Source organism: Allobaileyella intestinalis (assembly GCF_009695865.1).
Classification (GTDB): Bacteria; Bacillota; Clostridia; order Peptostreptococcales; family Anaerovoracaceae; genus Allobaileyella; species Allobaileyella intestinalis.
This window is the reverse complement of the sequence record NZ_VUNB01000003.1, coordinates 288,358-334,353: the sequence shown is the minus strand read 5'-3', so window position 1 is coordinate 334,353 and position 45,996 is coordinate 288,358. Positions and strand designations below refer to the sequence as shown.

At 49.8% G+C, this 45,996-nt stretch carries 48 protein-coding genes (1 of these 48 only partly in view); 7 read left to right on the top strand and 41 right to left on the bottom strand.

The features are described from left to right. Positions 1–339: 339 nt before the first annotated feature. The 32 genes from rfbC to FYJ66_RS04830 form a co-directional block, all read right to left on the bottom strand. Positions 340–948, bottom strand: coding sequence for a dTDP-4-dehydrorhamnose 3,5-epimerase (rfbC, locus tag FYJ66_RS04985; protein ID WP_154572409.1), 609 nt, complete (start codon positions 946–948; stop codon positions 340–342). Positions 949–1,001: 53 nt separating this feature from the next. Further along, positions 1,002–1,889, bottom strand: a complete 888-nt coding sequence (gene rfbA, locus FYJ66_RS04980) for a glucose-1-phosphate thymidylyltransferase RfbA (RefSeq protein WP_154572408.1) — start codon at positions 1,887–1,889, stop codon at positions 1,002–1,004. Then, positions 1,889–2,887 carry a dTDP-4-dehydrorhamnose reductase gene (gene rfbD / locus FYJ66_RS04975; protein ID WP_154572407.1) on the bottom strand — a complete coding sequence of 333 codons (999 nt, stop codon included), beginning with the start codon at positions 2,885–2,887 and terminating at the stop codon, positions 1,889–1,891. The genes rfbA and rfbD overlap by 1 nt, the downstream gene beginning before the upstream one ends. 39 nt (positions 2,888–2,926) lie before the next feature. Next, positions 2,927–3,967, bottom strand: coding sequence for a dTDP-glucose 4,6-dehydratase (gene rfbB / locus FYJ66_RS04970; RefSeq protein ID WP_154572406.1), 1,041 nt, complete (start codon positions 3,965–3,967; stop codon positions 2,927–2,929). Positions 3,968–4,296: 329 nt separating this feature from the next. Beyond that, on the bottom strand, positions 4,297–5,502 hold the full coding sequence (locus FYJ66_RS04965; protein ID WP_154572405.1) for a MerR family transcriptional regulator: 1,206 nt from the start codon (positions 5,500–5,502) through the stop codon (positions 4,297–4,299). Between the two features lie 47 nt (positions 5,503–5,549). Continuing rightward, positions 5,550–6,758, bottom strand: a complete 1,209-nt coding sequence (locus FYJ66_RS04960; protein WP_154572404.1) for a cytidylate kinase-like family protein — start codon at positions 6,756–6,758, stop codon at positions 5,550–5,552. Between the two features lie 12 nt (positions 6,759–6,770). Then, positions 6,771–8,117 (bottom strand): sodium:proton antiporter, encoded by a 1,347-nt coding sequence (locus tag FYJ66_RS04955; RefSeq protein WP_154572403.1) that lies wholly within the window; start codon positions 8,115–8,117, stop codon positions 6,771–6,773. 218 nt (positions 8,118–8,335) lie between these two features. Next, positions 8,336–8,782, bottom strand: coding sequence for a VanZ family protein (locus FYJ66_RS04950; protein WP_154572402.1), 447 nt, complete (start codon positions 8,780–8,782; stop codon positions 8,336–8,338). 297 nt (positions 8,783–9,079) lie between these two features. Further along, positions 9,080–10,504 carry an oligosaccharide flippase family protein gene (locus FYJ66_RS04945; RefSeq protein WP_268878603.1) on the bottom strand — a complete coding sequence of 475 codons (1,425 nt, stop codon included), beginning with the start codon at positions 10,502–10,504 and terminating at the stop codon, positions 9,080–9,082. A gap of 263 nt (positions 10,505–10,767) precedes the next feature. After that, on the bottom strand, positions 10,768–11,838 hold the full coding sequence (locus tag FYJ66_RS04940) for a glycosyltransferase family 4 protein (protein WP_154572400.1): 1,071 nt from the start codon (positions 11,836–11,838) through the stop codon (positions 10,768–10,770). A gap of 29 nt (positions 11,839–11,867) precedes the next feature. Beyond that, a complete protein-coding gene (locus FYJ66_RS04935) occupies positions 11,868–12,959 on the bottom strand; it encodes an acyltransferase family protein (protein ID WP_154572399.1) in 1,092 nt (363 codons plus the stop codon). Between the two features lie 14 nt (positions 12,960–12,973). Then, positions 12,974–13,858 (bottom strand): glycosyltransferase family 2 protein, encoded by an 885-nt coding sequence (locus FYJ66_RS04930; protein ID WP_154572398.1) that lies wholly within the window; start codon positions 13,856–13,858, stop codon positions 12,974–12,976. Next, positions 13,859–15,106: an O-antigen ligase family protein gene (locus FYJ66_RS04925; RefSeq protein ID WP_154572397.1), complete on the bottom strand. Its 1,248-nt coding sequence runs from the start codon at positions 15,104–15,106 to the stop codon at positions 13,859–13,861. It abuts the gene before it with no gap. Continuing rightward, complete coding sequence (locus FYJ66_RS04920; RefSeq protein ID WP_154572396.1) at positions 15,099–15,524, bottom strand: DapH/DapD/GlmU-related protein; 426 nt, start codon at positions 15,522–15,524, stop codon at positions 15,099–15,101. The genes FYJ66_RS04925 and FYJ66_RS04920 overlap by 8 nt, the downstream gene beginning before the upstream one ends. Before the next feature lie 149 nt (positions 15,525–15,673). Continuing rightward, the gene (locus FYJ66_RS04915; protein ID WP_154572395.1) at positions 15,674–16,858 is read right to left on the bottom strand and encodes a glycosyltransferase family 4 protein; all 1,185 of its coding nucleotides are present in this window, start codon (positions 16,856–16,858) and stop codon (positions 15,674–15,676) included. Then, positions 16,858–18,132, bottom strand: a complete 1,275-nt coding sequence (locus FYJ66_RS04910; protein ID WP_154572394.1) for a glycosyltransferase — start codon at positions 18,130–18,132, stop codon at positions 16,858–16,860. Before FYJ66_RS04910 ends, FYJ66_RS04915 begins: the two co-directional genes overlap by 1 nt. A 28-nt stretch (positions 18,133–18,160) precedes the next feature. Then, positions 18,161–18,793: a D-sedoheptulose-7-phosphate isomerase gene (locus tag FYJ66_RS04905; protein WP_235897360.1), complete on the bottom strand. Its 633-nt coding sequence runs from the start codon at positions 18,791–18,793 to the stop codon at positions 18,161–18,163. Continuing rightward, complete coding sequence (gmhB, locus tag FYJ66_RS04900) at positions 18,790–20,088, bottom strand: D-glycero-beta-D-manno-heptose 1,7-bisphosphate 7-phosphatase (RefSeq protein WP_154572392.1); 1,299 nt, start codon at positions 20,086–20,088, stop codon at positions 18,790–18,792. The genes FYJ66_RS04905 and gmhB overlap by 4 nt, the downstream gene beginning before the upstream one ends. Next, the gene (locus tag FYJ66_RS04895) at positions 20,089–21,108 is read right to left on the bottom strand and encodes a GHMP family kinase ATP-binding protein (protein WP_154572391.1); all 1,020 of its coding nucleotides are present in this window, start codon (positions 21,106–21,108) and stop codon (positions 20,089–20,091) included. A 207-nt stretch (positions 21,109–21,315) separates the two neighbouring features. Then, complete coding sequence (locus tag FYJ66_RS04890) at positions 21,316–22,743, bottom strand: sugar transferase (RefSeq protein WP_206156994.1); 1,428 nt, start codon at positions 22,741–22,743, stop codon at positions 21,316–21,318. A gap of 58 nt (positions 22,744–22,801) precedes the next feature. Beyond that, positions 22,802–23,815: an LCP family protein gene (locus FYJ66_RS04885; protein WP_154572389.1), complete on the bottom strand. Its 1,014-nt coding sequence runs from the start codon at positions 23,813–23,815 to the stop codon at positions 22,802–22,804. Between the two features lie 4 nt (positions 23,816–23,819). Then, the gene (locus tag FYJ66_RS04880; protein ID WP_154572388.1) at positions 23,820–24,503 is read right to left on the bottom strand and encodes a CpsD/CapB family tyrosine-protein kinase; all 684 of its coding nucleotides are present in this window, start codon (positions 24,501–24,503) and stop codon (positions 23,820–23,822) included. A 2-nt stretch (positions 24,504–24,505) separates the two neighbouring features. After that, positions 24,506–25,249, bottom strand: a complete 744-nt coding sequence (locus FYJ66_RS04875; protein ID WP_154572387.1) for a YveK family protein — start codon at positions 25,247–25,249, stop codon at positions 24,506–24,508. A 46-nt stretch (positions 25,250–25,295) separates the two neighbouring features. Then, on the bottom strand, positions 25,296–26,030 hold the full coding sequence (locus FYJ66_RS04870; protein WP_154572386.1) for a CpsB/CapC family capsule biosynthesis tyrosine phosphatase: 735 nt from the start codon (positions 26,028–26,030) through the stop codon (positions 25,296–25,298). 21 nt (positions 26,031–26,051) lie between these two features. Next, a complete protein-coding gene (locus FYJ66_RS04865; RefSeq protein ID WP_154572385.1) occupies positions 26,052–27,833 on the bottom strand; it encodes a hypothetical protein in 1,782 nt (593 codons plus the stop codon). Positions 27,834–28,343: 510 nt separating this feature from the next. Further along, complete coding sequence (locus FYJ66_RS04860) at positions 28,344–29,573, bottom strand: tyrosine-type recombinase/integrase (protein ID WP_154572384.1); 1,230 nt, start codon at positions 29,571–29,573, stop codon at positions 28,344–28,346. A 101-nt stretch (positions 29,574–29,674) separates the two neighbouring features. Next, positions 29,675–29,872, bottom strand: a complete 198-nt coding sequence (locus tag FYJ66_RS04855) for an excisionase (RefSeq protein WP_154572383.1) — start codon at positions 29,870–29,872, stop codon at positions 29,675–29,677. Between the two features lie 15 nt (positions 29,873–29,887). Next, entirely contained in the window at positions 29,888–30,097 is a 210-nt protein-coding gene (locus tag FYJ66_RS04850) for a helix-turn-helix domain-containing protein (protein ID WP_154572382.1), read from the bottom strand. Next, on the bottom strand, positions 30,084–30,527 hold the full coding sequence (locus FYJ66_RS04845; protein ID WP_154572381.1) for an RNA polymerase sigma factor: 444 nt from the start codon (positions 30,525–30,527) through the stop codon (positions 30,084–30,086). Before FYJ66_RS04845 ends, FYJ66_RS04850 begins: the two co-directional genes overlap by 14 nt. Positions 30,528–30,684: 157 nt before the next feature. Further along, a complete protein-coding gene (locus tag FYJ66_RS04840) occupies positions 30,685–31,518 on the bottom strand; it encodes an ATP-binding protein (protein ID WP_154572380.1) in 834 nt (277 codons plus the stop codon). Positions 31,519–31,660: 142 nt separating this feature from the next. Then, on the bottom strand, positions 31,661–32,647 hold the full coding sequence (locus FYJ66_RS04835) for a phage replisome organizer N-terminal domain-containing protein (RefSeq protein WP_154572379.1): 987 nt from the start codon (positions 32,645–32,647) through the stop codon (positions 31,661–31,663). Positions 32,648–32,957: 310 nt separating this feature from the next. Then, positions 32,958–33,335 (bottom strand): hypothetical protein, encoded by a 378-nt coding sequence (locus FYJ66_RS04830; protein ID WP_154572378.1) that lies wholly within the window; start codon positions 33,333–33,335, stop codon positions 32,958–32,960. A gap of 256 nt (positions 33,336–33,591) precedes the next feature. Here FYJ66_RS04830 and FYJ66_RS04825 point away from each other — a divergent pair, with 256 nt between their 5' ends. The 7 genes from FYJ66_RS04825 (at position 33,592) to FYJ66_RS04800 (ending at position 37,745) form a co-directional block, all read left to right on the top strand. After that, on the top strand, positions 33,592–33,840 hold the full coding sequence (locus tag FYJ66_RS04825) for a hypothetical protein (RefSeq protein WP_154572377.1): 249 nt from the start codon (positions 33,592–33,594) through the stop codon (positions 33,838–33,840). Positions 33,841–34,000: 160 nt separating this feature from the next. Continuing rightward, positions 34,001–34,573, top strand: a complete 573-nt coding sequence (locus FYJ66_RS04820; protein WP_154572376.1) for a ParA family protein — start codon at positions 34,001–34,003, stop codon at positions 34,571–34,573. After that, positions 34,566–34,787: a hypothetical protein gene (locus tag FYJ66_RS04815; protein WP_154572375.1), complete on the top strand. Its 222-nt coding sequence runs from the start codon at positions 34,566–34,568 to the stop codon at positions 34,785–34,787. Before FYJ66_RS04820 ends, FYJ66_RS04815 begins: the two co-directional genes overlap by 8 nt. A 409-nt stretch (positions 34,788–35,196) precedes the next feature. Beyond that, complete coding sequence (locus FYJ66_RS09195) at positions 35,197–35,604, top strand: plasmid mobilization protein (RefSeq protein ID WP_205960764.1); 408 nt, start codon at positions 35,197–35,199, stop codon at positions 35,602–35,604. A 35-nt stretch (positions 35,605–35,639) separates the two neighbouring features. Continuing rightward, positions 35,640–36,893 carry a relaxase/mobilization nuclease domain-containing protein gene (locus FYJ66_RS04810; RefSeq protein ID WP_205960765.1) on the top strand — a complete coding sequence of 418 codons (1,254 nt, stop codon included), beginning with the start codon at positions 35,640–35,642 and terminating at the stop codon, positions 36,891–36,893. A gap of 8 nt (positions 36,894–36,901) precedes the next feature. Beyond that, positions 36,902–37,216, top strand: a complete 315-nt coding sequence (locus FYJ66_RS04805) for a hypothetical protein (protein ID WP_154572373.1) — start codon at positions 36,902–36,904, stop codon at positions 37,214–37,216. Between the two features lie 10 nt (positions 37,217–37,226). Next, the gene (locus FYJ66_RS04800) at positions 37,227–37,745 is read left to right on the top strand and encodes a hypothetical protein (protein ID WP_154572372.1); all 519 of its coding nucleotides are present in this window, start codon (positions 37,227–37,229) and stop codon (positions 37,743–37,745) included. 45 nt (positions 37,746–37,790) lie between these two features. Here the strand turns inward: FYJ66_RS04800 and FYJ66_RS04795 are convergent, their stop codons facing one another. From FYJ66_RS04795 to FYJ66_RS04755, 9 genes are all read right to left on the bottom strand, one after another. Continuing rightward, a complete protein-coding gene (locus FYJ66_RS04795; RefSeq protein WP_154572371.1) occupies positions 37,791–38,246 on the bottom strand; it encodes a hypothetical protein in 456 nt (151 codons plus the stop codon). A gap of 9 nt (positions 38,247–38,255) precedes the next feature. Next, positions 38,256–38,588 (bottom strand): hypothetical protein, encoded by a 333-nt coding sequence (locus FYJ66_RS04790; protein ID WP_154572370.1) that lies wholly within the window; start codon positions 38,586–38,588, stop codon positions 38,256–38,258. 82 nt (positions 38,589–38,670) lie between these two features. Next, positions 38,671–39,726 carry an ArdC family protein gene (locus tag FYJ66_RS04785; protein ID WP_154572369.1) on the bottom strand — a complete coding sequence of 352 codons (1,056 nt, stop codon included), beginning with the start codon at positions 39,724–39,726 and terminating at the stop codon, positions 38,671–38,673. Positions 39,727–39,906: 180 nt separating this feature from the next. After that, positions 39,907–40,134, bottom strand: coding sequence for a hypothetical protein (locus FYJ66_RS04780; RefSeq protein WP_154572368.1), 228 nt, complete (start codon positions 40,132–40,134; stop codon positions 39,907–39,909). Between the two features lie 24 nt (positions 40,135–40,158). After that, the gene (locus FYJ66_RS04775; RefSeq protein WP_154572367.1) at positions 40,159–40,752 is read right to left on the bottom strand and encodes a hypothetical protein; all 594 of its coding nucleotides are present in this window, start codon (positions 40,750–40,752) and stop codon (positions 40,159–40,161) included. Positions 40,753–40,774: 22 nt separating this feature from the next. Further along, positions 40,775–42,922 (bottom strand): type IA DNA topoisomerase, encoded by a 2,148-nt coding sequence (locus tag FYJ66_RS04770; protein WP_154572366.1) that lies wholly within the window; start codon positions 42,920–42,922, stop codon positions 40,775–40,777. A 16-nt stretch (positions 42,923–42,938) separates the two neighbouring features. Then, a complete protein-coding gene (locus FYJ66_RS04765; protein WP_154572365.1) occupies positions 42,939–44,309 on the bottom strand; it encodes a hypothetical protein in 1,371 nt (456 codons plus the stop codon). A 21-nt stretch (positions 44,310–44,330) separates the two neighbouring features. Beyond that, entirely contained in the window at positions 44,331–44,903 is a 573-nt protein-coding gene (locus tag FYJ66_RS04760; RefSeq protein ID WP_154572364.1) for a DUF3846 domain-containing protein, read from the bottom strand. Positions 44,904–45,098: 195 nt separating this feature from the next. After that, positions 45,099–45,996 carry the 3' portion of a VirB6/TrbL-like conjugal transfer protein, CD1112 family gene (locus FYJ66_RS04755; protein ID WP_154572363.1) on the bottom strand. Its footprint extends 146 nt past the window's final position, so 898 of the gene's 1,044 nt are visible here — the last part of the coding sequence; its start codon lies beyond the right edge, outside the window; its stop codon occupies positions 45,099–45,101.

Below are 45,996 nucleotides of genomic sequence, written 5' to 3'. Positions count from 1 at the left end.
AGTCTGTATTGCTACAGTTCTTTCGACTGGTTTCTTTGTACTATTTAGTTTTCAATGTGCTGTCATCGCTTCAAGCGACAACTCGTTTAGTATACCTCGGAATCAACTCTCTGTCAAGAACTTTTTTCATTTTCTTTTCAGAAATTTGTTCGTCAGTTCCGATGTTTACTTGCCGTTCGCAACGGCTTAAGTATGTTACTACTATTTCAACCGTTGGTCAATAGCTAATTTAGATTTTTTTAAATTTTTATTTGAGGCCTGTGCCTTATTCTCTATTTTCCGAAGGATGGATGTGCCAAAGGCCTTCAACATACGGATATACGGCTTTATCCCCTCATTTTAGAATTTAAAGGTATCTTTCAATCCTGCCCACTTCTGGTCTTTCTCTGAAAGGTTCAGTGGTGTGCCGTCGGAAAGAGCGTATCCTTCTGCTGAAGGTGTGCCCTTCCAGGTCCCGGTGACCTCAGGCCACTGGATGCCGATTTCAGGATCGTTCCAGGCAAGTCCGCCTTCGTCGTTTGCGTGCCAGAAGTCATTTACCTTATAGCAGAATTCTGCCTCGTCGGAAAGGACAAGGAAGCCATGGGCGAAGCCTTCTGGAATGAGGAACTGCTTCTTGTTCTCTGCACTCAAGGTAACGCCGAACCACTTTCCGCAGGTTTTTGAATCTGACCTGAGATCTACTGCCACGTCAAAGACCTCTCCTCTTACAGCTCTTACCAGCTTGCACTGAGGATAGTTTTTCTGGAAGTGAAGGCCTCTCAGCACTCCCTTGGTGCTCATGGACTGATTGTCCTGGACGAACTGAATATCAAGTCCGGCTTCCTTCATATCTCTTTCATTATAAGTTTCCATAAAGTATCCCCTCTCGTCACCGTGGACTGCAGGGGTAATGACGCAAAGGCCTTCAATGCCTCCTACGTTTTTTTCTACTTTTATCTGTCCCATATTTTCTCCGTGATTATTACAATATCTTCCTTATTAATACTGATTAATACTTATTAGTACTTCACTCTTCCCTCAGCCACGTGCTTCAGGTGCTTTCCGTATCTGCTCTTGCCGTAAGCCTCCGCTGCTTCAAGAAGTTTTTCCGAATCGATCCACTTGTTGATATATGCAATCTCTTCCGGCGCTGAAATTGTAATGCCCTGAAGGGTCTCGATGGTTTTTACGAACTCAGCTGCTTCCAGAAGGCTCTCCATAGTTCCTGTGTCCAGCCATGCGAAGCCCCGTCCCAGGAGCTGAACGTTCAGCTGCTCCTGATCAAGATACATTTCGTTAAGGGTTGTAATCTCCAGCTCTCCCCTTGCAGAAGGTTTTACCTGGTGGGCCTTTTTGCTAACGCCGGCAGGATAGAAATAAAGGCCGGTTACTGCGTAGTTGCTCTTAGGGTGAGCAGGTTTTTCCTCAAGAGATACGGCCTTGCCGTTTTCATCGAACTCCACGATTCCGAAGCGCTCCGGATCCTCCACGTAATATCCGAAGACAGTGGCCTTGTTGTTTTCCTCTGCATCTGCAGCTGCCTGGCGGAGAATGCGGCCGAAACCGTTTCCATAGAAAATATTATCTCCCAGCACCATGGCGCAGGCTTCATCACCGATAAAGTCCTCTCCAATAGTGAAGGCCTGGGCGAGTCCGTCTGGTGAAGGCTGGACTTTGTAAGACAGGTTTATGCCGAACTGGCTGCCATCTCCCAGGAGAGCCTCAAACCTCGGTGTGTCCTCAGGTGTTGAGATTATCAGAATGTCTTTTATCCCTGCCAGCATCAGGGTTGACAGAGGATAATAGATCATAGGCTTGTCGTAGATTGGCAGCAGCTGTTTGCTGGTTACCATGGTAATTGGATACAGTCTTGTGCCGGATCCGCCGGCCAGTACGATTCCTTTCATTAGAACACCTCCTGCTCTTTCAGGATCTTCAGATATCTTGCAACGGCGTCAGGCCAGGTTGGAAGAGGGCTGAAACCGTTTTTTTCCAGCTTGCTCTTGTCCAGTCTGCTGTTGGCCGGCCTTGCAGCCTTGGACAGGCCGTACTCCTCAGTAGTTACCGGAGTGATTTTTGTGGTGAGGCCCGCCTGGCGGTATATTTCTCTTGTAAAATCATACCAGGAAATATATCCGGTCTTTGTGCTGCAGTCTGCGGTTTCCGTGGCAGTTTCCGGTTTTTCCGAAGAGCCATCTGCCTCAGGCAGCTCGGAGTTTGTAGCATGATAGTAGCCGTACTTCTCTGTTTCGATCATGTCCACAACAAGCTTTGCCAGGTCCAGTGTGTATGTTGGAGTTCCGATCTGATCGCACACTACCCTGACCTCATCGTGAGACTGGCCTACCTTCAGCATGGTCTTTATGAAATTGTTCCCGTTTACCCCGAAAACCCAGGCAATACGAACTATAAAATATTTTTCCAGAACCTCTGAAACTGCCAGCTCGCCCCCCAGCTTAGACTTGCCGTAGAAGTTGATTGGAGCGTATTCCTTGCTGTCCGGATCCCACGGAGCTTCGCCCTGACCATCGAAAACGTAGTCAGTGCTGAAATACATCATCTTTGCATCTACGGACTTTGCGGCCTCGGCAATGTTCCTGGTTCCCTCAACGTTTACGGACCATACTGTTTCCTGCTTGTCCTGGTCCTCAGCTGCGTCAACGGCAGTCCAGGCTGCACAGTGAACGATGGCGTCGGGCTTCACTTCCTGGATGATTTTCCTGACAGCTTCCTTGTCAGTTATGTCCATTGATACGTAAGGCATGGCCGTCACAGCAGAACCGTCCTGAACTCCTTTGTACTCAGGGGCTCTGTCACTGCCTACACCCTGGTGGCCTCTTGCTGCCAGTTCGTTCATCACGTCGTGGCCCAGCTGGCCGCCCACACCTGTTACAAATACTTTCATATCCATTCTCCTTTTCTTACCGGTATCACCGGAGGGGCACTAGTTCCTGCCGGCCTCTGCCAGTCTGTCTCCGTACATTTTCTCAAAGTAATTCTGATACTCGCCGGAAATAATGTTCTCCCACCATTCCTTGTTGTCCAGGTACCACTGGATGGTCTTGCGGATTCCGTCCTTGAACATGGTTTCAGGGAGCCAGCCCAGCTCGTTGTGGATCTTTGTAGGGTCGATGGCATAACGCTGATCGTGGCCCTTACGGTCGGTTACGTGCTCAATGAGGCTGTATGGCTTTTCCAGATAATCACAGATGAGCTTTACGATGTCGATGTTTCTCATTTCGTTGTGACCGCCGATGTTATAAACCTCTCCTACAGTTCCCTTCCTCATAATAAGGTCGATGGCCTTGCAGTGGTCCTCAACATAAAGCCAGTCACGGACGTTCAGTCCCTCTCCGTATACAGGCAGGGGCTTGTCGGCCAGAGCGTTGGCGATCATCAGCGGAATCAGCTTCTCCGGGAACTGGTAAGGGCCGTAGTTGTTGGAGCAGCGGCTGATGGTTACAGGCAGGCCGTAAGTTCTGTGGTAGGCGTTAACCAGCAGATCTGCCGATGCCTTTGATGTGCTGTACGGGCTGGATGTGTGGATCGGCGTGTCCTCATGGAAGAACAGATCCGGTCTGTCCAGAGGCAGATCCCCGTAAACCTCGTCAGTGGATACCTGATGGTACCGCTTGATTCCGTATTTCCGGCATGCGTCCATAAGGACCTCTGTTCCGATAATGTTTGTCTGAAGGAAAACCTCCGGGTTCTCAATAGAACGGTCTACGTGAGACTCTGCGGCGAAGTTTACCACAATGTCAGGATGCTCTTCCTCAAAAAGCTTATACACCCCTTCTCTGTCGCAGATGTCCAGCTTCACAAAGCGGAAGTTCGGCTTGTCCATTACAGAAGCCAGAGTTGAAAGGTTTCCTGCATAAGTCAGGGAGTCCAGGCAGATTATCCTGTCCTCCGGGTGGTTCTCCAGCTCAAAGAAAACGAAGTTGCTGCCGATGAAGCCGGCGCCTCCAGTTACAATAATGTTCATTGGAATTCCTCCTGGTTTTATAGGTTCTTGGAAAAAATTGATTTCTTCTTTAGTTACGTAAGGAATAAGTTACTCAGGGATATTGCCGAAGATTTACGGTACATGCTGCTGATGCACAGCAGCTTGCCGGTGCACTTCATACTTCTTCCCTGATTACGGCTACAATAATAAAAGGTGACGTAACGTCACCTTCAACCCCTTTATATGTATTTTTGATGAATTTTCTCCACAACATATAATTCCAGGCCCTCTCATTGCCCTGCAATGGGCGGCAACAAACCTGCAATGGGCCGGCAATCAGCCGGCAATTGACTTGAAATGGGCGGCACCTACTTGCTGCAGAGGAACACCCCTGCGTCCTTGGTTATGTGAAATCCTCCCTGAACCTGTTTCTCCACATAAGAGCGGAACTCCTTGAACCTGTCCAGCAGGCGCCTGTTCTGGTTGCCGTGACAGGACAGGATGTATGCAATCAGGGGCTCGCTCTGGTCTATCTCGATGGAATCTTCATATTGAATCCATTGAACACTGGTGAAGCTTTCCCGGAGCAGAGCCTCGCCGTTCTCTTTACCGAAGTGGGCATCCAGCTTCTCTGCCGCCAGAACGATTTCAGGATCAAAGTCCTGGACCAGCTCTGTGATCTCCTTCATGTGGCGGGAGCTGTAGGTGCTGCAGATCAGCTTCCCTCCTGGCTTCAGAACCCGCGCACATTCCCTGATGGCCTGGTCCACATCATCACAATAGAAGAAAACGTGATTTGCTATTACCAGGTCAAAGGAATTTTCCAGGAAGGGAATATTCTGGCAGTCAATTACCTGGAAGGAAATATTCTCAGCTGGACATGCAGATGCAAAAGCATTGTTAATCTGGCGCTGAGCGTCATGGACCATGCCCCCGGACAAGTCCGAAAGAACCAGCTCCGTTTTTTCCGGAAGACTTCCGGCATTCTCGAACCACAGGGCGCCGTTGCCGCAGCCTACCTCAAGAATCTTCATTCCATCTGAAAGGCCGCACTGCCTGAAAATCCAGTGAAACCACCCTTCTTTGTTCCGGGAAAAATCGTGGTGAAGGCGGATGCGGGCAGAAATGTTGGCGGCGCTTTTGTACTGCTGGGTGAGGCTCCTCTCCATTGCTGTTTTGTGGATGAGCTCCACCATCTGGTCCCATTCCACCGGCCGGTCTCCCTCGATTGCCCGGTACAGATTGTCTATGGACCTGGCCACATCTTCCATCTCCCAGATCCGCTCTTCCACCAGTTTCTTCTGTATGCCAAGAGACCCCAGGAGGGCCCCCTTCTCGTTGGCGGCCAGGGTCATTTCCCGGATTTCATCAAGGGAGAAGCCCAGGTACTTCCACAGGAGGATCTGCTGAAGCCTGGTAAAATCCTGGTCCGAATAGTACCTGGCTCCTGACTCCGTTCTGTAGGAGGGCTTCAGGATGTTCTTTTTGTCGTAGTACCGGATAGTCCTGAGAGAGACTCCCGCCTTCTCGGCGAACTGACCGGATGAATACAAATTCTTTTTCTTACTGTCCATATTTCTATCTTCAGGCAGTGAGCCAGCTGAAGGCATCTGCCATCTATTTACCGGTCGCTGGCCCGCAGGAGAAGAGCGCTGCTTCCCGTATCTCCAGATATGCCTTCTCCGTTTCTTCCGGCAGCTGCCGGCTCGTACACCGTTTCAGGATTCCGGGGCTGTTTCAGGCCGCCGGACTTTATATTGTTCATATTTGATGCGCCGTGAATTCCGTGGCGGTCCTCAAGGCCGATCATTCTAAGGATGAAGTCGATGGTTCCCTGAACTCCGAATATCGACGTGTTTATGCACAGGTCGTAGTTGTTGGCATCGCCCCATTCTTTTCCGGAAAAATACTTATAGTAAGATGCGTGGGCTTTGTCCACCTGGCGCACCTGTTTCTTTGCAGTTTTGTGATCCACCTGATTAAGGTTCATGATTCGCTGGATCCGCAGCTCCTCTGGAGCGGTGAGAAAAATGCTGATGTGAGGCACATTGTTGTTGGTCAGGATCTGGTCGGCGCAGCGGCCCATGATAATGAAGTTCTTCCGTTTAGCCAGATCAAGAATAAGGTCGGTCTGGTGGAAAAAAATTGCGTCTCTCGGGGGAAGGCCGTGGCAGATGTTGATCTTGTGGATGTGCTCCTTAACAGATTCGGGTTTCTCGATGTAGGCCAGGCCTGGATTTACATTCTTCCCCGTATCCTGCCAGTTGTAGGTCATTTTGCTATCATCGCTGCCGGACTCCGACGAGGCGGAATTGTCCGGCCTTTCTTCTCTGCTTTTCAAAATAGCCGAGAGGATTTCCGCATCATAGTAATCGGCATGGAGTGTATCTGCCAGGCCGAAACCTATGTACTCTCCGCCGCAGCCGTAGGAACGGCCGATGCAGATAATCAGATTATCTGTTTTTCCAAATCTTTCTTTCAGGTTCAGCTCGTCCAGCTCCGCCTTGTGCTGATTCCTGATGCCTTCATCTCTATATCCCTGAAGGATAAGGTTCATGGTCTTCATCAGCTGGCTGTACTGACCCATAATCTCGCGGCGCACCTTCGGGTCAGGAATCGTCCGGGCCATATTTCCAATGAGGGCCACCTCACTGCGGACGATATGTTCTCTTCCACCTGTTATAGCATCCTCCACTGCCTTCACATTCCGCTTCCTGTCGGCTGTGAAAACCCGGCCCAGGGAAGAGCCCAGCGCCTCATATACTCTTAGATCCAAATCGTATACATCGCCTGCAAACCGGGCGACGCTGATTTTCTTATCTTCACTCATAACAGCCGCCTCCTACAGGAAAAATATCAAGGTGTCCATGAGGAACACCGGAACGAGGATCAGCACCGACCACTTCATGTAGCCGAAGAAGGACGGCATGCGCACACCATTCTCATCGGAAAGAGACTTTATCATGAAGTTAGGCGCATTTCCAATATAAGTCATAGCACCCATGAACACGGCGCCGGCAGATATGGCCATTAGCATGGACTCCGGAAGTATGCCCAGGGCGGTCTGTATTCCCGTGGAAAAATCCAGTGATCCTGCGGTGGTTGCGAATACCAGATAGGTTGGCGTATTGTCCAGGAAGCTGGACAGAATGCCTGTAGCCCAGAACATCTGAGACGGAGTCTCCAGCCCCAGCTCAGGTCCCATGGACTTCAGGAGCTGGAGTGCCGGCTGCATGGTAAGGAAAATTCCTATGAAAAGCACCGCAACTTCCTTGATAGCTCCCCAGGTCATGTGGTTGCTGGTTCTAACCGAAGGATCTGTAGTCTTAAATGACAGCCATGCGGCCAGAAGGATAATTGCGATTTCGATTATATCCGGAACTGAAAGAGTCGCTCCCCCTGGAAAATGGATTCCCACCAGCCCTCCGGTGCTGTCGTGAAAAATCTTCTTGCCCGGCAGAATTCCGCTGAGAACAACTCCGGCAATAATCATTCCGAAGAAAAGGAGATTGTGGGCGCCATTGAACTTAAGCTTTGTGCCTTTGACGTTGATTTCAGGCCTGAACCCGGCAGCTACATCACGGAGATAGTACTTCCGGTCTATGAAATAGAAAATCGTCAGGATAACCACCATGTTGATGAGAAGAACAGGCAGAAGGCGGAAGCTCCATGTAAAAGGAACTCCGTTCATGAAGCCCATGAGAAGAGGCGGGTCACCTACAGGTGTAAGGCAGCCCCCCATATTTGATACGAGGAAAATAAAAAAGATCATTATGTGGGCCCGGTTGCTGCGCCAGGAATTCATCCTAATCACAGGCCGCACCATAAGCATGCTGGCACCAGTGGTGCCGATAAAACTGGCCAGAACAGTTCCTATGGCCAGAAGAACTACATTTACCCGGGGAGATCCGGCCAGATCCCCTTCAAAAGAAATATTGCCCGAGGCACAGTACAAACCAAAAAGAAGAACAATAAAGCTGATGTAATCGTCAACGATGCATCCCACGGTCATCTTGAGAGAGGCCCCGGGTCCGAAAACCAATGCATAGAGAACGATGACCAGAACCGACCAGAAAGCAACTACTACCGGCTGCTTCCTCTCCCACCATTCCGGTTTAATGACCGGCAGCAGAGCAATACACCCCAGCATCCCGGCAAAAGGTACACACAGCCATCCAGGAACAACCATTTATTTAACCCCAATCCATTCCCACAATAACTCACGCATATAAGTTTGTCACTTTTTGGGATTGAATACAATAGCGGGATGGGTTTTTTGATAGGTGGAGATAAGATGGGGTTCGAAGGGATTGAGTGGATGGGATCAGAAGCGCCAATCTCCACATCGCCCCAATCACAGGATGCGGAGGATGTACGGGTATTGAGAAGCTGAGAAGCTGAGTCCTATCACCGCTGTTTAAACTTATGCCACTCATTTCTCGCTGCATACACGAATAATATCCCGATCAGATATCCCATCACATCAAACGGAATGTCCGTAATGTCGAATTCGCGTCCTGGGACAACGATCTTACTGAGCTGATCACATATCGACACAACTGCACAGAATACTACAGCCAAAAGATATGGATGTTTCTTTTCCCACGCAAGAAAGAAGAAACTTGACGCAACTCCCATCACCAGATACTCAACTGAATGGGCAAACTTTCGGACGAGAATGTAGAAGGGATACCAATCTGCCGTGGTGTGATTCAATTTATTATTCATCTTCGCAATAACATTGACAAAATGCATAGCAAGCGCTGCTGACGCTGAGCCCGGTTGTAGCGTAAAGGCAATGATGAGAAGGATGGCTAAAATTAAAAGTAGGATGGAAATGTACTTTTTAAACACAAAAACTACTTCACCTCAATACATTCATAATTATGGTATAAGGCCGGTGCGGTCCGGAAGTAACTGGAGGATTGGTGAACACCTACGGTATCAGTATTCCGGACAGGATGTTGGCTATCCGATAGCGGAGTAGTGGTAGTACGAGCTCGGATTGATGGCCTGTTGAGCGCGGGATATTAATTGTCAGAAGGCGTTCGTGATTTATGCAGCATGGCATCTTCCCCTGGCTGTTAAATACTCCTGAGCTACCGGTAAGGATGGCAGGCGCTCATACCTTTTCAAATAAAAGCACCACTATTATCTTTTTAAAATCTTCTTGACGGCAGGGACTCCATAATCAATTATTAAATCATCTTTTGTAATCATAAGTGTAAAACCATATACTCCAAAATACACAACTGCTGTGATAATCATCACAATTAAAACATTCATACGTGGAAGTATTTTAACAAGAGCACATAGTGCTGCCACGGATACAACATTACTAACGATCAAGGCAAAATGTGGGATCTTTTTAAATGCTGGTTTTAAATCAGCCCACGCATACCTTATCTGAACACACGCAACTGCCCATTCAGTGACTACTGTTGCCGCTGCTGCGCCTGCCGCTCCAAATCTACGTATTAAAAGCCAATTTAAAGCAAAGTCTATTACAGCTCCAATAATTGTAGCATACATTGAATAGATTTCATTGCGCTTTGGAGTTAAAATCTGAGAAACTGCTATATTTCCAACTCCAAGCGGGATTATCGTAAAGTTAATAATCTGCATACACAAAGTGGCTGGAAGATACTCTCTCCCTCCAAGAATCTGTATTACATTTTGAGCCATTATCGTAAAATATACTGTAAACGGCAATGCCATAAGAAGGACAAAATGTAAAGACTTCTCAATATATCTTCTAAATTTGTTTTCTTCTCCTTTTTCCAGAACATAGGTGATTCTAGGGAGAAGCACTGGTCCAAGAGTCGAAACGGTTGTTGCTAGGACCATCTTTATTTTCGTCCCTAGAGAATAAAATGCTACTTCTTTGTCCGTGGACATGAATCCAAGCATTACTGTATCAAGGCTAGTATAGATAGAAACAGCAACAGACATTGAAAAAAAGATAAATATCGGTTTTAAATGTTTTCTAAGCTCATACTCCCCATGGAATGTCTTATGCTCAAGAAATTTTCGGCAATTAATAAAGTTCAGGACATATGATCCAGATGCACTAAGAACCGTTATAGCATTATATAACATATAGTCCTGCGGATTATGAACCAGTATAATCATTAGTACGACAGAAAGTGTTTTAAATATAAGATTTCTTACTGTTATATACTGATATTGTTCGATCGCCTGATAAAGCCAATCCATACCAATCATATTTAATATGATAGTGAACGATTGAACAATCAGAAGTACAGGTTCTTCATGGAGTTTCGGTACCATTATCATAGCAGTAATTAATGCTATGTACGAGCAGGCAGTTGAAATGCTGTTAATAATTAATAGTTCTTGTACCGTTTTAGTTAGCTTTTCCTTATTATCCCTACATTTTGCGCATTCTCGGATTCCATAAGAAGGGATCCCAAGCTGTGAAAACATTAAAAAATAGCTAATTACAGATGATGCAAACGAAATCTTTCCATTTGCAGTTGCACCGAGTGCTCTAGTAACATATGGTATAGTAATGAGCGGAAAAATATATGACGAGATTTTCATTATCATGCTCATTACAAAATTAAACTTTACACTGTGTATCTTGAAGTTGTTATTCATTGTGTTGCTTAGATGTTTATTCTCCTATCAGTTCTTTATATGTCCAGATAACCAATTGATATCAGAACAGCAGGGCATTGATAGTCATATGAGAATATCAGAAGACTCCTCAGGAAGGATGTGTTGTCATCATCACAATTGAGATTACCTTTATAAAAATGCTTGCATTCCGTTTAAGTAATATATCTTGTGAAAGCATCATTTTAATGCTCTTCTCATTATTTAGTATTATCTATAATAGCCTTTTCAAACTTCTTATACGCTTCATCCCATGAAAAATTTTTCATAGACTCTTGCCCATTTTTGACAAGTCTTTGACTTAATTCATTGTCTTCAAAAACTCTCTTAACATTTTCAACAAGTGCATCCACATCTTTGACCGGACTTAGGAGTGCATTATAACCATCCTTAGCATATTCTCTGACGCCTTGATAATTTGTGGATATAAGTACGTTGCCACAGGCCATTGCTTCAAGACCTGTGAGGCCATATCCTTCCTCAATTGTTGCGCACAGAAATACACGAGTTTTATTATAGATATCAACAGTCTGCTGCTGGGATGCTCTCTGTTTGTAATGAATCCAAGGGATGTCTTTTTTGTAATCAAACACGCCAAACATGTAAACTTCAAGGTCCGGATAAAAATCATGTAAGAGATTTAAGGCTTCCAGAGCATATTTAACACCTTTGTAATCATTCTCATGATATAGAACAGAAACTGTGTGTTCCTTTCTATCCGTAACCGGGACGATGATTTTATATACATTTAGATCGATAGGGTTCTTAATTAAGATTGAAGGCTTCTTTGAATACTTATCAACGACCTCCTGCAACCATTCCGAAACTACAATGTTGATATAACCTAATGCATATGTACTTCGAACTACTTCATCGCCAACATTCCAGTTCTCATAGTCCTGAATAAAATATGCCTTCTTAATTTCTTGACTTCTGAATATTTTTTCTAGAATAGGCACACTTTCAACATTAGTTGCAATCACAACATCTGTATGTGCAACACTCTTTATCCACTTTTTATCATTGCTCGATATTTTTTTAATAGAAGAATCCAGATGAAACCATCGTGGTTCTACCTTTGTTTCAAGATTGGATAACGATACCCTGATAAATTCTGGAAGATGGTACTGTTTCAAAGCATCATCATTCATAAAAAGCAACTGTACTTTATTGCCATCACAAGCCAAACGATTTGCATACTCAAATACCATCTTGTAGCCGCCAACTGGTGCACGTGAAATATGTGGCAGTATAAAACATATATTTTCCATTGTTGTCTCCGATATAAATCATCTAATCTTCATCGCTTTCTAGCTTTTCCTTGCATCTTAGCTATATAGAATGCGCTTATACAAATCGACATTACAAATATACTTATCGCACATATGACACCAACAGTAATAGAAATTGCTTCATTATCAATTGCCATTCCAATATACTGTCGGATTGGATAATGAATCAAAAACATTAAGCCAGTTAAACCGCCTAAGTATACTATTGTGTTTCCGGCGAAAACCTTATTAACATATCCTTTTGCGTTGAGCAACGCGCAAATCATCAACACGCATAATACAATATCAACCGTTCTAATCAGTTCTGGTAATATATATTCTGCAACAGTGTTACGTAGAGGGAACCAGGCCAAGGCTAAAAAAACAAATAAATCCGAAGCAGATTTCCCATAATGTATTTTCTTTTCCTTGAATAATTTAGCAATCATCATACCGTCGCCTACAAAAAAAACGCGGAAATACGGAGATCCGTAGGACAAATCATCAAAAGGGGTCCTCATATCTATAAATCTAAATACCGCAAATGCCAATACCGTAGCAATAATATTTATAATCAAAATCCGCATAGTATATCTATCGTCAAATTTCTCAAAAGATTTTGCAAGAAATGGTGCAACTAGGTAAAGAATAAACAGCGTCGATAAAAACCAGCCAACACCATTAAATGCAATTGAAAACGTCGTCAACCCAGTTAGTGACTGTAATAAAAACAGAGACGGGACAAATTTCACAATAGAATTCACCACGACCGTCTGTAAACTCTGATCATGCAACCGGCTACCACAATAAGGTACAATCGAAATTAACATAGTGCATATATACAATGGATACAGCTTTCTAATGCGTCGTATCCCCCCTCTAAAATCAAACATAGGTACTTTTTTAAATTGCGCTGCATTTTTCGTAAATGCTAAATATAATCCAAAGCCAGATACAATGAAGAAGAAATCTACGCCCATTGTTGCGTTGTGAAGATATCGACTATAAAAGTAGCCAATACTTGTATTTTCAAGGAATTCACAGTGAGACAGTATGATAACTGTCATCATTATGAATCGCATCCCTTCTATTGATTTTACTCTATGACCATTTCCGTCCATCAAAATCTCCCCTATTAAAGCGCAGTTTTACCTGAGACTCCTACTAATCCATCATGGATTCCTTTCTGGAAGGCTCTCCACTCAGTCTTTCCTTTAACAATCATCTGAATCATTCGGATAATTCGAGTAACTACAGTATAAGCAAGCGCTGTTGGCCCAAATTCTTTTTCATGATCTTTAATATACAATATCCGATTCCTTGTCATATAATAGATTGAGAATGCTGACTCATCACCGCCTGTAGACTGGCTGACCTTATGCCAAAGTTTAGCTGTCGGCACATAATTAATACCAATGCCATTTTCCTTGAGTCGCAAACAAAACTCAGAATCCTCACAATACATAAAAAACCGCTCATCTAGTAACCCTACCTTACGGAAAACTGAAGCTGGAATCATAATGCAGCATCCTGTCGCAAAGTCGCATTTCCGAACTGTCTTATCTCCGGGATCTACCTGATTCATATAATAATGTTCAGCATTTCCTGTCTTTCGATTAATCTTGCCACCACCGTACCAGATGGTTTCCGGATTTGAATAATACAGCATTTTTGGTGCTGATACAGATGTGTCAGATGCATACTGACAGAGAAGTTCAAACATATTAGGTGCGATTACGGTATCATTATTTAAGAGAGCAATATACTCATATCCCTGCTCTAATGCCCATCGAATACCTAAATTATTTCCTGCAGAAAAGCCACCATTCATTTTGCTACGAATTGTTTTGACATCCGGGAACTTGTGCGAAATTGTCTCTGCCTCATTCTCTTCTGATGCATTGTCAACAACCACAATCTGTGATTGCACAGTGGACTTTTCTATACTCTCGATACACTCTATTGTATCTTCTAAACCATTGTAATCGACAAGAATAACAGCTAATTTCACTTTCCCCATTTAATCATCCGTTTCTTCTTTGCAAGTGAATATATAACAATTTAGCAGAATTAAAAAAATCCAATAAACATTCGATGAAAACGTATCATGGCATATCATGTATGGAACTAATATGCATACAATCATCAAAGCATAATCAGAATGTTTTTTAACTTGGCACCAAAAGAAAGATATTATAAATAACATCCAAAGAACAATGCCTATAATTCCAAGCTCAATCAATATCTTGGCAAAACCATTTAATGTCAAAGCATAATAAACAGATGACCATTTTTCAACAAGTACCTTAGAAGCGCCTATACCAATTCCTATAAGTCTATGATGACCCCAATCTCCTTGCAGCAGAGACGTCCACGCCCTAAATCGTACAAATCCAGCGGCTGCATCTTTATCATAAACAAAAAGTTCAGTTATTCGTGCTGTTAAATAATTGCCAACTTGGGTGAATCTAATGACAATAAGTGCAACTACTAATAATCCTATAAAGTAGCCAATTGAATGTCTTAAAAATTTTCTATCTCCAAATTTAAAGAAGATATAAATAAGAAGTCCTACACTAAATATGATAAATCCTGTTCCAGAGAGGGTCATTAGTAACGCTATTCCATTTAGAGCAATAAAAAATATAGAACGACGTTCTCTTCGTCCATTGAAAAGAGCCACAATATAAAATAATATATTTATAGCTAAAAATTGTGCAAAGAATGAAGGCTCACGAAAGATTGCATTAGATCTGTAGACAGTCGTGTTAAGGAACGGTGTTGTATTACTCCAGTTATAACCATTAACCATATGATTAACTATAGTTAAATCAGTAAATGGCAGTCCCCTCAGTCTCCCAAAGAACTGATAAATACCATAAACAGATAATGTATTCATACCTATTTGAAAAACTGATATACAATCATCAAATTCCTCTAGTTTTATATATCTTTTAGATGATACAAAAACAACAACGAAGAAAATAGCCTGCAATAAAGCATTGAAATTAGAAAAAGAAAATATTATACAATTAACACAGGTGTATATAAGAAAAATTATAGCCCAGCATTCCTGCAAGTTCAGATTCCATTGGTGCTTTAAAGCATTACTTACAATGGATGTTATAACCAACATTATTGCGATTATAGTAAAAAGAGTTACAGGATATGACGAAATATAAAAAAGGCAATACGCATCAAAGAAAGTACTTATCAGCAGTATTTTTACCAGGTTATTAATTAACTTATTTGGGTTTATCTTATACATATGCGCAGTGACTTTTCTTTCTTTTTATCAAGGCTTTATCTTCAATTATTTCAAGATCTTTGATCATCTTAGCTGGATTACCAGCATATAACTTATTGTTTTCACAATCTTTAGTAACAACAGATCCAGCAGCTATAATACATCCGCTTCCTATTGTTACTCCTGGTAGAATAATGGAACCGGCTCCTATCCAAGTCCCATCACCAACTTGTATTCTTTCCGTAGTACTCTTTCCAGCTCTACGACTACTGTCACCGATATTATGATTAGATGTACAAAACGTAACCTTATAAGCAATATTACAATTTTTACCAATAGTTACATTGTCCTCGATCCAGACATTATAATTGATAAATGTATTATCACCAATATGAATGTTTGTACCCCCACCACAGACAACATGAGGGCAAAAGCTCACGTTCTTTCCAACATCAACATGACCAAGTCGATAAAAAAAAAAGGTCTAAGTTTATTGGGATACAATGATGATGCACAGAATTTATTTAAGTACCAATCCCTGTGTATATTTTCAAAATAATGAAACATGTAATTCCCTCTCGGTCATTATTATTCACATATATGAGTCAGAGTTTGAACATATTTTCTTCCAATGCTCTCCCAAGTGTAATTTTCAATGAAAATATCATAAGCGCTATTCATTCGCTGATAAGCTTCCTCATTTCTGAACAGCGCCGATAAACACATTTCCGCAAACTCATTATCTTTATTGCTTACTGGAATTGTTTTTCCATCAGCATATAGAGTTCCCTCTACTCCCACAGACGTGGAAACAATGTATTTCTTATAACTTACAGCCTCTAATAATTTAACTTTAACTCCCCCACCGTTTTTTAGTGGTAATACAACAAGATCAGATGAAGCATAATATGGTTCAACAGAATCAACCATACCAGTAACAACAATATTTTCACGCTCTAATCCTTTAACTGCTTCATCAGGATCTTTCCCAACGATATAAAACTTAGCATCAGGAACTTTTTCTAAAATCTTAGGAAAGACTGCATTGGCAAACCACTCGGCGGCTTCTATGTTCGGTCCGTAAGACATTTTACCTACGAACATAATATTATGTCCGTCGTGCTTCTTTTCTGGTAACTCTGTCATATGGTCTGCGCCAACAGGAATGAGAACTGGCTTCTCTTTTGTAATTGGCCCTTTCTTAGCCATATAATCCATATCTTTATCGGACACAAAGGTCACTATTTTAATTGGAAGTTGTGAAAAGATACACTTTTCATATTTCTTCAGTCGATAAGAATCGATCCAATACATAAGTTTCTTAAGAGGATGTTTCTGGCTGGATGAGATCATCCGATATACTTTCCACTCGATATTGTGTTCATTCAAAACAATAGGAGCAGAAGTCTTAATACCAAGAAGATCAACGCACATATGTGGAAAATCTACATTTATCACATCAATATTTTTTGTATCAAGGCACTTCTGGATGTCCTGCTGCATAGCACGAATATGGCGTGAGCTAACAGTAAATGGGTATTTAGCAATCTCTTTTAATGCTGATTTATTATTATCACCACGTCTATATGCATGGACTTCTTTACAGTATTTTTTCAGCTCTTCTATTTCCTGTTCTTCAGATACTGAGTCATACGGATAAAACAAAAAGATATTCTCTGTTCTTGCAACTTGTTCTAACCGCTTAAAGACACCAAGCCGGCCACCTGAATTAGCAGGTAGAATTGACTCCAGCGTTATCCATAAAATGTTCATTATATTGTCTCGCCTAATATTTCGCTGAACTTTGTTTCAGCAGTCTTCCATGTCCAGTTCTCTCGTATGTAAGCTGATGCTCTACAACCCATCTCTTCTCTAAGATGGTCATTATGCAGAATATCTGCTACACGATCAGCAAACTCCACATCTTTATCTGTGACAAACCATTCTTTAGAATTGGCTAGGTCAATGTTTTCTGCTCCGATGCTGGTAGTTACAATCGGAAGACCCATAGACATTGCTTCCAAATTCTTCGTCTTAATACCACTGCCAAAGGTCATCGGGCAAACAAAAACCTTACACCTCTCCAGATAGTCTCGCACATCCGGAACTCGTCCCGTAAATACAACATGTTCTGATGCAAGCGATCTGAGCTGTTCATTTGCTCCTCCACCAATTACCATGAACTTGGCATCCGGTACTCTTTTTAGCACTAGCGGTAAAATGTCATGAATAAAGTGTCTGGCAGCAAACTCATTGTGAGCCACACTCATAGCTCCAAGAAATCCAATCACATTTTTCTTGACTTTCACGTGCCTAGGCTGAAAGAAATCCACATCAACTCCAATCGGAACAGCTGTAGCTTTTTCTTTTTTCAGTTCTTTATTGAACTGTTTTGCTTCCTTTGTCGCTACGAAAATAGTTTTATCGCATACTTGCCCCATTTTGAGTTCATATTTGTGGAGCAGATTAATTTCATTTTTTACTACTTTGGTTTTAACTGATGTATTAAGAAGCGGTTTTCTCATGACGGATGGTACCGCATTAATATAGGCGCCATAAGGATTGATGCCATCAATATCAGTATCCAGTTGTCTCTGGTATCTCAGAGAGATCCTGTCATCAAGATCCGCAATACGATAAGTCGGTAAGTCCTTTATATATTCTGTGGAACGAACCATGTCTCCGATTACAGCAAATGGTTTTTCTTCTTGGAATACACAATTCACTATTTCCTTCGCCTTCGGATTCCAGTAAAGTGCCACCTGCATCGGCCAGTCTTTCTTAATGAAGGAATGTTGTATAATATTGGAAACCTTTGACTTGCTAGAAGATGACGGCAGTACAACAAGTCTGTCGATAAAATCCGGTTTTTCCCTTGGGTCATCCCCGCCTTCCAGGAATGCAGTAACAACCAATCGATATCCAAGATCCTTAGAAAGAATCCTGCAATAGTGATAAAGAGATGTCTTTCTGCCAGAAGTTGCTGGAAAAGGCAATCTGGGCATAACGAACAATATTGTTTTTTTCTTATTGGTTTCGTTCTGCATTTTGCTCCCCCGCCTTAAGTACATTTGTTTAATCAAAAAATTCGTCTTCCAGCATCAGGCACAGACAGTGATACACAGGAAGGTGAAGCTCCTGAATCATGTATGTCTCTGTCTGTGGAACCTGGATCGTCACATCAGCAAGATCCATTAACTTGCTGTCTTTCTGACCGGTAAGCCCTACAACCTTCATTCCCTTTGCCTTAGCAACTGTGGCCGCATATAGAACATTCTTACTGTTGCCGGATGTGGAAATTCCAAGGAAGACATCCTCTTTCTTTCCATAACCGTTCACCTGCTGGGCAAAGCAGAGAAGTGGCTCGCAGTCATTCATATAGGCTGTGGTCAGTGCAGGATGACCGTCAAGAGCAATGGCAGGAAGTGCGCCCTGAAGATTCTCTGCAAGAACAGAGCCAAGCTCTTCATTCACTGACTTTAGACTCTCCTGCTGTGCTGATGTAAGCTTTCTTGCTCTCTTGAATCCCTTCATCAGCTCACCGACGATATGCTCAGAATCTGCAGCGGATCCGCCATTTCCAGCAACAAGAAGCTTACCACCAGCTTCATAGCTGTTTTTCATGTATTCAAAAGCCGTCTCGATATCTTCTGTGCAAACGCTTAGTTCGGGATATCGTTCAATTAATACTTTTATTTGTTTATTCAAAATATGTTCCTCACAAAATCTAATAAGCTGTCTACCGTCTTCTCCTGACCGAAGTCCTCCGTGCCGATCAGTGCGGTATGGCATCCGGCATTTTTTCCAGCCTTGATGTCGTTCTTTCCGTCACCGACCATCCATGACTGGCTAAGATCAATGTTGAAGCCTTCCGCTGCCTTAAGAAGCATTCCCGGCTTTGGTTTTCTGCAGTCGCAGTCGATCTTCAGCTCCGGAACTTCTCCTTCGAATCCCTTATCCGGATGATGCGGGCAGAAGTAGATGGCATCAAGGTATGCGCCTTCTTGCCCCAGAAGCGTTTCCATCTTGTTGTGGATCTCCTGTAGCTGATAAAAAGTAACCTCTCCTCTTGCGATCACAGGCTGGTTGGTCACAACGATAGCAAGATAACCGGAGGCATTAATTTTCCTGATTGCCTCTGTCACACCGGGCAACAACTCAAAATCATTAATATCTCTAAGAAAACCAACGTACTTGTTGATCGTTCCATCACGATCCAGAAAGATTGCCTTCTGCTTATTCTTCAAGTTCTTGGAGGATACAGTCCCATGTGCAAAGTCGGCACAGACTCCTTTGAACCGTTCCGGTGTCCCCATATCTTTTACATATTCCGGGCTGTCGTAACAGAACATCTTGCCTGTCCCACACAGCGGTTTTAAGACCTGACGGTCCAGATCGACTTTGACTTTCTTACCGTTTACTTCTTTGCCGATCGTATCCACATCAATATCTACCATATCGAGTACTTTTGCGTTGATTACATGAAGTCCGGCATTGACGCGGTTCTGATACCACTGTGGTCTTACGTCTTCCTTAGTAAGCCACTGATGAACGCTTCCATCCTTATTCGCGATGATAAGCCCGCTGTCATATGGATGAGAATTCGGATGAGTGAATAGAGTTACAAGTCCACCTTTCTGCTTGTGGTATTCCACAAACCGATTAAAATCAACGTCAAATACAGAGTCAGCGTTTAAGAGCAGGAAGTCTCCATCAAGCTTGTCGCGCATCTTGAAAAGAGCTCCGGCATTACCTAGAGGTTCGTTCTCCACGAAATATTCGATGTGGACACCGAGCTTTTCTCCGTCTCCGAAGTAGTCGATGATCTGATCCGCCATGTGACTGACGGTAAAAATATAATTAACAAAGCCCTGTTCCCGAAGAGAGCAAATCTCCCTCTCCAGAACAGGTACACCATCGATTGGTATTAAAGGTTTTGGTATATCCGGAAAGAGTTCAGCGATTCGTGTTCCTCTTCCACCGGCCATAATCACAACTTTCATTTATGCTTTTCCCTTTACTTCGTAATCTTCCGGTGAGTAATAGAGGACTCTGGATCCCCCATCTTCAAAGTGGAACGGAACATAAAGAAGATCACGCATTGCTGCTTTCAGTGCTTCTCTTTTTTCAGGTTGTACATAAAATACGAAAAATCCGCCTCCACCAGCTCCGAGAAGTTTTCCGCCTAGCGCTCCGGCTTCAATTCCCCTTTTGTAAATTTCATCTATATTGGAAGTAGATACTGCACTTCCAGTCTGTCTCTTCAGTTTCCATGTGTGATCAAGATTGCGTCCGAAATCATCCAAATCTCTTTCATTATTAGTCAGCACACTTTCTGCATCATCTACGAGTGCCAGCATCTCTAGCAGTCGCTTTTCCTTCGCTTCCCTCTTCTCTGGTGATGCAGCATTTGTCTTCTGTATTTTAGAAGAGAATCTGGTAAATCCCGTGAAAAACATCATTAAGTTCTGGTCTAACTTTGCCTTTCGCTCCGGAGAAATAATGATAGGAAGCACATCATATGTACCATCTTTGTGAAAGTTAATCCGATTGAATCCGCCATAAGAGGCAGCAATCTGATCCTGCCATCCACCGGCTTCCTCGCAGAGAATTCTTTCCAAATATATTGCTTCGTCCGCCAGTTTTTTCTTATCAGCGTATTTACCCTTAAGTGCGTAGAAAGCGTTCAGCATTCCCACAGCAAAAGATGAAGAAGTACCAAGACCGGAACGAGCCGGAAGATCCGCCTCATAGGTAAGACGAATATTGTGCATATCAAGCATTTTCATTGCATTACGAATTGCGGGATGCTGAATTGCATCAATAGATGCTACCCGCTCTGTTTTGGAATACGAAAGTTCTGTACTATAGTCAAAAAAAGGAGGAAGATGTCTTACATTAACATAGCAATATTTATCGAATGTTGTAGATATGACCGCACCTTCATGGACTCTGAAGAAACTCTCCATGTCCGTACCGCCACCAAAAAATGACATACGAAATGGTGTCTTTGTGATAATCATATTATTTCAGTTCTTCCTTTCGTTCCTTTAGTATCCTTTTGCCATTATTTCTTCAAAATTACTCGAATAGTCTCAAGAACATTGTGAAATTATCGAAAGAAACAATTAAGGACTTCTTAAATTTAATCATGATATTTTTGTTTATTATTGAAATAGGACTAGAGATACCTGACAATTTCATAGTCATCCTGCTCTCTGGTCCTTCTATTATTCAGCCCCTTCTCCTTTAAGCACTACCTTCACTGTTTTGCATAGTATTTTGAAGTCGTTGATCAGCGACCAGGTGCGGATGTATTTTACGTCCAGTCTTACCACTTCTTCAAAGTCTGTAATGTTGGAACGGCCCGACACCTGCCACAAGCCGGTGATGCCCGGCTTCATTGAGAGACGGGCCCGGTGATGTGGGTCGTATTCTTTCCATTCCCCTACTGTAGGAGGTCTGGTTCCCACGGCGGACATGTCTCCCTTCAGTACATTGAGGAACTGGGGAAATTCATCGATGGAATATTTCCGCATGAAATGGCCGATTGGTATGATGCGTGGATCATTGTCCATCTTGAACATCAGGCCGTTCATCTTGTTTGATTCCTTCAGTTCCTCCAGGCGCTTATCGGCGTCAGGATACATGGACCGGAACTTGTAGATCTTGAATACTCTTCCGTTCAGTCCCACTCTTTCCTGCTGGTAGAATATTGGCCCAGGCGACTGATGCTTGATAATAGGACCGTAAATCAGGATAAAGACGCCTGTAATAATCAGGCCAACAATTCCGGCCAGAATGTCCACTGCTCTCTTTATGAACATCTGAAAACCTGTGTGAGGCCTTATTCCAGCCAGAATAGCCAGCTTTCCTCCAAAGGTTTCAAGTTTCTGGTTAGGCAGTTCTCCAAAGGTCTGGTTCAGGTTTATGTGTATCGACAAACCTGAATCAAGAAGCTGCTCCGTCAGCTCATTGATTCTGTTGACGTCGGTCAGGCTGATGGCCGCCTCATCTACTGCGTGGGTAACACGGTACTGGCTGAATTCCTCCTTGGATCTTATCAATTCGATTTTCGGATCATACTCATCAATGATCTTCCTGAGTTCCCCGTTGCTGGCAGAAGAGTTCTCCACAAAGGCAGCTTTGATGTGGAACCTGTTTTCCTGGTCCCCTTTCAAATGCTCAATAGATTCCTTAAGCCTGTTATCATCTACCACCAGAATCAGCTGTGCTACCTGCCCCCTGGCTTCCACGTATCTGACTACCACATTCCTTCCCAGGCGGTTGACCACAATGATCACGGGAATTGGAATCACCCATGTCATCAGAAATACTCCTCTGGAGAAAAATGACCCGATCTGCAGGAAATACTGATAGAAGGCTACGGAAGCGACCACCAGGGTGACGTAAATAGCAGTTGCGGTGGTCTCCTCGTAAATAGACCTTCTGAGTATATTCTTGTGAATTGGCAAAACCATAGGTATGAGAAGAGAGGCGATTACTATTACCAGACCTGTCTCCTGGTAGATAATAAGCTCCAGCTGCTCGATCCCGAACCGTTCAGAAAGGGATACCACGTATACCAGGCCTATTAACAATGTATCAAGCAGAATGAAATCAACATGTTTCCACCAGTGATTTCTTATGGCTGGCATCGTGTACCTCCTTTCTTCTAACATCTACTCTGACGGGTTCAGTACAGATTACTTATGACTACTTGTCACCGTAATCTGCAGCGTCATCTTTCGTAAGTCCTGTCTCGTTTACAATCTTGCTGCTGTAGTCCTTAACAGTTTCTGAAGGCTGGTAGTTCTTATCTCCGTAAACCTTCTTGTGGAGCATAATAACATTCTCTTCCAGATCACATGGAATCACGCAGTCTCCCTTTGAGCCCAGGTTCTTTCCCGATTTCTTATATGGGAATCCTCCCATATCGCTGAGGTTGTACTTGATCATTACGTCGGCCATGTTCATAAGCTCTGACTTGCTCATGTCTGTGTCTACGGTCTTATAAAGGTCACTGAACACCTTGTTCTGTTCATCCTTGTCCAGTTTTCTGATCTGCTGGAACATCTGGGATACAACGTTCTGCTGTCTTCTGGTACGGGCGAAGTCGCCACCTTCCAGATAACGGATTCTTGAGTAGGCCACTGCCTGTCCGCCGTTAAGCTGCTGCATTCCTGCCTCTGTAACGTCTGGAATGTTCTGGTTGAACTTCTCGTTGTATTCCTTGATATAGCTGTTCAGGTATTTGATTTCGGCATCCTGCACGTAAATCTTCACGCCCCCAACTGTGTCTACTGCGTCGGCAACGGCCTTGAAGTTGCTTGCGAAGTAACCGTCAATCTTCACATCAAGGTTTCTCTCCAGCATGTCCACCGCTCCCTCCGGGCCATCCCAGGCGTAAGCTGCATTGCACTTCTCGAAGTCACTGCCATCTCCGGAAATATCCAGCAGGGTGTCTCTGTATACCGATGTAACCTTAACAGACTTCTTGTCGTTGTTAATGGTAATCAGCATGATGACATCGCTGCGTCCTTTGTTTTCCTCAGCACGGCTGTCCACACCGAAGAATGCAAAGGTGGTGTATCCCTTGTATTTCTGAGGCTGTGCAGCCTTCTTAGTCTCTGTCTTCTTCTGGCTGCCGCAGGAAGAAAGAAGTGTTACTGTCAGCACAAGGATAAGCGCTGTAGTAATAATCTTGATAATTCCACTTCTGGTCTTCATTCAATTAATCCTCCTCTTCTCCGTAACCGTAACCATATCCATAGCCATAGCCTTTTCCCTGTATGGTTACCTTGTTCAGGACGGTGCCAAGGATGCGGCATCCGCTCTTCTCCAGCTGTTCCTTAACTCCCTTGACAAGCTTATAGCTGATAGTTCCTTCTTCTATTACGATGATGGCTCCGTCGCACTGCTTGGCGATAATGGCTGCATCGATTACTGCTCCAAGGGGCGGACAGTCGATGATTATGTAGTCGTAGTGGGACCTGAGCTGGCTCACCAGGGATTTGAATCGCTTGCTGCCCAGCTGCTCCGATGCGTTTGGGGCTTTTGGCCCAGCAAAGAGGATGCTGAGGTTAGGAATGTTGGTTGTGGCTATTGCGTTGCTCACCACGTCAGTCTTCCTTGAAAGCAGATGGCTCAGTCCCATAAGCTCTCTGTCGGCTCCGAGCCTGGCGTGAAGCACGGAGTTTCTTATATCTGCATCGATCAGGAGAACTTTCTTACCGTCTTCTGCAAATGATCTGGCCAGGTTGAAGCACACTTCAGACTTTCCTTCATTTGGTATGGAGCTGGTAAGAGCAATGGCTCTCACCTCGTCGCCGCAGAAAGTCACGTTGGTTCTCAGCGTCTTGAACGCTTCGTTTTCTGCAAAACTAAGCTCTCTGATATTATCCAGAACTACGTTCATTCCTACCTCCTCTGATTCCTGCGGACTCTGCCGGCCTTCTGATTATTCTTCTTGCCTCCGTCTCCCAGAGGGATCATCCCCAGGTTGTCCAGGCCCAGATATTTCTCAACATCCTCAGGTGTGTTTATGGTGTCATTTCTCATGTATCTGAATGTGAGCACCCCAAGAGCGAGAACAAGACCTATAAGTGCAGCTATTGCTGTGTTCTTCGGAAGGCTTGGGCTGGACGGCTTCTTTGCCACCTCACCCATCTGAATGACATTAGGCTTGTTGGTGTCCATGACCTTTGCAACCTGATCTACAGTAATAGTTGTAAGGTCGTCAACAATTCTCTTGGCCCGCCTTGGATCCGGGTCCTTTACTGTAATCTGAAGGATGTGGGTATCCTGAGGGTTGTCGGCTGTGACTTTTTCGCTCAGCTCTTTGTAACTCTCCTTAAGTCTCAGGTCGTCTATAACCTTCTCCAGAACAGGTCTGCTGGTGACCAGGGTCTTGTAGTCTGCAGTAAGAGCTGTTCCGGCCTGCAGGTTAGACAGAAGGTTGGAAGCTGCATCTCCAGATGTGGCTGTGATGTAGATCATGCTGCTGGACTCGTAAAGAGGGGTAATGATGAGTTTTGTACCGGCCAGGCCAACTACTGCGGCTACCACCGTTACAAGGATGATGGCGGTCAGGTGTCTTGCGTAGTAACTGAACAAGTCCACCAGATCGATTTCGACCGCTTCTTCGTATCTCTCTTCGTTCATGTTCTTTCCTTTGTTTTATGTTTAATTAATTAACGTCGTAGTAATGTTACAGGATCTTGCCACTGACCAGGTCCCGGGCATTTCCGGAAATTATCTGATCTGCCATTTCCGGGTTAAGCTTTCTGATTCTGTCTGCGGCGAAGGCGATCTCCGGCGGCCTCAGGTCCACGCTGTGGGAATCTGATCCAATAAAGCTTATGAGGCCCTGAGAAACAAGGCCCTCGTTTCCCTTAAGCTCCTTGCCGGCGAAGAATCCTTTTTTCCTAAGGGCCTCTGCATTCATCTGAAAAAGCACGCCCATGTCCTTCAGCTTCTCCATGCTTTCCCGGTCTTCCACCAGGGCCGGATACCGCTCAACGTGGGCTACGATCATCTTGTGACCGTCGGCCGTAACCTCCCGGACTGCCCGGAAAACATTTTTCACCGATGTACTCCTGCTGAATTCCACAAGCACGTATCTTGTGCCTGCCATGGTATGGATGAGGCCGGCTTTCAGATCTTCCTTGATGCCAGGCTCATAATAGACTTCGTTGCCCAGGTACAGCTTCATGTCCGGCCATCTTGATCCGATTACTCTTGCGATGGCGTTGTACAGGGCGTCCAGATTCTGTGGTTTGTATTTGTTTCGTCCTCTCTGGTAATGGGGTGTGAAGAACAGGATCCTTGTTCCTTCCTCGTAGGCCTTGCTCAGCAGCCGTGCTGAGGTTTCCGGATCCTTTGCTCCGTCGTCCACGCCGGGGAGTATGTGACTGTGAATATCTGCTATATAAGTGTTATCCAATTTCTTTCCTTCTGCTGTAAATTAGTTGTTTCTAATCTTGTTTTTCCTCATCTGCCTGCTGACAAACCCCAGAATGATGGTAATGACTGCCCCTCCTCCAAGGAGAGCAAGCATTGTGGTTGTAGCTCCGCTCATCATGGTGTTCCAGAGCACATAGCCGTCATCGGACTTAAGAGCCAGTGACTGATATGGTTTCGTTATTGTGAAAAATCCCAGTGCCAGGGTCCAGAGTCCCAGGCCCAGGGCCAGTCCTCTGGTCAGTTCTTTTATTCCCCGGTGAAGGTAGTGGTGTTCTGAAAGGAGTATCAGTATTCCCAGAATCAGGTTCACAACACCCAAAATGAGAGGAACCATGAATCTGTGGCTTACATCGTCTCTCAGCTGAGCGATGACTGTACCTCCGTCTGTGGACAAATCCTTTCTGTAGATGTTCAGCAGGTCTGCTCTCAGGGTATTGTTGTCGTTCTTCGAAATATATGCCATAAGCTGGAGCTGGCCCTCTACTGACTCAGGTAGCACTGCTTCAGTGGCCTCACCATTGGCCTTCGAGGTTTTTCCCTGCTTTGGCTGGGACCACTGGATTCCTGATGTCTGATCCAGGCTGAAATCCCTGTATGTCAGGGCGATGTCCAGGGAGTTCTGTGGAATCTTCCTGGATTTCAGATAGTTGTGTACGTCGTCTCTGAAAATGGTGTAGGCGTGCTGGGAGACTCCGCTGTTGTCCATGGATTCTTCCGCATACCGGTCAGAGGCTGCTGTGGTCAGATATGTAATACCAGAAAAAGCCACGCACAGGTTCAGTCCTACTGAAAGGATCATTACTGTGCTGGCTGCTTTTCTTGCTTTCTTCCTGCCTTCGTGGGTAGATCCGGCTCTTCTGTGAGATGCCTCATTGAAGAAAATCAGTGTTCTCTTCTTCCAGAGCCCCGCAAAAACAACGACCGTCAGAATCAGAAGGCCGATTTCTGCGGCAGTGAGAATCATTCCTTTTCCACTTGAAACTGGAATTGCGGCAACTGACGGGTTGGCCGGCCTCTGGCGCAGTGTGTTGTTGTACACGCGGCTCATGGTCATGACTTCCCTGAGTTCCCGGCGCATTGCCGTCTGGCTCTCGTAAACATGGTTGCCGGATTCTTCTATGTATTTCTTGTTGTTCTTGTATAAAGCGGATTTGTGGTATTCAGTCTTGTCCCAGAACCGCTCCATATCCTGGCTGAATTCAGGAAAAAGCTTGCCATCGTAGTCTGTGCCGCCCATACCGTCTTTGTTAGCAGGTTTGCCTCCTATCTGGTAGAAGTACCCTGATGCTGCTCCTGTCCGCACGTTCTGTGGATCCTGCAGCATCCTGATGGCGTCTGCTGTCTCAGAATCGCTGAGGTCAACTCCATCCTGTTTCATGTATCTTTCCATCTGGGAGATATATGATCCGTAGGCCATGTAGATGCGGCCATCGCAGGAAAACTGCTGACGGATCAGGTGGCTTATCTTAAGTTCGTTGTCGCTAAGGCCCTCGGTGTCCGGAATGTCATAATCGTAGTCGGTGATGATTGCGCCTTTTGCATCTGAAGAGTCTCCCTCTTCAGGCCTTTCGCTGCTGTCTTCAGTATCAGCGTAGACAGCTCCTGCAGGCTCAAAGATTGTATGAACCGCGGAGCCGGTCTTCAGGGACAGGCCTGAGTCTGCCAGTGTGCCGGCTGCCGGGCATCCTGAAAATATTACGGTCAGCGCAATGGCTGCTACTAAGAAAAAATGTCCTTGCCGCCTCAAAGGTTTGCTCCAATCTGATGTTAAAATTTCACACATATTGCATTATACCCCTCCCCCATGGGTATTTCGGTACATTTATTTGCAAATTCGTTTGTATATTTAGTTATAAACTGTATTCTTTCAGAAAGAGTCAGTTTATTCTTCCTGTTATGGTTTTTGCGGGCGATTGCGGTAATGCCTGCGGGTGTTTACGGGTGACCGAGGTTCGAACTGTTGAATCAGAATCTGTGATTTTTCCTATCCCGCAGATATTCCAATATTCCAAACGAAAATCCCGCTGTTCAGCCTGCAAAGAAGTTCCCGGGTTTTCCGTGGCAGATCTTTGCAGTGCACAGTGGGATTATCAATTCTTAAGGTAGCTGCATCACCATGCAGCGGGTTATTTGCTTTCAGGCTTCATGGTCGGGAGACGTGCCCCTGAACTTTGTAACCCTTCATATCCCTCCATCACTGCCCGTCCAGAGGTCCTTCGGCGGGGACAAATTTCACACGCGTTCGTATCTCTCCATAACTTTTGGTAAATCGTTGGTAATCCGTTGGTAAGCGTCACTTTTTACCAAACGAATCGGAGAAATTCCGCAACTCACGGTCCCGCAGGTCCTTTGTCACGTCCGCGTAAATGTTCATCGTCGTTTGCGCGTCTGCGTGCCCCAGAACGTCCTGCATTACCTTCACGTTTACTCCCTGCTCCACCATTCTTGTTGCGAATGTATGTCGCAGGTAGTGGCAGCTGAAATGTGGCAGCAGAACCGGGTTGGCGTTATTGGCAGCATTGTCCAGCACCTCGAAGTTGCAATCGCGGATTATCCGGCGGAGGGCCTTGTTCACTGTGCTTTGGTGATACACCTCGCCGAAGCGATTCAGAAAAACAAAGTTGGTATATCCGTCAATGACGGACTTGCAGGTTATCCCAAACTCTTTCTGCAACTGCTTCTCTTCCAGAAAGGCTTCCCGAACCCTCGGAACCATCGGAATGATTCTTTCCCCCGCCTTTGTCTTTGGCGTGTTGATGGCAAAGGTGCAGACGGTGTTTTCCTGCCGATGCGAATAGTAGACAAGGGTATGGTTGACCGAGATTTCATTCTTCTCGAAGTCAACATCTTCCCAGCGCAGGCCGGTAATCTCGCCGACCCTCATGCCCGTCCAGAGCATGCCCTCTACAATCGGGTACCAGTGATGCATCGGTCCCGGCTTTTTCAGAAACCGTTCCAGAAGCTCCTGCTGCTCCTGTGTTAAGGCCCTGCGCTTCAAGCCATCGCCTGCATGTGCCTTCTTCAGCTCCCGGAGGGCATTGTCTGACGGGTTATAGCGGAGGTAATCGTCCTCAACTCCCACCTGCAACACCTGATGGAGGACCGTATGAACGTTGTCGATGGTTGCCGACTTGAGTCCCCGGTTGTCGGAGAGGCTGTTGTAGAAGTTCCGCACATCCGACCGTTTCAAGTCCTGAATCCTGCGCTCGCCAAACCCCGTCGAGACAAACTCGGTGTACATGTAGCAGTAATTGCAGAACGTATTATCTTTCAGCCCGCGTTTCAGCTTCTTCCACATGCCGAACAGGTCATTTATCGTCAGGTTTTTCGCGTCTGCCCGGATGTGGTCAAGCGAGTCCTTCCGGACCGCGTTTTCCTTCTCGCGTAGCTCGTCCAGTGACTTTGCATAGACGGAATGGCTTACGCCCGTCCCGTCCTTCCAGCGATACTCGTAGGTCTGGTTCTTCCTCTGGTATTCTCCCTCCTTCAAAACTCTGTGTTTGTTATCTTTCCGTCTTTCCATCCTGTGGTCTCCTTTCCACAAGACAGAAGCACGTACCTGCTTTTATTTTACCAAGCACGTGCTTCTACGTCCAGCTTTCTGAAATATCCCTGAAAGAATGGTCAAATGGAATAGCTCTTCGCAAGGTACTCGTCGAGCAGGCGGCGCTTTATCAGGCGCTTGCTGCCGTTCCAGAGCACGAACTTGCAGTTCTCGTCATCCGTGATTTGCCGCAGCTTCCCGGTCCCGATGCCGGAGTAGGCGGCGGCTTCCTCCAATGTCAGGTTGGACTTTTCCCAAATCGGCACCTCTGCCTTCATCGTGTCCTCCTTTCCTCACACCTTGAAACGCAGAATCGCGCGGAGGAGCTTTCCCTGAAGGTAGGATTTCATGTACATGTCAACCCCGCGCTCCACATGACCGGCGGCGTCCATGAAGGAATGGGTGCAAAGCCGGTCAATGAACCCGTCAAAGTAGTCCAGCACTTCCGTTGTTTCCAGCAGGCAGCCTTTTGTGGCGGCGGCCACGGTCTCATACGTCAACATCGTCAACCTCCTCTCCCCTCAACAGCATGCGCAGCTGTCGAAGTGCCTTAAACCTGCGATACTGGACGGTGGAGCGGGGGCGGCCCAAAAAGGACGCGATGCGCTTGTCTGTCCATCCAGCGAAGTAGGAGAGAAGTACGATGGACCGGTCATCCTCCTGCAACACCGCCAGCGCGTCCGCAAGCTCTTCATCCACAACCCCGATGGAAAGCCCGCAGACCTCGAAAACAACCTCAGCCGGCGGAAACGCCTGCTCGTCCGGGACGCGGAGACGATTGAGTTCCGCTTCGCTCATCTCGGAAAACAGCTTCTCCCTCCGTTGGTTCTTTGCCATCTCGCGCATCAGGTCCGTCCGCGCGTTTTTCAGAGTCTTCTTGCAGAAGGCGCAGAACATCTGCACGACCGCCTTTTTCTCATTGTCAGATATCATTTGGTTCCTCCTTTCTTCACTTAGTTCACGGAATCAAGGAGCGTTTTTGCCAAAGTGTCTGAAAACAGAAGCGTCCCGGCGGGATTTCCGCAGGGACGCTTCTTGAAGCTAGGACGGATTTTGCGATTGCAGGAACCCGGCAGAGAGCCTTCCGGTGCTACTCGATGCCCAGCTTCTTCCTCATCGCCTTCCGCATTTCCAGACCGTTCTCGCGGCGGCGGTTCGTTCCTTTGAACTCGATGGGAAAGCACCGCTCCAAGATGCGGTCGAATACGCGGCACCAAGGGTCCTCGCTCCTCGCATGGGAGATTCGATTCAGCGTAAAGTTCGTGGTAATCACCATCGGCTTCCCGTTCTTATAACGGCCATCGACAACCGTGAACACGTGCTCCATCATGTACTCCGTGCAGCGCTGCGTGCCGAGGTCTTCAATGAGCAGCAGGTCCGTGCCCAGAATCCGGTCGAGATTTCTTCTCCGGTCCTCGAAGGACGATTCCATGGTGGACACGATGTAACCGATATCCGTCTGCAACGCGCTAAACCCGAGGTCGATGACAGCGTTGGCGATGCAGGAGGACATGAACGACTTGCCGGTCCCCACGTCTCCCCAGAGCAGAAGGCCGTTCGGGTCCTGCCTGTCGAAGGTCGCAGCAAATCTCTGGCAGGCAGATGACTGAAACGGGTTGCGCCCATCGTCCTTCTGGAAGGTGCAGACCTTGTAGAACCCGCTGTTCGGGAAACATTCGTTGCGAAGCCGCTCCGCCCTCTCGGCGAGGGCCTTCCGCTTCTCCTGCTCCTCCCGCTCCCGCTCCCTCCTTTTCTCGCAGTCGCAGAGAACATGGACAATGTGTCCTTCCTTTTCATCAAAAATCGGGGGAAGGCGCATTTCCTTCGGCTTCCCGCAGACCCCGCAGATGAGGATGCCGTCCTCGTTCCGAAAATCCGCCCTGCCGGCTGCACCGGCAGCCGTTCCTTCCTTCTCAGTTCCCATACCTGCTGTCCTTTCTGCCACATCGCCCGACAAGACGCTCAGAGCCGTTCTGTGGGGTTAACCGCCCACGCCATGTGTTTCCCCTCATGTGGGGGAGAAACAGGGCGTCAAATGCGTCCTGACAGGCTCCTGCGGGGTTCTTTTAATAAAGGTCCTCTTCAAGCATCTGCACCGCCTGCTCCCGGCTGCACCCGTACCTGCGCATAATCTCCTCGGGAGTCGGAACACGCGAAGCGGGGGTCCTGCCACCAGACGGCAGGGATGCACGGGCCGGCTTCTCATGCAGATTCCACGTCTCCGCCAGCTTCTTCCAGTCATCCACCGGCCTGCCGTTCTTAGTGACCCAGCCGCGCTTTTCGTTGACCTCAAAGAACCTCCGCGCATCCACGGAGAGTCCGTGTGAGTGAAAGTACTCCTGAACCTCTTCCAGAGATGGAGCCGTCCTTACAGCTGTAGATGGAGATAGATGTTCTTTTTCTTCATCTTCATCTACATCTGTATGCGTGACGGGAGCGTGACTAACGCGTATGTCACGCGTGACACCCCTCTGAGCTGGGGAAATGCTGCCTGTCTCCATCTTTCCTCCACAATTTGCTGCACACGACTCCACTATTTCTTCATGCCCTGCCTTCATCGTTTCTTCACTGTCCGCCGGGTTCGGTTGGGTCTCCCCAAGGAGCAGCTCGCCTTCGTCGTTTCGGGGAAGCCCCTGCCCAATCATCAGCTCGCCGCCCATAAGCTGCTCGCGCTGCTTCTCTCGGAAGCGGCGCTGCCGCTCGCGGTCGGCGGCCTTCTTCCGGTCCATCGCTTCGATGTTCTGGTGCTTTTCCCAGTTCGGCATCGTGATGGTGTCGTTGATGATTTCAATCATGCCGTACTGCTCGAAGGTGGCGAGCGCAAGGCGGATGGTGTTCAGCGGCCGGCGGAATATCGCAGCCAGCATCTCGTCCGTGTAGGGAATCCGGTCGTTCATGAGAAAGATGCCGTCGGTGCAGTGCTTTCCAGCAAGGCAGAGGAGCTTGAACCAGATGACGAGTATCGAGTCGTGCTCTGGAAGGGTTTCAATGAGCAGTATCTTCTCGTCATCAAAGATATTGGTCGAAAGCTTTATCCATTTCATGCCAGCCATCTCGTTTGTCCTTTCTGCTAGATGCGGGGCAATCTATCGTGCTTGTATGCTACTTTACTAGGTTGCTACTATACTATCTTTCTACACGCAAACCGGGCATGGTTTCCAGTTCACAGTTCCTTCATCGCCCATAAGTGACACGTGAAAAGCGTCCTCCGTGCCAGCCAGGACGAAAACTTGCGTCTGTGAAGACGGTGCGTTATAGTAGGCAGCGTCCTTTCTGCTTGGAACTGTGTTCCGGGGCAGACAAGAAAAGGCCAGCCTTCCCGGCTGGCCTTTTCACGTTGCGTCTGTTTTCCCCATACGAAACCTATTGCAAATCTGACGCCCCGTCTCCCATGCCCGCCTTCCTGCCGACAGGCGGTTTTTTGCGGAAGGCATCGCAGCGCTTCTTCGCATCCTCCGGCGTGGACTCCGAAAGGACAACCGGCGGCTGACTTCCGCCGATGGCTTCCTCTAGCCAAGCCTGAAACAGCTCAAGGTTAAGCTCCTGCCATCCGCATCCGACCGCCTGCACCACAATTTCCCCGATGGTGTTCTGGAAGGCCGTCTTCCACTTTCTCTCCCTCTCCCGCTCCTTTCGGAGAAGGGCTTTCCTGCGGGCTTCGAGCCGAACGATTTCATCCTTCTTCTTTTCTATCTTCTCGTCGTAATCAGAAATTGTGGCCATAAGAATCCTTTCTCTCATCCGGAGCCACCTGCTATTTTGCCATTGACGCCCGCAGTTTCCAACCCTTCCGACGGCCTTCGAGTTTTGTTTGGAACTCTACGGCCATCGAAAGCATTGAAAACTGCTTCAAGCGGCGGACAGTCCTTCTCCTCGGCAGGAACCTCTTGGCGGGCGTGTAGAGGATGTGGATGTTACTGCCTTTCTATTTTACAAGAATGGTAGTTTGCTATATTTGTAGTATGGAAGTATGGCAAGCGGCTGATAGGAGACATGAATGGCACGCTACGTCTACACTCGCGAGGTTTCTGGCATGGAAGGCAGGTCCGTGATGGATGGCTACCTTGAGTCCACTCCCGAAGAGGACCGGATGGACATGGCCGGAGACCAGATAATGGTCGGCTTCACCGGGAATGGCTATCTTGCGTTCTGGAAGCGTTGCAGAGAACAGGAACTCCATCTGGCGTGGAGCCGAGCCCGTTCGGTCATCACCGACACCTACACCGGCGAGGAAAAGGTCTGGTAGCGGAAGGACGCTGAGGGCGGCAAGGGAGACTGACTATGGAAAACGACCGGGCAACCAACGCGGTTAAGGCAAGGGGCGGGTGCCCGGTGCTGGCCGCCGGGCCAGATTCAGCCGCGTAACATTTCAAGAATTTGCCTTCGGGCGGAAAGGACGAACACAGATGTTCACGATTCTGTTTCTGAACCAGAAGGGCGGCGTCGGGAAAACCACCATCGCCGACGAGCTTGCTTTTGCGCTTGAGCGCCGGGGCAGGACCGTGGCGTTCGTCTCCACCGACCCGCAGGGAGGAAGCGTACACGAAGCTTGTCTGGAACCGGAGCAGGCAGAACAGTGCGACTTCCAAGTAGTAGATACCGCCGGAGTCCTCAAGGACGGAATTCGCGAATGGTGCCGCGATGCGGACCTCATCCTAATTCCGATGCTTCCGAGCACGCGGGACATGGAACCAACCATGCGGACCTACGAGCTGGCGAGGGAATCCGGAACACAGGCGGGCATCTTCCTTTTGATAAACAATTTCTATGTCTTCGGAAGCCTTGACCGCGAGCTGGTGGCGTATCTGGAAGAGGAAGGCATTCCGGTCCTCGCCAAGATTCCACGTGCCGCAGCCCTGTCCCGGGCGGCGGCAGCCGGAAAGTCCGTAGCAGAGTACAACAAACGCTGTCACGCCATCCCCGCACTGGAAGAGCTGGCGGACAAGGTAACGAAGGAAGCGGAGAAGCATCATGAGTAATGCATTTATGGCATCAGCCGAAAAATCCAAGCGCGAGCAGGAGAAAATCAGAAACCGTGGAGAGCGCGGCAGGTCAGACGGAAAGGAAGAAATGAAGGTTCTCAACATCCGCATCCCTGCCGACCTCCATTACAAGGCGAGCCTGCACCGCCTTGAGACCGGCGAGAGCATGACCCAGCTCATCACCCGTCTGTTGAAAAGGGAACTGGGCTAAAGGCTTCGCGCAGAGAGCAGACCCAAGAAAAGGCCGGAGCAAACAAAGCGCCCGGCCTTTTCTGGTTTCCGGCGCTACCGGAAACCCCGCATAAGGGAGGGAGGAAAACGGTGCGGCGGCACACCGTTTTCCTCCCTCCCTTATGCTCTCGCACTGATAGAATATCAGTGCTCACCAGCTGCGCTGCTCTTCGAGTTGCAAGATGTAGGAAGCGTGGCCACAAACTCCACTAAAGTGGAGTTTTGTCCTCCCTTCCATCTTGCTCGCGGAGTGCTTTAGGAGCCTTCCGTGAGTGAAAAGAAACCGCCGATTTTCCGTGGCGGAAAATTCCGGAGTCGGCATTCTGCCCCTCCGGTTTCGTTCATCTAGTAAACGGCGGCGGCACCGTTTGGAAAGTAAGGAGAAGCGATTGGAGAACAGAAAGATATGGCTGAAGGTTCGCGTGACGGAGAAGGAACGAAAAACCATCAAGCGCAAAGCGAGAAAAGCGGGGATGACGGCATCCGATTACGTGCGTCATTCACTCATCCACTCGCGGGACGGGACGATAAACGTCATCGACACCACGCCACTCAGGGATGCCGTTTTCGAGTTGACAAAGCAGGGCGTCAACCTGAACCAGTTTATGAAGTTCCTCAACACCTACGGGGTAAAGGCCTTCGATGCCGAGCGCGCAGAACAAGTATTGAGCCGGGAGTGCGATTTGCTTCTTGCCGTAGAAGACGCACTCTCCGCCTTGCTGCGGGAAGCCGAGAAGGGCAACGTATTTATCATGAAAGAAGACGGCGCAATTCCGGCGGAGAAGGATTTCCAGTGAGAGAACCCGGCTCTTGCAGAAAGGGGGTTTTGCCGTTGACCATCATCAAACAGACCAGCGTTTCCAGCGGCCGCCATCAGAAGAACCTGCGCAACTACATCAACAACGACAAGAAGGTTCTGCTGCGGGACAGCCAGAACATGGACCTCTGCCCGGACCTGAAACGCTGGGCGTGGTTCATGGACAAAACGCGGGAGAGCTTCGGTCACAACAAGGCATCACGGAAAGGCAAAGACGGAAAGACCGCCAAGAACACGATTCTCTATCACCAGATACTCGGCTTCAATCCCGACGAATGCGACCTCAACGGCGGAACCCTCCGCCCCGAGGACTGCATGCGGTACGCAAAGGAGTACATCTCCACCTACTATCCGCACCAGCAGGTGGTCATGGCCCTTCACAACGAGTTTTGCAAGGCGGACGGGACGCACCGCTACGCCGTCCACATGGTCATCAACCGCAGCGACCTGTCAACCGGAAACCGCCTGAACGAGGGACGCGGGGCGGATGCAAAGCGGGCGCGCGCAAAGCGGATTCGGTCAATGGATGGGGCGTGGAATCTACGGCAGGTGGAGGAGGGTGCAAAGAACTCTACCGTCCACGCAAAGCAGCCATCCAAAGTCGAGCGGGCAATCGCCGCACGCGGCGGTTCCTCCTACAAGACGAACCTGCGCGAACTGTGCCGTCTCGCCGCCACGAAGGCGGAAAGCATCTACGAGTACCGCGAGCAGCTGGAATCATGGGGCGTCGATACGCAGTTCCGGAACGGAAGGCTGTACGCAACCGACCGGGACAACGCCCGCTACTCCTTCTCGATAAAAAAACTCGATGCCCTGCTGGACGAGACGGGGCTTCAAGCAGCCTTCCGCAGCAACCTCGCGAAGGATATACGAGGGAGGGGAGCCAGCGCGGCAAATACGGCGCGGCAGAAGCAGGAAGCGCAGGCGCATGTCCAGAACCTCACGAAGCAGTATCTCGGCGAGATACGGCAGGCGTATCAGGAGTACCGCAGGGAGGTCCATGCCATGAAGGGCCGGACCTTGGAGGAAATTCCGAAGCTCAGGCTCAGGCGTCCGCCGGAGGATATCGCAAACGACAGCGAGGTTCGCAGAGACCTGCTTGCCTACTGGCGTGGAGCGGACGAGCTGAGGGCTGAAATGGCAGCCGATACCCCTGTGCGGAAGTCTCAGACAGGGCGCTCCCGTGGCGGTAGCGGACAGGTGGAACAGGGAAGGCAGCGTGGAGGTGCCGCCCGTGACGCCGGGCACAGAAACGACGAGCGAGGATAAGGAGCCACATGGTGTCAAAGACCCACAGGACACAAATGCAACGCCTGCGTGAAGCCCACCCGGAGCTGCAACACCTTCCGGACGCCGTACACAGGATAGCCAGAAGGCAGGAAATGCCCCTCGCCAGCGTCATAGCCGCGAGCGGCATGAGTTCTTCCGGCTTTTATGCCGCAATGAGGAACAGCGAAGACTTCCGCCGTCTTCCGAATCTTGGAACGTTCTTCTCTCTCGCAGACGCACTGGGTGTTTCTCCGGAAAAACTTCTGTCGGAAATGCGCACGCTGGCCGCCGAGGACAGCGCGCAGAACAAAGCAATCGGTTAAGGAGGTCAAAATGGCCATGCAGAGCAGGGAAGCGGCAAACGAGCTTTATCAGGAAGGCTTCGCGGACGCTGCGAACGACGAGAACACCCTTGCGGAAGAGGAGCTGAGCGGCTCCGATATCGTTGGGGCACTCCTGAAGGTGCAGGAGTCTATTGACAGGCAGGCGGAAAAGAACGAACAGACTGCCGAACAGATGCGACAGATGCTCAGCCAGATGAGGGATGTGCTGGATGAGGTGCAGCGCATGCGGAACGATGCGGCAGACAGCACCCGTGTCGCACAGCTCGCCGCGTTAAGCGGCGTCAGCAAGGTGCAGAAGGATGCTGAGGAGCTGACTGTCAAGAGCATCGGTGAGGTAACCGAACGCAACAGGAAATACATCGACACCTTGGTTCTGGAATCCCGCCGCCGCATCGAGCGTCTCGGGATGATAACCCTGCCAGACAGGCTGTTCTACTACGGGAAGTGGACGGTCCTGATACTCGCGCTCTGCCTTCTGGGACACGCCATCTGGCAGATTGTCGCATAAGCTGAAAGCGGGCCAGCCCATCCGGACTGGCCCGCTACTATTCCTCTATCGCTCGTTTGGATGACGCAGGTCTTGTTCCTGCCCCCTGCGCTCTTCGAGCGCGTCTGATGCGGCCCGCGCTTCCGACACCTCACCGTAAAGAGAGATGCCCCGCTCTCCCTGCGGGTCCCTCGGGTTCTCCGGTCCCTTCCGATGGAGGTATTCGAGCACGTCATGCCGCTCGCCTATTTCCGTCAGCGTGGCAGCCTGCGCACACTCGGCGAACCATGGGAACACCTCATGCAACTCGTCTACTACAACATAAGCTTCCATGTATGACATGGGACTCTCGGACTCATAACCGGAGTATTGTGAATGAGTAAACCCATGCATTTCCATGAACCCCTTGATATCCGACCATGCCCTCTTGTAAGCGGATTGTGCGTTGTCGGTGGAAGGGTAGTGCTGCTTCAGCAGCTCCACGTCAAGGTCAAAGTGAAACTCTTTTCTGCCGTATTCCATACAGTGGCCTTACTCGGCACACAGAAGGCGCGGGCGGACCCTGCCGATGACGGCGAGGTAGTCCTCTCCCTGTGCGTCCCCCTCGAACGTCACCCAGCTCCTCACGTTCTGCATGACCCATTTCTGCTTGGAGAGGTCGCAGACGGCGGGGCACTGCGCGCGGAAGCCGGAGCGCGCGTCGCGCGCCTGCCACGTTCCGCGCCCGACGCGGACGTTGCCGTAGGGCTCCACGAAGGCCCCCACGCGGTCGTAGAGCTCTTCCGCAGTGGTCCCGTGCGCAGCGGCCTTTCTCTCGTCGAACTCGATTGTAAAATGCCAAAGAGATGTCTGCAATGTAGCCATCGCTATACTCCTTTCTTACTATCATTCTTTCTTGCTGTTTTTCTATTATACTATACGCTGCGGAATTTCTCCACGCTTTCTTTTAGCGCGCTTCTACGCGCCTTTCTCTCCCGCCCGCAGTATTAACCCCCCGGGATGCGTCAAGCATGGCGGTCGATTCCGTCTTGAGGGAGAGTCCCGGTTCCTCCCTCCCGGGAGCGGGGCTGTCGCGGTCCTTTTTCAGCTGTTCCTCATACCGGGTGAAGATGTAGGTGTCGGCCTTATCGGCCTTTCCTGCCGCCTTGAACAGGTAGGCGGGGTCATTCTCCAACGCCTTCATCCATGATTGCAGGTAGGAAACGTGGTTCCGGTAGAAGTCTCCCTCCAACTCCGCATTCTGGATGCCGAGGTCCGAGGAGAGAAACAGGCTTCCGAGTTCCGCTACCAGCTCTTCCTCCGCATACTCCGGGCTTCCGAACCGGACCGAGCACTCCCGGTTCAGGGCCGAGGGGTGCCCCGTGGAATGGGTCATCTCGTGGAGCAGGGTCCGTGTGAAGGACTCGTCAGACCGGAACGTGCCGCGCGGCGCAATCAGGATGCAGTCTTTCCCCGGGGAGTACGCGGCCATGCCGGTATACAGGCTGGACTCGTTGACCGGGCAACGGGAGGAGCGAATCAGGTTCTCGGCAATTCCCGCCGTATAATCCGATTGGTGCTGCGGCCCCTCCGGTGCCGGGGGAATGCCGTCGATATCCCCGGCGTTGAACACGTTCCAGTAGCCGACACAACGAAGGTAATGGCCGACTACCTCATCTTCTCCCGTGTCCTCGTTCTTCCCGGTCAGGGGAAGGTCCTTCCACTTTTCGATAATCGCGGCCTTGGACCCCCTTTTCAGGTGCCACCCTTTGTCGCGAATCTGATTGAACGTGCACCAGCGGTTGTCCTCAATGCCGCGCATGTAACCCACAAAGGCGAGGTGGAGCCGGTTTGAGCCGCGATAGACGGTGCCCGAAACTGGATTCCGTGGGCTGAGGGTCGGAAGATAGGGCGCGGACCATTGAAGGCCGTTCTCTCCCATGTCACGGATGATTTTGCGGACTACCTCCTCTCTGTGGCTGTTGACGATATCCACCGGCGACGGTCTTTCCTGGTTCCTCATAACAATCCTTCCTCCTCATTTCATCGGAAATGCCCGGTAGAAAAACAGCCCCACAGAAACCGTTCTGCGGGGCCAAAAAGAGTTCATGCGTGTCAGAACCCATCGAGTGACGAAATGGCCCGCAGAACGGCTCTCAGCCGCCCGGAAGGGATTCCCGGGTTCAATGGGTTCATGGCGCACTCAAAACAGGCATACTACCTTCATGGCCGCCACGAAGACGAAGTAGACGGCGCAGAAACCTGCGATACCGTAGAACGTGTAGCGCAGGGCGATTCTGCGCACGGCGGGCAGGGACCTGCGGTTGACGATGCAGGCTATCAGCACCCCTATCAGATTCAGAAAGAATCCGAGCACGAAATACCCGGCCTTGATTGCGGGCGTCATCTTGGGAATGCGTATCTCTGCCATGGTTTTCCTCCTTCTCCTGCACGGCTAGGAAAAATCATACCCTCCTGCCGCACCGGACTCCTCCTCATCCTCAAAGCCGTCATCCTGCGCGAGTTCGGCGGAGCGGATGCGCTCGATGGCAGGGAGGGTGTAACCCATAAGCCGGGCAATCTCGTCCTCCTGCATGTCCGGGTGGGCCTTTTGCAGGTAATCAAAGACAGCTATCGCCCTGCGGTTCACGGACTGCGTGGTAGCGTCCGAGTAGCAGAGCTGTTCCATGGCGAAGAAACGCTCGCCATTGATTAGGTCTTCTCCCTCGCGCCACAGAAGCTTTTCGCCGTCCTTCTTCAGCCAGACCACATTATCCAGCTCGTCCGGGCCTACCAGAAGGAGGGCGCAGCCGACCTTGCGGGACGCTGCCGGAACGCTGACCCCATCCAGCACGGTCTGGGCTGCTTTGCCGCCGACCTCGTACCAGTGCTGCGCGAGCACGACGCCCTCCTCTTCCAGCGCACCGAGATAGAGGTTCCAATCCGTGAGCACGTTGATGCCGTTCGCACGGTACGGTTCCGAACAGGTCTGCACGGAGGGGTCAAACTCCTCATAGCGATGGGACTTGTAAAGCACCTCGATTTTCATCGTCCTGCTCCTTCCCGGACCGTCACTTCTTCTTGCCGGCAAAGGCTACCGCAAGTGTGCCGTCCTTCTTCAGGCTGAGCCTGCAATCGAATGTCTTCCCCGCCTTGGACCGGCAGCCTTTCAGGGAGACCGACTTGCCGTCCAGCAGCCCTCCGGCCTGCTTCGGGGTAAGCGTCTTGCCGCAGAAGGGCAGTATCTTGAATCCGCATCCGGAGACCTGCTTCCAAGTCCCGTCCTCCTGCTTTTCGCTTTGGTTTGACGAGCAGGAATATGCCCTGCCGCACTGCACGACCTCCTTCCCGCAGACGGGACAGCGCCCAACAGAAGTCCGGCTTGCGCCGACGCTCTCTCCCGCATAGGCCGATGCCATGTGGCTGCGAAAGACCTGAATGACGCTGCGCTGCACGGCGTTCACGTCATCGCTCCCCTCCGCAATGCTCTGCTGGATGAGCCACCACCGGGCCGTCACGTCCGCGCCCCGGATTTCCGGCGGCAGCAGGCGGTAGAAGGCCTTCGCCTTATCCGTGGCGTGGACCTTTCCCTTCTGCTCTGCCAGATACCCGCGCTTCTTGAGGTTTTCGATGATGGCCGCCCGTGTTGCCGTGGTCCCGATTCCCCCGTGCTCCCCCTTCTTACCGTCATCCTTCTTCTTGAGGATGGCTTTCACCTCCGGGTCCGTGACGTACTTTGAGATGGCTGCCATGTCCATGATGAGCGTGCCCTCGGTGTAGGGCTTCGGCGGCGTGGTTTCCTTCGCTCCGACCGTGCAACGGACCCCGCAGAGCTGATGGCTGCCTTCCGGCACCCACAAGGCGTCCGGGTCCGCATCCACGCCCTCCTCCTGCGCTTCCCCTCCGAACGTCTCCCGAAATCCGTAAGAGACAACCCGCTTCGCCGTTGCGGAGAACGTGCCTTCCTCCACCGGGAAGGTGCTCGTACTCAGGTCATAGACCATGGGCGGGAGGAACTGCATCGCGTAGCGCTCCACAATCGCACGGTAGACCTTGGACTCGTCCCCGGTCATCCGACTGACCGGCGCATCCGCTTCCTGCGGGATGATGGCGTGGTGCGCCGTCACGTTCCCGTCATTGAAGGCCTTGGAGCGGATGCCAAAATCGAGCGCCCAGTCCGTCCCCAGATTCCGCATCGCCTGCGAAAGGACCGCCGGAGCGTCCTGAAAATGCTCTTCCTTCAGGTACTGCGAATCCGAGCGGTTATAGGTGATGGCCTTGTACTTGTCGCGCAGGTCCTGCGTAATCTGCTGGGTCTTTGCAGCTGCAAACCCATAGCGCTTGGACATATCCGCGAGCAGGACGGTGAGGTTATAGGGTAGCGGCGGGCATGCCTGCTTCCGCGTGACCGTGGTCTCGAAGGTCAGTTCCCTTCCATCCAGTCTTTCCTTCAACCGGTCCAGCGCTTCCCTTGCGAAGAGATGCTTTTCGTCCCCCAGAAGCTCCCTGCCCGGCTTGAAGCAGAACGTCACGGCTCCCCCGGCATCCACGCAGTCTCCCTCGGCGGAAAGGACGAAATACTTCCTCTTCGCATGGTGTTCGATGGCATCGTCACGGGCAACGACAAGTCCCATTGTCGGAGTCTGCACGCGCCCCACGGTACAGAGAGTGTGCAGCCGGAGCGTCGCAAGACGGGTCTCGTTTACGCCAAAGCACATATCCGCCATCTGACGGGCGTAGGCAGCCCTTCCAACGCCACGGCAGCCATCGTTCGGCACAAGCTGGCCGAACGCCCGGACGATGTTTTTCTCAATGTTGTCGTTCACGTAGACACGTTCGACCCTGCCCGCGTAGCCCAGATAGTCCAGCAGTTCATCGACAATCAGCTGTCCCTCATCATCCGGGTCACCGGCGGCAATGACGCTGTCCGCCTTTTCCAGAAGTCCGGCGATTCGGTCCACCAGCTCCCTCTTGTCCGGTGCAGGTTCCTTCGGCCAGTCCGGGACCTCAATCGGGAGCGCATCCAGAGACCACGGCTTCCCCCATGCAGGGTTTAACTCCTCCGGCTCCACGAGTTGCAAGAGATGCCCGGCACAGGCGATGACGGTATAGCCATTCCCGGAAATCGGGAGGGACGCGTTCTCTGAAACGCTTCTCCCGCAGATGGCGCGGGCAATGTCGCGGGCAAGCATCGGCTTCTCCGCAATGACGAGTTTCATAAGGCATCCTCCCTTCTTACCTCTCCGGGTCCCGTTCCCCGGATGCGTCAGGGCTTCGTCCGTCCGCAATCTCCGAGGAAGCTTCCCGGGCCGCAGCCGCTGTCTCCCTCATGCCGCCCCCGGAGCGGCCCCCGAAGCTCTCCTTGAGATGCTGCGCGCTCCGGGCGTCGCCAGCGCCCTCGCACTGGACGCTCATCTGCTGCATCTGCTGCGGCGTGAGTGCCGGGTCGGCGATGGCTGCTACGACCTCCTGCGACAGCTGCGGGTTGGCCATGGCGTCAAAGAGGACGCGCAGCTGCTCCCCGGAGAACCGCAGGGGGTTCTGTGCAAGGCTAAGGACGTCTGCAGGCGGGAGAGAGAGCTTCCCGAGCGCATACGTGATGGCCCTCATGGCCGGAGCGGGGACCGCCGGCCCGAACAGGGTCTTGAACTGTCCGGGCGTGAGGTTATATTCGCTCGTGAGCCGAACACAGGCCAGCTGGTCAGGAGTATAGGCCGGGTCCAACATGCGCAGGGCCGTTGCCCTCTCTGCACCGTCATAGAGCGCGGAGAACACGGAGCGCATGTTCGCCGCAGGAATCTGCGGTTTCGCGAACAGCTCAACCAGAGGGACCGGAAGGCCGAGGGAAAGAGCGCCGGCGGCAACGTCCAGCTGTGCTTCCGACAGTTCTCGCCATGGGAGGGCGCGCCCGCCGGTCTGCACGATGCTCCGGATGAGATGCAGCTTCTCTGCCGAGAACTCCGGACTCAGGCACTCGTCAAAGACGGATGGAAGAAGCTCTTCCGCGATGCGCGCCAGCTCCCGCATCTGCGAGTGGTTGAACCGCGTGTCGGCGATTTTCCCGACGGTCCCGGCATCCAGCCCCTCGCGGAAGGCCTTGCAGATGGCGAAGGCCTGCCAGTCCGTGAAGGCATCTCCCATAAGAAGCTCCGCCGCCCGAATCTGGCTGCCCGCAGGGACGGATTCCAGCATCCCCCTGAGCTGGGAGACCTGCTTTTCCGACAGGAAGCTTACGGGGTCGGCGGCATCCGGATCCACCTCTTCAAACGTGAGGAGCTGGCCTTCGATGCAGTAGCCGAGGTCAATTTCGGTGTAATCCTCTTCCGCAAGGGTGTCCGCATCCAACTCGTCCCTAGGGACAAGGCCGAGCACCTGCCGGACATCATCGGCTGTCCCTCCGTGGTCGAGGATGCCGTGCAGGTTCTCTTCCAGAACGCCCGCCACGTCAACGCCGTCTGCACCGCCGGAAGGTATGACGCAGTAGAACGGCAGAGCGAAGTTTGTATTCCACGAGCTGACGGTGTACTGTGCAACGGCGGTTTCCTCAAGCCCCTGTTCCAGACGCATGATGATGACGGGAAGCGGAACGTTTCCTTTGTATGGCATCGTGAACCTCCTTTCTGCCGGCTATGCCTGCCGGTCCTGCTCAAAGGGGTTCTGCCCCTTGTGGCCACCGGCAAGCGCGGAAGAAGAGGAACGCATCTCAGATGCTTCCTCACGCAGGCCGTTTCTGCTCTCTGCCCGGTCCTGCCGCATCTTCGGCCCCTTGGTGATGGAAAGCACCTCCGACAGGCCGCTTCCGGGCGCGCTGACGCGGGTGAAGTAGTCGCGGACCGTCTGGCACTCGCCGTCCGTCAGCGGACGGTCCTCGCCCGTCTCGGGGTCGAAGCCCACGGCAACAAGGTTGCCAAACAGGACGGTGTAAAGGTCCCCCTCGCGGACCGGCGTGTGGAAGTCCAACTGCGAAAGGTATCCCGCATCCTCCATCTGCTTTGTCGCGTAGACCGCGCGGTTCGGCGGGCAGCTGTACAGCCCCTCCTCGTTCACGTAGATTGAAATCTCTTCTCCGAACAGCACGTTGAGCGGTTCAATCGACCCGCCCACCAAGCGCTGCAACTCTCTGAGCGTAGAGCCGCCGGCGTCCTCCTTCAGGTCGATGGTGACGGGGGTCCCGTCCACGGGTATGAGTAAAGCTTCCATCTTTCCGGTCCTTTCTGCCGTTCCCTTATTTCGGAAACGGGCGGGGAGCAGCTGCGCCCCGCCCGCACTTTCCTGTCGTGAAAGGCACGCCCTCACCGGGAACTCTGCTTTCACCTTTAATAAATTATTAAAGCCGCGCTCTCCCGCCGCTGGGGGCGGGAGTTCGGCAAGGCGCTCCGGCGCTTCGGCCAACAGTTAGCTTCCGAGGATTTCCTTTGCCCATGCGCCGGACTTAATCAGTCCGAACACGAGGAGGAACGAGCAGCCGAGCCACATGAGGACGCCCTGCAAGGCGTCAATGGCCACCTCGCCCGCGGCAAGGGCAAGAATGTTGTCGCTTCCCACCTGAGAGGTAAGGGATGCCAGAATGTGCGGGAACGCCACAAGCAGGAACAGCATGATGGCTCCCGCGAGCGCGGCGGCGGCAAAGTTCTTGAGGAAGCCGACCCCCATCTGCCTTGTCTCGTCAAAGCCAAGGAGCGCCATGGGAATGGAAGAGAACGCGGCCATGACGTAAATCTGCCACGCGCGGGCGTAAGCAACCACGAAGGCAACCACATAGGCAATGATGCCCGTGATGGCGCACAGGATGGCCACGATGAGCGTCGTGAAGCATCCGCCGAACGTGACCTTGCTGAGGTCAAAGTTCTCCGTGCTGATGCCCTCGCCGAGGAAGCTGCCTTTCTTACCCACAGAGCCAATCACAGGGATGATGTTGTCTACGACCATCTGGTACACGGCCTGCACGATATCGAGAGAGTGAATTATGAACCAGTGAAGCAGGACATACGTCACCGCGAGGAAGACGATATCCTTGATGGCCGGAAGCGTAGCTGTCGCATCCATCCTCTGGCTGATTTTGATGAGTTGCACCAGCATGAACAGGGCAAGGATGGACTCCGCGAGCGGGACCACGGCGGTCTGATGGACCGTGACCGTAATCGAGTAGACAGACTCTCCAAGAAGGCTCGAGAATGGAGCCGTCAGAATCCCGTTGTCTCCGATGGCAGAGACAAGGCCGTTGTACATGTTGAAGAAGCCGCATGCGCCATCCAGAAGCCATCCCTTGATGGCTTCTTCCACGGCTCCCTTG

Bases quoted from the DNA above. Each gene is read 5' to 3' on its own strand.
- FYJ66_RS04835 (WP_154572379.1), bottom strand. From the start codon at position 32,647: ATGGCTGGCATGAAATGGATAAAGCTTTCGACCAATATCTTTGATGAC.
- FYJ66_RS04775 (WP_154572367.1), bottom strand. From the start codon at position 40,752: ATGAAAATCGAGGTGCTTTACAAGTCCCATCGCTATGAGGAGTTTGAC.
- FYJ66_RS04780 (WP_154572368.1), bottom strand. From the start codon at position 40,134: ATGGCAGAGATACGCATTCCCAAGATGACGCCCGCAATCAAGGCCGGG.
- FYJ66_RS04860 (WP_154572384.1), bottom strand. From the start codon at position 29,573: ATGGAAAGACGGAAAGATAACAAACACAGAGTTTTGAAGGAGGGAGAA.
- FYJ66_RS04765 (WP_154572365.1), bottom strand. From the start codon at position 44,309: ATGCCATACAAAGGAAACGTTCCGCTTCCCGTCATCATCATGCGTCTG.
- rfbD (WP_154572407.1), bottom strand. From the start codon at position 2,887: ATGAAAGTATTTGTAACAGGTGTGGGCGGCCAGCTGGGCCACGACGTG.
- FYJ66_RS04815 (WP_154572375.1), top strand. From the start codon at position 34,566: ATGAGTAATGCATTTATGGCATCAGCCGAAAAATCCAAGCGCGAGCAG.
- FYJ66_RS04875 (WP_154572387.1), bottom strand. From the start codon at position 25,249: ATGAACGAAGAGAGATACGAAGAAGCGGTCGAAATCGATCTGGTGGAC.
- FYJ66_RS04850 (WP_154572382.1), bottom strand. From the start codon at position 30,097: ATGTTGACGTATGAGACCGTGGCCGCCGCCACAAAAGGCTGCCTGCTG.
- FYJ66_RS04915 (WP_154572395.1), bottom strand. From the start codon at position 16,858: ATGAACATTTTATGGATAACGCTGGAGTCAATTCTACCTGCTAATTCA.
- FYJ66_RS04805 (WP_154572373.1), top strand. From the start codon at position 36,902: ATGGTGTCAAAGACCCACAGGACACAAATGCAACGCCTGCGTGAAGCC.
- FYJ66_RS04830 (WP_154572378.1), bottom strand. From the start codon at position 33,335: ATGAGAGAAAGGATTCTTATGGCCACAATTTCTGATTACGACGAGAAG.
- FYJ66_RS04880 (WP_154572388.1), bottom strand. From the start codon at position 24,503: ATGAACGTAGTTCTGGATAATATCAGAGAGCTTAGTTTTGCAGAAAAC.
- FYJ66_RS04945 (WP_268878603.1), bottom strand. From the start codon at position 10,504: ATGAGCATGATAATGAAAATCTCGTCATATATTTTTCCGCTCATTACT.
- rfbC (WP_154572409.1), bottom strand. From the start codon at position 948: ATGGGACAGATAAAAGTAGAAAAAAACGTAGGAGGCATTGAAGGCCTT.
- FYJ66_RS04910 (WP_154572394.1), bottom strand. From the start codon at position 18,132: ATGCAGAACGAAACCAATAAGAAAAAAACAATATTGTTCGTTATGCCC.
- rfbB (WP_154572406.1), bottom strand. From the start codon at position 3,967: ATGAACATTATTGTAACTGGAGGCGCCGGCTTCATCGGCAGCAACTTC.
- FYJ66_RS04770 (WP_154572366.1), bottom strand. From the start codon at position 42,922: ATGAAACTCGTCATTGCGGAGAAGCCGATGCTTGCCCGCGACATTGCC.
- FYJ66_RS04855 (WP_154572383.1), bottom strand. From the start codon at position 29,872: ATGAAGGCAGAGGTGCCGATTTGGGAAAAGTCCAACCTGACATTGGAG.
- FYJ66_RS04885 (WP_154572389.1), bottom strand. From the start codon at position 23,815: ATGAAGACCAGAAGTGGAATTATCAAGATTATTACTACAGCGCTTATC.
- FYJ66_RS04935 (WP_154572399.1), bottom strand. From the start codon at position 12,959: ATGGACGGAAATGGTCATAGAGTAAAATCAATAGAAGGGATGCGATTC.
- FYJ66_RS04930 (WP_154572398.1), bottom strand. From the start codon at position 13,858: ATGGGGAAAGTGAAATTAGCTGTTATTCTTGTCGATTACAATGGTTTA.
- FYJ66_RS04825 (WP_154572377.1), top strand. From the start codon at position 33,592: ATGGCACGCTACGTCTACACTCGCGAGGTTTCTGGCATGGAAGGCAGG.
- FYJ66_RS04965 (WP_154572405.1), bottom strand. From the start codon at position 5,502: ATGGACAGTAAGAAAAAGAATTTGTATTCATCCGGTCAGTTCGCCGAG.
- FYJ66_RS04800 (WP_154572372.1), top strand. From the start codon at position 37,227: ATGGCCATGCAGAGCAGGGAAGCGGCAAACGAGCTTTATCAGGAAGGC.
- FYJ66_RS04865 (WP_154572385.1), bottom strand. From the start codon at position 27,833: ATGTGTGAAATTTTAACATCAGATTGGAGCAAACCTTTGAGGCGGCAA.
- FYJ66_RS04895 (WP_154572391.1), bottom strand. From the start codon at position 21,108: ATGATTATCACAAAGACACCATTTCGTATGTCATTTTTTGGTGGCGGT.
- FYJ66_RS04795 (WP_154572371.1), bottom strand. From the start codon at position 38,246: ATGGAATACGGCAGAAAAGAGTTTCACTTTGACCTTGACGTGGAGCTG.
- FYJ66_RS04840 (WP_154572380.1), bottom strand. From the start codon at position 31,518: ATGGGAACTGAGAAGGAAGGAACGGCTGCCGGTGCAGCCGGCAGGGCG.
- FYJ66_RS04955 (WP_154572403.1), bottom strand. From the start codon at position 8,117: ATGGTTGTTCCTGGATGGCTGTGTGTACCTTTTGCCGGGATGCTGGGG.
- rfbA (WP_154572408.1), bottom strand. From the start codon at position 1,889: ATGAAAGGAATCGTACTGGCCGGCGGATCCGGCACAAGACTGTATCCA.
- FYJ66_RS04820 (WP_154572376.1), top strand. From the start codon at position 34,001: ATGTTCACGATTCTGTTTCTGAACCAGAAGGGCGGCGTCGGGAAAACC.
- FYJ66_RS04845 (WP_154572381.1), bottom strand. From the start codon at position 30,527: ATGATATCTGACAATGAGAAAAAGGCGGTCGTGCAGATGTTCTGCGCC.
- FYJ66_RS04925 (WP_154572397.1), bottom strand. From the start codon at position 15,106: ATGTATAAGATAAACCCAAATAAGTTAATTAATAACCTGGTAAAAATA.
- FYJ66_RS04960 (WP_154572404.1), bottom strand. From the start codon at position 6,758: ATGAGTGAAGATAAGAAAATCAGCGTCGCCCGGTTTGCAGGCGATGTA.
- FYJ66_RS04890 (WP_206156994.1), bottom strand. From the start codon at position 22,743: ATGCCAGCCATAAGAAATCACTGGTGGAAACATGTTGATTTCATTCTG.
- FYJ66_RS04940 (WP_154572400.1), bottom strand. From the start codon at position 11,838: ATGGAAAATATATGTTTTATACTGCCACATATTTCACGTGCACCAGTT.
- gmhB (WP_154572392.1), bottom strand. From the start codon at position 20,088: ATGAAAGTTGTGATTATGGCCGGTGGAAGAGGAACACGAATCGCTGAA.
- FYJ66_RS04760 (WP_154572364.1), bottom strand. From the start codon at position 44,903: ATGGAAGCTTTACTCATACCCGTGGACGGGACCCCCGTCACCATCGAC.
- FYJ66_RS04790 (WP_154572370.1), bottom strand. From the start codon at position 38,588: ATGGCTACATTGCAGACATCTCTTTGGCATTTTACAATCGAGTTCGAC.
- FYJ66_RS04785 (WP_154572369.1), bottom strand. From the start codon at position 39,726: ATGAGGAACCAGGAAAGACCGTCGCCGGTGGATATCGTCAACAGCCAC.